Origin of the sequence: Micromonospora psammae (genome assembly GCF_036902725.1) — a bacterium.
Taxonomy (GTDB): Bacteria; Actinomycetota; Actinomycetes; order Mycobacteriales; family Micromonosporaceae; genus Micromonospora.
In genome coordinates this window covers 1-42,941 of record NZ_JBAKHM010000034.1, presented here as the reverse complement: position 1 = coordinate 42,941, position 42,941 = coordinate 1, and the positions used below count along the sequence as shown (strand labels likewise).

The window sequence follows — 42,941 nt, the reverse complement described above, 5'->3', positions numbered from 1 at the left end:
GTTCCGCCGCCTGCGCATCCGCTGGGAGATCCGCGACGACATCCACGAAGCCTTCCTCACCCTTGCCTGTGCCATCATCTGCTGGCGCCGACTCCACCGCTCAAAGAGTTAGGACCTCTAAGCGGCCGTCTCCCCACGGCCGCACGCCACGTTGCGGCGGGCTACTCAGATCTGGTTGACGCCGCCGTCGACGAACAGCTCGATACCGGTGACGAAGCTGCTCTGTTCGCTGGCCAGGAAGAGCGCGGCCGAGGCGATCTCGTCGGGGGTTCCCATCCGGCCCAGCGGAACCTGGCTGGCCAGGAAGCCCTTCAGCTGAGCGGCCTTCTCCTGGTCGGGGGCGAGACCGGTGATGCCGGGGGTGTCGGTGGGGCCCGGGGTCAGCGTGTTCACCCGGATGCGGCGGCCCCTGAGCTCGTTGGCCCAGGTCCGGGCGAAGGAGCGCACGGCGGCCTTGGAAGCGCCGTAGACGCCGAAGGCCTCGTTGCCGACGCTCGCGGAGGTGGAGCCGGTCAGGATCACCGAGGCGCCGTCGTTGAGCAGGGGCAGCGCCTTCTGCACGGTGAACAGTAGTCCCTTGACGTTGATGTCGAAGATCTGGTCGAAGTGGTCCTCGGAGACCTGCTCGAGGTGGCGGAAGGATCCCCCGCCCGCGTTGGCGAACAGCACATCGACGCGTCGGCCCTGCTGCTCGACGGCCGCGTAGAGCCGTTCGATGTCGCTGAGGTCCGCGACGTCGCCCCGGACGCCGGTGACGTCGTCGCCGATCTCAGCGACGGCCGCGGCGAGGGCGTCCTCCCGCCGGCCGGTGATGAACACGTGCGCGCCCTCTGCGGCGAACCGGCGGGCGGTCGCCAGGCCGATCCCGCTCGTGCCGCCGGTGACCACGGTGGTCTTGCCCTGAAGCTGCCCCATGAGCTGCCTTCCGATCATGTCGCTGTCGCCAGCGAGATAGGTGTGCGCCAGCGCTGATCGCCGTGAGCCACGGCGGCGCCTTCGACGCGACGTTTAACGTAACAATAGTTGTTACATCAGGCATCGACAAATGGGGCATGCCGGGCGAGGGTCGATGTAGCATGTGTGGTTACAGCAGACGGGCGGAGGCGGGTGCGATGAGCGGGAACAGCAGGCTGTGCGTCGCCGTGCACGTATTGACGTGGATGGCCCTGGACCGGCGCGACCCGGCCGCGGTGGCCACCTCCCAGCGGATCGCCGTGAGCGTTAACACCAATCCGGTGGTGATCCGCCGCTGCCTCGGCCAGCTCCGCGAGGCGGGTCTCGTTCAGTCCCGGCGGGGCGCGGGCGCCGGCTGGAACCTGGCGCAGGAACCGGAGTCGATCACCCTGCTCGACGTGTACCTGGCGGTCGGCGACGACGAGCCGCTCTTCGCGCTGCACCACTCCCCACCGAGCAGTTCCTGCCCGATCGGGTTCGGCATCCAACCGGCCCTGCGGCAGGTCTTCGGCCGACTCGACGAGGCCGTACGGCGTGAGCTGGCCACCACCACCGTCGCGGACATGCTCGGCGACGTGCTGGCTCAGCAGCCCGCGACGACCTGACGGCGCCCCCGCGGTGCGGGTCGCGAGCCGGCGCGTCCGGGCCCGTGGGTGTCGCCGCGCCGGTGGCGTCTCTGGATCAGTCGGTGGACTCGGCCGCTCGGCGAATGTCGGCGGGCGCGGCGGCGATGACGGTGTCGAGCGCGTCTCGGGACGTCTGCAGGTCGTTGATGGCCTGGATGATCCGGCGGCGCTCCTGGGTGAGGCCGGCCAGCATGACCGAGCAGGTCGGCACGAGCCGCTCACCCTCTTCCCGCACGCAGGGCAGGACGGTAGCGATGGTCGTGGTGCTCAGGCCTGCGGCGAGCAGGCTGCGGATGCGGCGCACCGTGCCGACGTCCGCTTCGCTGTACTCGCGGTAGCCGCTGGGCCGCCGCTGCGGCTGGAGCAGGTGCTGCTCCTCGTAGTAGCGCAGCAGCCGCATCGCCGACGCGGTCGCATCATTCATGAGCTCGCCCACCGCGGACGCCGCCGTGGCCACGATTACGCCGATGGTCAGCGTCGTGCCGGCGGCCACGACGCCCAGGACGGCGTACGCGATGAACCACGCCGCGAACACCGTCGCCCCCAACTCGACCGTCCGAGTCCGCCCGTGGCGGGTCAGCAACCGGGTCATCGGGATCTGCAACAGTGCGACCGCCCGCAAGTCCTCCGCGAGCAGTTGGCCAGTCGCGGCTGACCACAGCGAACGCGCAGGCGCTGAATCCTTCGGTTTCTTCCTGCGAAGGCCGTATCACCCCCAGCACCACCAACTAACCCCGCCGGACCGGTCACACCGGAAATCGGACACTCCCGCCCCGGGGAGGCGAAAGCACGATGCGCTACTCGCGCGAGTCGTCCTCGCGCCGTCGTTACGTCGTCACGCAGCGGACGCCGTACCGGTCCAGGGTCGCCAGCCAACGGCGCGCGTGGTTGGCGCTTTCGGCGCCGCGGTGCAGGCCGGGGTCGAGGCATCCGGCCAGGATGTCGGTCACACCGACCGCCAAGGGCAGCGAGACGCAGCGGGCCATCGCGCTCTCGCGTTCGGTGCCGATCAGGTCGAGCAGGTAGCCCCCGTGCCAGGACCGGCCGTTCCGGCTGCTCAGGTCGAGCTGTACCGACAGGACGACGCGGTCGCGATCGACGTCGGTCGTCGGGTATCGGGCGGCCAGTTCGTGGGCGAGTGTCGTGATCCGGTCCTGGTCGCTGTCGAGCAGCTCCTTGAACACCGGCTGCCAGGCGTCGTGCCAGCCGGACAGCCGCACGGTGCCGCGTACGAAGGTCTCCGCGCTCCAGTGCGCCGGGAAGTGGTACTGGTCGATGAAAGGCAGGCTGTCGCGGTTGGGATACACCTCGAACATTTCAGCGCCCAGCCGCTGCGGCCGGGTCTCCTCCCAGGGGCGACGTGCGTTTCGGACGGAGCCGTCCTCGACGTACCGGGCGGAATTCAGCAGCGCGGCGAGCACTCCGGCGGGCGCCCAACTGAACCGGTACCGGAAGCTGTTCGGCACGGCCGGCAAACCGCCGCAGTACGAGGTGAAGCGGACGGTGGCCGGCCCGTCGACGGCCTGCCGCCCTCGCTCGACGAGCAGGTGGGCCAGCAGGTGGTCGATGCCGGGGTCCAACCCTGCCTCGGTCAGCACCACGGTGGGCGCCCCGGTCGCCGCCGCCTCGATCTCCGGCGATGCGTAGCTGGAGCAGGCGAAGTGGGCGCCGGCTTCGCGGCAGAGACGGATGAGCGCTGGGTGTTCTCCGGCCGGCAGCATGGACACCACGACGTCTCCGGGCGCCACCGCTGGGGCGAGGGCGCCCGGCGTGAGCGACCGGACCGGCACGTGGTCGGCCAGGTCCAGCCGCTCCAGCAGGGTGGTGGCCCGCGCGGGGGTACGGGCCCACATCAGCAGCCGTTGGGCTCGCTCAGCGAGAAGGGACAGGCCGCTGCCGGTGGAGAGGCCGGCGCCTACCCAGTGCACCGTGCCGCTGGCGGGGATCGGGTCAGGCATGGGTTGTCTCCTCGGTGCGGGTGACGGCGTCGTGGAAGGCCCGTTCGCAGCGCCGCCAGGCCGGATGTGACCCGGTGAGCGCGACCAGTAGCGGGAGCAGGCCGGCCGAGAAGGAGGTGCTCGCCTCGACGGGCACCAGCGAGGGGAGGTTGTCGATGGCGATCAGGTCTAGCGGTGGGGGTCCCGCGTGGAGCCGCCGCACCGGTTCCGCCCAGGTCGTGCAGCGGTCGTAGATCGGTAGCACGTTGCACGGGGAGTCGACGTCGCAGCTGACGTCGGCGACGGTGGCCAGCCGCCGATCCGGTTGGTGCAGATCGGCGTTGGTCAGGAACGGCAGGGTGGGCGCGGTGCTGAGTACGGTGTTGACCAGCAGATCGTGGCGGCGCAGCGCGGGCCGGTCCAGGTGGCGGGTCTCGGCGAGGTCCCAGCCGGTGACGTGGGCGCCGGCCGCCTCGAGAGCCGCGAGCGCGCCGCGACCGGCCCGGCCATGGGCGCCGACGACCAGGGCCTGCCCGCCCGGCTCGCTGCGGCGCAACCGTTCGTGCAGCTCGGTCCGGTTCGTGTGGCGTAGGGGAGCGGTGAGGTCACCGGCCTGGTGCAGGAGCGCGAGCGCTGCGCCGACGTACCCGGCCCAGTAGCCGAAGGCCGCCAGCCGGCGACCGGTGTCGTCGGTGAGGTGCTCGACGTCGAACAATGTTCCCCCGCCGGCCCGGAAGCGGCGCAGCAGCGCGCCGGCGCCGCGCTGTCCCTTGTAGGCGTGCCCGAAGAAGATGTGCCGGTGGACCAGTGCCTCCGGTTCCGGTGGCAGCTCCTTGAGGCCCAGGATCCAGGTGTCGCGCGGCGCGTCGACCCACGACCCCGGTTCCGCGGGCCGGCAACCGGCGGCGGTGTAGTCGGTGATCGGGAAGGCCCGGTCGGGGGAGTGCTCGACGGTCACCGTCGCGCCGGTGTCGACGAGCCGCCGCGCGTCCGCCGGTACGAGCGGGGCTCGGCGTTCGTCCGGCCGGGTTTCGTGCCGGATCCAGATGTGAGCTCTGCTGTGCATCGCGTCCTCCTCGTCCCGGGTCACAGCCAGCCGCGCCGGTTTGCCAGGACGCCGGCTTGAAACCGGCTCTCGGCGGGCAGCCGGCGCTGGAGGTCGGATATCTTGCGCCGAACGGTGCGTACGGAGATGCCGAGCTTCTTGGCGACTGTCTCGTCCTTCAGTCCTTCGCCCAGCAACTGCAGCACCATGCGTTCGTCGTCGCTGACCTCCCCGTCGCCGGCCGGTCCCTGCTGGTCGGTCGTATACGAGGTGGTCGCGTCACCCGCCTCCCGCCACCACAGGTCGAACAGCCGGGTCAGCATCTCCACCAGCAGTCCCTCCCGAACCAGGACGGACTGGGCGGCGTGAGCGGGTGTGCCGGCCCGGCGGCCGGTGAGGATGGCGACCGACCGGTCGACCAGGAAGAACTGGGTCCCGGTGGTGACGGTCGTGCGGACCTGGATGCCGGCGCGCAGCTGGGTGACGGCGGTCCGCCGCAGCTCGGGGCGGGCGAGGTCGGCGGGCGGATAGATGGCGCGTACATCGACGCCGCGCTGGTGTGCCTTGAGTGCCGCGTGTGCGGCCGAACCAGCTCCGGGACGGAACTGGTCGGTCTCGGTGTCGATCTGGTGGACCTCGGCCCGGGCGTTGCAGACCAGCTCGGTGATTCGCAGGTCGGCGGCGTCGGCGCTGGGTAGCCGGTCCACCTGCGGCACCGGCGCGTACGCTCTGCTCAGCAGGTGGTCGTTGACCATGCGGGTCAGCTCGCTCTGAAACAGGGCGAGCTGGCTGCGCCGACGGGCGTGCTGGGCGTCCAGCTCGCCGCGCAGGCGTTCTCCCACGACCGTCGGTCCCGTGGAGGTGGCGGCGATATGCCCGGGCGGTTCCCGACGCAGGAGGCCGCAGGACATGAGCCGCTCGAGGCTTGCCGTGACGAAGTCGGGCGGCAGCCCGGTGGCGGCGGCGGTCTGCGACATGGTCGAGTCGGGGTGGACGACGTGATGGCGATAGATGGACTCATCTCGATAGTCAAGACCCAGAAGGTCCCACATGGATGTCTCCCTGGTGCCCTGCTGACGGTGGAGGGATGGCCGTCGGACGGTTCCTACTCGGCGAGGAAGACCGGTTCGGGGTAGTAGCGGTAGCGGCGACGGGTGAGGTGGGCGCCGATGCCGTCGTGGACGGGCGCGGTGAGCAGTGACAGCGGCAGGTCGACGTTGAGCACCCGACCCGGCGCGATGAAGCGGGTCACTCCGGTCGGTAGCACGGCCCCGGCGAGGACGGCTCGGCGGAGCCGGTCGATGCTCCACGGGCGCCACGCGATCCGGACCAGTTCCCCCGCGCCGCCCGGCTCCCCCGCCGGGAGTCGCCGGAAGCCGGCACCGTGCGCGTACCGGTTCACCACGCTCGCCATCAGCCGGGCCGCGGCCGCGACGTCGGAGGTGGCGCACCAGAGGTGGTGAATCATCCCGCCCGTGGCGACGGTCGCCAGGCAGGTGCCGGTGCCCGTACGGCAGGCGGCGCAACGCCCGGTGGTCGTCATCTCCCGCAGAACGCCGCTCACCGCCTCGTCGAGCAGGTGGTGCCACGCGTCGAGCCGGTACTCCTCGGGGGCGAACGACTGGACCAGGGCGTGGGTGGCTCCGAGATGGCGCAGGGCGCTGGTGCGGTGGGCGCCGTCGATGACCAGCCAGCGGGCCCCGAACGGCGTGACGAGGATCGGGTTGCGTTGCACACCGGCTGTGCGCAACCCGCGGGAGACGTCGCGGAGCCGGGCCGGTTCCACGTCCTCGTGGAGGACGAGATCGGAGAGGGGGACGGGCATGAGGCGGCGCAGGACCGGGTCGGCCACGGTCGTGGCGGTCATGGTGGGGGTTCCTTTCCAGTCACCGCACGCCGGATCGTTCCGATCCGGGTGGCGGTACGGCGGAGGGGGTGGTGGTCAGCGCGACGGGTGGATGTGGCTGGTCGCGCCGGGGCGGCTCGGTGGGAGTGGTGGTGGGAAGCCGGACGATGAGCACGACACCTGCGAGGATGAGCGCGAACCCGACCAGTTGTCCGACGGGCGGCCAGTCGGTCAGCGCGGCGTATATGTAGGCGAACCCGGCAAGGGTCTCGATGTTGATCAGCATCCCGGCGGCGGTGGGGGTCAATCGGGCGGACGCGACGTTCCACAGAGCGGTGGCACCCCAGGAGACCAGGATCCCGAGCACCAGCGAAGCGACGACCAGGGCCAGCAGGCCGTCGGAATCCGTGGGCCCGTCGAGCTGGTGCGTCGCCGCCGCGAGGGGAAGCGCCGCCAGGGTGACCGCGCCCGTGGCCAGCCCGACCACGGTCGACCAGCCGGCGAGCGGCAGCTCGGGATGGCGCGCCAGGAAGGCCGCGTTGGCCAGGCCGTACCAGGTCCAGAGCACCACCGCGGCGACGGCGGCCAGCAACCCGAGCGCCTTGGTCGCCAGGGAGCCGGTGTGCGTCGGGGCGGAGCCGGCCAGTTCGAGGACGTTGACCACCAGCATGCCCACGGCGACCAGGCCGATCGGCAGGGCGAGCCGGCGCCATGGATAGCTGCGCCGTAGCAGGTTGCCGACCACCGCCATGCACACCGGGATGCAGCCGATGACGATGTTGGTGACCGGCGCGCCCACGAGCTCGATGCCGAGCACGAGCAGGAGGTAGTAACCGACGTTGCCGGTGACGGCGAACAGCGCGGCGGCGCGCCAGTGCGCCCGGGCGACCCGCCGCAGGGCGGCGCCGCCGAGGGCGAAGAGGGCCAGGGAGACGGCTCCGTAGGCGAGGTAGCGCCCAGCGGTCACCGTCACCGCGCCCCACCCTTGCAGCAGCAACGGGATGAGAAAGGCGAGGCCCCAGATCAGACCGGCGGCCGTGCCCGCGCTGTATCCCCCGATGGCCGACCATGGACGGTGAGTGGTCATGCAACTGCCCTCCGTGGGTAACGCTAGTCTATATGTGTGACTCACGCACCCGATCGCCTCAACAACCTGCTCGGTGCACTGGTCGATGCCCTGTCCAGACAGGTCGAACTCGCCACCACCGCCGTGGCGGGCCAGGGCGGTGGAGCTCCCGCCGCACTCGTGCAGCTGGCCCGGCATTCTGACCTCACCGTCGACGACCTGCGCCGACGGCTCGCCCTCACCCACTCTGCGGTGGTCCGTCTGCTCGACCGGCTGGCCGAGCGTGACCTGGTCGCCCGCCATCGGTCCACCGTCGACGCTCGCCGTGCCCGGCTGTCGCTCACGCCCGCCGGCGCGGCGCTCGCGGCGGCGGTGCTGGAGGCCCGCGCCCGGGTGCTCGCCGCGGCGGTCGACGACCTCGACACGGCAGAGTCCGCCGCGCTCGAGGCGCTGCTCGATCGACTGCTGCTCGCCCTGCCCACCTCCGCCGAGCACAGCAGCCAGATCTGCCGACTGTGCCACCTGCGTGACTGCCCGGCCGACCGGTGTCCCGTCGAGATGCGCTACCAGGAGTTCGTCAGCCGGAGCCGTTGACCTGTCGCCTCGATGGGGCCGTCGGTTCCGCGAGGAGGGACGTCGCACCGGTGGACGTGCCATCGGTCACCGGGGCACGCAGCGCGTCGGCCAGCCGGTCCGGCAGGTCCGGAGCGGGCAGGAACGCGGCGTTCCACACGGCCGTGTAGCGCAGCCCCGCGGCCAGCGGGAGGTCCTGCGTCTGCGCCAGGACCTCCTTGATGCCGGCGACCACCCGGGCCGAGTGCCGCGCGATCCCAGTGGCCACGTCCCGTGCGTGCGAAAACAGATCCTCCGGCGTGTCCAGGACCCGGCTGACAAGGCCGAGCCGGGCGGCCTCCGCGGCGGGCACGTCGCGTCCGGTCAATGCCATCTCCCGGGTCGGCGCGGCGCCGATCAGCCGGGGCAGCCGTTGCAGCGACCCCAGGTCGGCCACCACCCCGATGGTGACCTCCCGGAGGGAGAAGAAGGCGTCCGCGCTGGCGAAGCGGATGTCGCATGCCGCGACGAGGTCCAGACCCGCGCCGACGCACCCGCCGTGCACGGCGGCCACGAACGGCAGCCGGCTGGCGGCGACCGCGTCGAGCGCCCGCTGCATCGCGGCGGCCTCGGCCAGCAGCCGTGCCCGGACGTCCGGATGTCCCGTTCCATGCCGGGTCAGTCGCCGGTAGTGGGTCAGGTACCAGCGCAGGTCGAGCCCGACGGTGAAGCGGTCACCCGCACCGCGTAGCACCACGGCGCGGACCCGCTCGTCGTCTTCGAGCTCGGCAACCAGGTCAGGCAACCGACGCCAGACCGTGGCACCCATCGCGTTGCCGGTGCCGGTACCGCCCATCTCGACCACCGCTACACCCGAGCGGGCGTCCACGTCGAGACGGAATGGGTCGACGGCGACGGCCGTTGGCGCCCCCACCGCTCAGCCCTCGTCCGTGCCGGTGCCCGGCAGGCCGAGCAGGTGGTGCTTGTGGAAGACCAGCGGGGGACCGACGTCGGCGCGTGCCCGCTGCCAGACCGGCATGCCGACGACTAGGACGTGGTCGCCGCAGTCGGCCGTGTCGCGGACACTGCACAGGGTCACCGCGAGAGCGTCGGAGAGGACCGGCAGCCCAGCGTGGTACTGCACGGGTACTCCCCGGAACCGCTCGGTCTGGTCGCCGCGGGCGAACCGTCCGCACAGCTCCCGCTGGTCAGCGCAGAGGACGTTGAGCGCGAACACGCCGGACCGCCGGATCGCCGTGAGCGTGCCGCTGTTCCGGCCGAGCGAGATGACCAGCAGCGGAGGCGACAGCGACACCGACATCATCGCGTTGACCGTGCAGCCGACCGGAACCCGCTCGTGGCGACTGGTCACGATGCTGACGCCGGTCGGCCAGTTGCTCATGAACTGGCGGAACTCGTCCGAACCCGGGGGCCTACCGGAGTCGGACGTCGCCTGCGCAGGGGCAGGCCGCTGGGACCGTCCCTCGACGGTCTGGAGCTGCGACATGGTTCTCTCCTTAGTAGTAAGGCTCGGTTGTCGTCATGCGGCGGGGACGGCGTCCCACCGTGGTTGCCGGGGCAGCTGGGCCAGCGAACGGGCGATCGCCTCGTCGGGGATCACCTCGTCGTCCATGCCGCCGTCCAGCCAGGAGCGGTAAGCGGCCATGTCGAACATGCCGTGGCCGCTGAGCGAGAAGAGAATGGTCGGACGCTGGCCCCGGGCGTCGGCCCGGGCCGCCTCCAGCACCGCGCCGTGCACGGCGTGCGCGCTCTCCGGCGCCGGGACGATGCCCTCGCACCGCGCGAACAGGGCCGCCGACGAGAAGATCTCCCGCTGTTGGTACGCCTCGGCCTCGATCAGACCGCGGTCGTAGAGAGCGCTGATGATCTTCGCTGTGGCGTGGTAACGGAGGCCACCGGCGTGCATCGCTGGCGGTGTGAACCGGTAGCCGAGGGTGTACATCTTCTGCAGCGGCGTCTGCTCCGAGCTGTCGGTGTAGTCGTACGCGTACCGGCCGCGGGTCAGCTTCGGGCAGGCCGCCGGTTCCACCGACAGGCATCGGACGCGGTCGTCCCCGGTCAGGCGGCTACGCAGGAACGGGAACGCGATCCCGCCGAAGTTGCTGCCGGCCCCCAGCCCGGCGACCACCACGTCCGGCCGCTCGTGGAGCTCGGCCAGTTGCTCCTCGGCCTCCAGGCCGATGACGGTCTGGTGCAGCAGCGAGTACGTCTCACCGCTGCCGGCACAGAAACGCGTGCCGGGATCCCGGGTCTCCTCCACCGCCTCGGCGAGCGCGATGGACAGGGTGGCGCCACGTTCGCCGTCGGCCAGGTACCGGCGACCCGTCTCGGTGAGGTCGCTGGGACTGGCGGTCACCGTCGCGCCCAGCAGTTCCATCAGCGTCCGCCGGTGCGGCTTGCCTTCCAGGCTGGAGCGGACCATGAAGATGTGGCAGTCCAGCCCGAACATCTGGCAGGCGGCGGCCACCGCGGTGCCCCACTGCCCGGCTCCCGTGGCGACGGCCAGCCGGGTCGCGCCGGCAGCCCGGTAGTAGTACGCCTGGGCGATGGCGGTGTTCAGCTTGTGGCTTCCGGTGAGATTGCCACCCTCGTACTTGTAGTAGATCCGCGCACCGGTGCCGAGGGCCCGCTCCAGGTGTGTCGCCCGGCGCAGCGGGGTCGGCCGCCACTGCGCGTACCGGTCGCGGACCTCCTCCGGGATCGGCACCCAGGGTCGGGTGGAGTGCTCCTGGCGGGCCAGGCTCAGCGGAACCTGGGGATTGAGGCCCGAACCGGTGGCGCCCTCCGCGGGGACGTCGGGCGGCAGGGTGAAGTCCAGGTCGGCGAGGATGTTGTACCAGGCGGTCGGGATAATCATGACCCCTCCTCGGGGCTGCGGGCCGGCGCCTCCACGGCGACGGCCAGGCCAACGGGTGTGATGTCGCCGAGCGCGTACCAGTTGATCTCGATCCACCGGCCGCTGGCCGCGGTGGGGTCCACCGGGATACGCCACGGTGCTCCGGCGAGACCGGCGCCCGTGGCCTTGACGCAGGCCTCCTGCACGGTCCAGATCCGGGCGAACAGGGCCGCCCGGCGAGCGGCGGGCTGCCGTTCGAGCAGCACCGAGCGCTCCCCGCAGCAGCGGCGCACCAGAGCCGGGTCGAGCCGTGCGGGTGCCTCCTCCACGTCCACTCCGACCCGTCCAGCCGGCCAGTACGCCGCCGCCGTGTACCGCCGGCTGTGCGACAGCGACACGCCGGCCGGCGTACCGGTCAGGCCCAGCGCGCCACCGGGCCGGCGGCGCAACGGGACCCGTTGCGGGGGCAGGCCCAGCGCGGCACCGACGAGGCACCGCACCAGCGCCCGTCCACGGGCGAACTCGGCGGCCCGCGCCGGCGCCATCGACCGGTGACGGCGTCGTTCGGCGGGGCTCAGCAGCGCGGGCACGCCGACGTCCGACGGTTCCGCCGTCCGTACGGCGACCACCACGGCCGGCCGGCCGGCGCCCGTCGGCACGGTGATCACCGACAGGCCGTTCCCGAGCGTCTCACCAGGCAAGGCTCACTCCCCGGTCGAGCAGGGCCAGGGTGCCGTTGGCGGACAGCAGCCGGTCGTTGGCGTAGTTCAGGCTGGCCGAGCGGAGGTCACGGAAACGTCGTTCCAAGGCGAGTGGCGCGTCGCGCAGGTAGCCGTGCCGGAGCCCGGTGAGTTCCACGAGCAGGTCGACGGAGGCAAAGCTCCGTTCGGCGGTGAAGACCTTCAGCGCGTTGAGTCGCAGCTGCACCGGTACCGCCTCGGGGTCGGCGTCGCCGGCCAGGTCCCGCAGGCACTGGGCGAGCAGGGCCGACATGGTGTCCAGGTCCATCCGTACCCGGGCCAGCCGGGCTCGTAGCAGTTCGGACCCGAGGTCGAACTGGCGGCGGCCGGCCGGTGAGCGCAGGAGGCCGAGGACGTCACGCAGCGCACCCCGGGCGGCGCCGAGCCAGCACGCCGCCCAGGCGACGTGCCCGGCCGGGGCGAAAGTCCGTACCGCCACGGTGCGGAACTGCCCGGGCGACCCGACCAGGTGGTGGTCGGGGACCCGACCGCTGAGGTGCAGGGCGCCGCTGTGGGTGCCGCGCATGCCCAGCGGATTCCACGAACCGCTGGTACCCACCTCCAGCTGACTGCGGTCGGCGTAGACGGCCGACACCGCGTCGGGTGGGGCGTCCGGTGCGTCCCGCACGGTGATGAGGAAGCCGTCGGCGTGCTCGCCGCCGGTGACGATGGGGGCGTCCCGGTCCAGGTGCAGGGCGCCGTCGCGCCGGTGCAGCGGGGCGTGCGCGGTGAGCAGGTGCCCGCCCTTGCCCTTCTCGCTGGTCACCGACGCTACGTAGACCTCACCGCGGGCGATGCGGGGCAGCAGCTCCGCACGTAGCCGCTCGGTACCGTGTGCGACCAGTGCGGCGACCTGCTGGCCGTGCATCGCCCAGATCATCGCGGTGGACATGCACTCCCCGGCCAGCGCCACGGCGACCTCGACCAAGTCGTCGAGGTCACCGCCCAGGCCGCCGTACTCGGCGGGAACCAGCAGGCCCATCAGCCCACTGTCCCGGAGGGCGGCCAGGCCGCCGGTGGGGAAGACCGCCTGCTCGTCGATCTTCGCGGCCTCGTCGCGGATCACCGGCAGGACGGCGGCGACCCGGTCACGCAGGTCCGGTGTGGTGTCCGGCCGGGACACGGTGGCGGTCATGACCCAGCCGCCGTCACCCGCGTGCGGGCCGCGCAGACCGCCTGCCACAGGCGGTCGGCGCTGGCGAACGTCTCGGCCGTCATGGCCTCGTCCGGCAGCGCCAGGTCCAGTTCGTCCTCCAGGTCGAAGACCAGTTCCACAGCCTCCATCGAGTCCAGGCCGAGGTCCTTGAGCGGAACGTCCGGCGGGATCGGGGCGTCGCCGTCGAGGCGCTTGAGGTGCCGCCGCACAACGGCCTCGAAGGTCGGGTCCAGAGCGGTTCCGGGCATGGCGGTGTCCTTTCGTGAGGGATGGATGGGTGCTCCGCTACCGGCCGGACGGCACGGCGGCAGATTGGTCCACGGGCAGGTCGACCCGGTCCAGGAGCAGCCGTGAGACGCTGACCGGGGTGTCGCCGTCGACGACCACCTCCACGGGAGCCGGGTGACCGAGGAACGCCAGCAGGCTGGCGGTGAGCCCGTACGCGCCGACGTTGGGCACCGCGAGCAGGGTTCCGGGCCGGGGCGCCGGCAGCTCGGCGGTACGGCTGAAGGTGTCCAGCGGGGTGCACAGCGGACCGACCAGGCCGGTCCGGACGACCTCGGTCGGCGTGTCGTCCCGGTCCACCGGCGGGCGTACGGAGGGAAGGATGGGGGGCAACCGGCGCAGGCCCGCCATCCCACCGAGGTGATTCACGCCGGTGTCGAGGACCGTGAAGAGCTGGCCCTTGGAACTCTTGACGTCCACGACCCGGCACAGCAGGGTGCCGCAGTCGCCGACCAGGTACCGGCCGGACTCGAAGGAGATCCGCGGCGCGCCGTCCCGCCAGTCGGGCAGCCGGTCGTCGAGCAGCCGGGCCAGGCGGTCCGCGAGATCGGGGAAGGTGGGCCGTGCGCCGTCCCGGGCGTACGGGGTGCCGAAGCCGCCGCCGAGGTCGATCTCGGTGAGGTCGCCCAGGACTTTCCGGACGCGGACGGCGATCGCCACGGCCACCTCGAACTGGCGCAGCAGCGTCGCCGTGTCGGTGAGGTTGCTGCCCATGTAGAGGTGCAGCCCAGTGACCGGCGCCTGCGGGCTGCCACGAAAGTCCTCGGGACGGCGCAGCACCCAGGAGGCGTCCGCGCCGAACTGGGAGGCCGTACCGGTCATCGCCAGACCCATGCCGGACACCGGCTCGTCGGCGTTGACGCGCAGCAGGCACTGGGCGCGCGTCCCGTGGCGGGCCACCGCCGCGCCTACCCGGTTGAGGTCGGCGGGGGAGTCCACGGAGAACCGGCGAACGCCGCGGCGCAGCGCGTGCGCGACGGCGGCCGTGGTCTTGCCGGGCCCGGTCAGCAGGACGGCGGCCGGGTCGACGCCGGCGGCGAGGGCCGCGTCCACCTCGCCGGTGGACGAGACCTCGGCCCGGCAGCCGAGCGAGGCCAGCTCGTCGACCAGCGCGGGGTGCGGGTTGGCCTTGAGCGAGTAGTAGAGCAGGGCCGGGTCGGGCAGGGCCGCGCGCAGGTCGGCGTACGCGGCGCGGACCGCTGCGAGGTCGTAGACGTACGCGGGTGTGCCGTACCGTTCGGCCAGCTCGTGGGGGTTCATTCGGCGACTCCGTCCGTGGCGTCCCACCCGGCGCTCAGCACTCGGCGGTCGATCTTGCCGTTGACGCTCAGCGGCAGCGTCTCGACCACCCGGCACTCGGCCGGGATCTTCTGTTCCTCCAGTCGGTCGAGCAGTTCTTTCACCAACCGGTCGGGCGTGATGTCGCCGCACACGGCCAGACGGGCACCGTGCCGGTCGTCCGGTGGAAGGGCGGCCGCGAGTTCGACGCCGGGGATGTCCATGGCGGCGCCCTCGATCTCGGTGGTGCTGACCCGGAAGCCCCGCTGCTTGTAGACGTCGTCGTCGCGCCCGAGGAAGTAGAGGTAGCCGTCGGCGTCCATGCGGCACCGGTCGCCGGTGTGCAGGAGCGGTTGGCCGAACGGATCAGTGCGGAACCGCTGCGCGGTCAGCTCCGGCCGGTTCCAGTACCCGGCCATGACGTGCGGGCCGCGGACCACCAGTTCACCGACCGTCTCTGGCGGTGCCGGCCGGCCCTCGTCGTCGACCACGTACGCCTCGGTGTCCCGCAGCGGCCGGCCGACCGATCCGGGCCGGACGAGGTCGAGGTTCGGCTCGGCGATCGAGATCCGCTTGCACTCGGTCAGGCCGAACATGGCCACCACGTTCAGCGCCGGCAGGTGGGTACGCAGCCGGGTCGCGGTGGACGTCGTCAGCTCGGCGCCGGTGTTGGTCACCATCCGCAGGGCGGCCGGGACGTTCCCGGACCGGTCCAGCAACCGGCACAGCACCGCGGCGAGGCTGGGTACCAGGGGTAGGACGGTGGCACCGGTGGCGGCCAGCCGGCGCAGCAGCGCCGGCCCCGCGTCGTCGTCGTCGCCGAGAGCCAACAGCGAGCCCCCGGCGGTGGCGAGGAAAAGTTGGTAGAGGCCGTAGTCGAAGGAGAGCGGCAGGCAGCAGAAGACGACGTCGTCCGGGCGGTATCCGAGTCGCTCCTGTATCGCGGCGATGGCGAACAACACCTGGCGGTGTGTGGAGACCACGGCCTTCGGCAGCGCGGTGCTGCCGGAGGTGTAGATGAGGCACACCGGATCGACGGACAGGCAGGGCGGGGTGGCCTCGGGCGCGGTCGTCGCGGTGGGCGGCACCTCGTCGAGGCGGCGCAGGGTGGCCTGGACGAGGGGGCGGGCCCGGTCCAGCGCGGCGGCGGAGCCGAGCACCACCTGCGGGGCGCTGTCGGCGAGAATGTGTTCGAGGTGGTAGGGGCGGATCTGGTCGCTGAGCAGTACGAAGACCGCCCCCAGCCGGGAGATGCCGAAGACCAGCGGGGCGACCTCGGCGTCGTTGCGGGCCAGTAGGACCACCCGGTCGCCCCGGCGTACGCCGAGGTCGCGCAGCCAGCCGGCGGCGGCCACCGAGCGCTCGGCGAGGTCGCGGTACGACCAGGTCCGGTCGTGCCGGTGCAGGGCGCGGGCGTCCGGGCTCCGGACAGCCCGTTCGTCGAGCAGGTCGTGCAACAGGGTGGGGCTCACCGGGGGTCTCCCATCGGTCGGCTGGGTGCGAGGGCGGCAGCGTCGTCGACCAGCCGGGCGACATCGTCGACGCTGGTGAACGCCTCCGGCACGATTCGCTCGGGCGGTACCTCGACGTCGAGGTCGGCCTCCAGCCGTTCGAGCACGGTGACGACGGCGATCGAGTCGAAGCCCGGCAGGTCGAACAGGGTCGCCGCGGCGGTCACCTCGGTGGCCGGCACGCCGAGCACGTCCGCCACGGCCGCCACGACACGCTCTCGGACGGCGCTCACCGCCGGCCCCCCGCCGTCGTCCCGACCAGGTCGAGCAGCTCGGCGCGGGCGATCTTGCCGGTGCTGGTGCGCGGCAGCGCTGGTACCACGTGCACCGCTCCGGGCACCATGTAGTGCGGCAAGCGTCGCCGGCAACACGTCACGACCTGCCCGGCGAAATCGCCTTCGGGTGGGTCCTGACCCGGTACCACCAGTGCGTGCAGCCGGTTGGTCAGCGCTGGGTCGGGTTCGGCGACGACCGCCACCTCGGCGACCCAGGGCTGCGTGGCGATGGCCGCCTCGATCTCGCCGAGCTCGACCCGGTAACCACGGGTCTTGACCAGACCGTCGCGGCGGCCGAGCAGGTGCAGGATGCCGTCGGCGTCGCGCCGGGCGAAGTCGCCGGTGCGGTAGAAGCGGCGCCGGCCGGTCTCCGTCGTCAGGTCGATCTTGGCGCGTTCGGTGAGATCGGGCCGGGCGAGGTAGCCCGGGGTGACGCAGTCGCCGGCGATCACGATCTCGCCTTCGCCCGGACCGAGTTCCCGGGCCTGGCCGCTGTCGTCGAGCAGCGCCAGGGTGACGCCGTCGATCGCGTAACCCAGCGGTACGCGGGCACCGTCGCGTGGCGGGCCGGTGAGGGTCCAGCGGGTGACCACGTTGGTCTCGATCGGGCCGTACAGGTTGCTGACGGTGGCCTGCGGCACGGCGTCCATGAGCGCGGCCAGTGGCTCGGCCCGGAACTCCTCGCCGGCGTAGAGGAGCTGGCGCAGCGCCGGCAGGCCCTCGTCACGTAGGGAGGAGCGGTGGAGTAGCGCGGTCAGCGCGGAGGGCACCGCGTACAGGTGGGTGATCGCGCGGTCGTGCAGGAACCGGTACAGGGCCTGCGGGAACAGCGCGGTGCGTTCCGGCACTGGGTGCAGCGTTGCGCCGCCGAGAAGCCCGACATAGACGTCGTAGACGGGCAGATCGAAGTGCAGCGGCGCGTGTACCGCCACTTGGTCGCCGGGACGCAGCGGGAAGGCGCCGGCCGCCCAGCGGACGAACGCCGAGGCGTTGCGGTGCGTGATGGCAACGCCCTTCGGCGTGCCGGTCGACCCGGAGGTGTAGAGGACGTAGGCCTCGTCGTCGGGGTACACGCGGACGGGCTCGCCGGCCGCGGTGTCGGTCGACAACGCCCGGTGCACGGCGCTCGGCAGGTCCTGCACCGGCAGGGCGAGGTCCTCGACGTCGTCGGCGTCGCGGTCGGCGAGAAGCAGCTCGCAGGCGGCCTGTTCGAAGATGAAGTCCCGGCGCTCGCGGGGTGCGCCCGGGTCGATCGGCACATAGCAGCGGCCGGCGTTCAGCGCGGCGAGCATGGCCACGATGGTGTACGGGGTCTTCCGCGTGGTCACCGCGACCCGGCCGCCCAGGTTCGTCCGCTCCCGGAGCACCGCGGTCAGCCCGGTGACAGCCCGGGCCAGGTCCCGGTAGGTGAGGCTTGCGCCGGTCTCGTCGACCAGGGCGGGCACGTCGGGGCGGGCGCGGATGGCGTCCCAGACGGCGTCACTGATCAGCATCATGGTCACTCCTGTCCGTTGCCCGGCGCGCGGGCGAGCTCGACCTCGGCGGCGGTGACGGAGCGCAGCGCGTCGAGCGCGGCGCCGGGTGCGCGCCGGCCGCCGCGGACCCGGCGCAACGCGACGTAGGCGCTCTCCATGGCCCGCCGCCAGCCGCGCTCGATGTCGGCGAAGCGCGCGACGAACCCGGCGTCGACCGCGTCGGCCGGAAGGTCGGCGAGCCACCGCGCGTGCAGGCTGCGGTCCCGGGCCAGCAGCCAGGTCTGCAGGGTGAGGTTCTCCAGTTCGGCCCGGCCGGCGGGGGCGTGGCCGTCCACGAACCGCTCGTACGCCCCGTTGTCGGCGGCCCTGCGGACGGCGGCCACGTTCGCCGCGATCTGGGCCCGGGGCGCGCGGGGGGTCGAGGTGGTTCCGGTGGGGACCAGCACGGCCCACCGGCCGCCCGGAAGCGCCGGTGCCAGCGTGTCGAGGCTGACGCGGGTGGCGGTCGGTGCGGCGCGACCCCACTCGGTCGCGTTCTCGTACGGGTCGACGACGTGGACCGTGCCGTCCGTACCCAGCCCGTCCACCACGAAGCCGTGCTCCATGTGCTCCCGGCCGTGGTAAGGGAGCCAGGGGAGGTGGTACGCGTCCCCGACCACCGCGACCGGTGTGCCGCCCTGCAGTGCGGCTCGCCAGGAACCGGCCGCCGTGGCCGGGTCGGTGACGGTCCATCGGGGCCGCCACCCAGTTCGCCGGGCGAGCCGGTCGTCCTGGTCGTCGGCGGGGAGGGCGACCTGGGCGGGGTCGGCCGGCGTGTCGCGCAGGTCGAAACGCCAGTCCCGGGCGAACACGTCCCCCACGTCCGGCACGCCCCGGGCGGCGAGCAGCACCGCCAGGGCGTCCGACACGCAATCCAGGCGGGAACCGTCCACCTGGGACAAGAAGCGGTCGCACGAGATGAAAAGGTCGGATTGCAGCAGGTCGGTCACGGGAGCATCACCCCTTCCGCCTCGACCCTGGACGCTGAGCCGATCGACCGACAACCCATTGCTCTGTTGCTGTCATCGATGTTTCAGGCAGCAAGTGGACAACCGTTTGTCAGTCGGTCCCGCCTTGCTCTTCGGTTGGGGGGTGCCCTCCACCGTTCGGAGGAGGGAGTCCTGCTTGAGCGATTGGACCGACCATGCTCGATGACGTACTCCGCGCGGCCCGGGCCGCCACCGACCAGGCACCGCCCGTGGGTGATCCCGCTTACCGGCGGTTCGTCGGCGCCCTCGGCGAGGTCGTCGAACGTAACTGGGACCAGATCGAAGAGGCCAACGCGCGCGACGTCGCGACCGGCCGTGACCGCGGCCTCCCCGAGCCCCTGCTGCGGCGGATCCGCTTCACCGCCGAGCAGCGCCCCCGGGTCACCGCGCTGACCACCGCCGTCGCCGACGAACTCGCCCGGGGGCTGCCGGCCGATCGCGAGTACGCCGGCATCGCCGGCGCCCGGGCCCGCCGGGTACGCCGTCCCCTCGGCGTGCTGCTGATGATCTACGAGGCCCGGCCGACGGTGACGCTCGACGCGGCGGTGCTGCCCATCTGCGCCGGCAACGCCGTGCTGCTGCGTGGCGGAACCGAGATCGCCGCGACCAACGCCGTCCTCGGCGACCTGCTCGGCCAGGCGCTGGCCGAGGCCGGGCTGCCCGGCGGGCTCGCCCAGGTGCTGACCGACGTCGACCGGGCCGGTCTGCGGGAGCTGCTGCACCGCGACGACGCCGTTGACGTGCTCCTGCCGCGCGGAGGCCCGAGCCTCGTGGACTGGTGCCGGGCCACCTCCCGGATCCCGATGATCGTCGGCGGCGGTGGGGTCAACCACCAGTACGTGCATGCAGACGCCGACCCGGACCTCGCCGTCCGGTTGGTGCTAGACGGGAAGCTGCCGGAGCCGGAGGGCTGCACGGCCCTGGAGATGGCGTTGCTCCACGACGGCGTCGCCGACCAGTTCCTGCGGATGCTCGCGAAGCACGCCGACGCGCCGGACGTGCGCGCCCTGACCCTGCGCGTGGATGACGCGCTGGCCGACCGGGTACCCCCCGAACTCGCCGAAGCCCTGCCGGTGGAGCCGCTCACCGCTGCCGACGACGGGCGGGAGTTCCTCCGGCCGACCCTCGCCGTGCGGGCCGTCGCGGGGCTGGACGCCGCCGTCGCCCACATCGCCCGGCACGGCAGCGGCCATACCGAAGGCATCGTGACCGGCTCGCCGCAGGTCGCCGACGAGTTCTGCCGCCGGGTCGACGCGGCGGCTGTCGTGGTGAACGGCTCCGTACGGCTGCACGACGGCCCGAGTCTCGGCGTCGGCACCGAGATCGCGATCAGCACCGGCCGGCTGCACGTCCGCGGCCCAGTCACTCTCGGCGACCTGACCACCTGGAGCTGGCGGGTCGACGGCAACGGCGCGGTCCGCTTCCGGACCCGCTGAACCCCCGATCGGCAGGAAGGAATCCCCGTGTCACACGATGTCGTGCCCGTTCCCGAGCACGTCCGTGCCGCCGTCAAGCGCATGGTCGTCCGGGAGTCCCGCCTCACCATCGCCCCCGACCAGGTCGCCGACGGCGAACCGCTGGACGGCCAGCTGCTCAAGGTCACCTCGCTCGGCCTGCTCGGCATGCTGATCCGCCTCGAGGACGACCTGGACGTGACGCTGCCCGACGACCTGTTCACCGGTCGGCAGGTGCACACCGTCGCCGACCTCGCGGCACTCGTCGCCTCGGCCTGCCCGCCGCGGGCGGACCGGGCCCTGACGACAGGTGGCCCGGCGTGAGCCCGAACGCGCTGCTCGGTCCGCCGCCGGTGACCACCACCGAGGTGGGGCTGAGCTGCTACACCGCCGCCGTTGCCCGGTACCTGAGCCAGGCGTACGTGGATCCGGCGGGACGGATAGCCCGGTCCATCCGACTCGCCGTCCGCGTCCTGCCCGGCGACCTGCTCGCCTTCTCCCATCACCGGCACGACCTGGCCGATCTCGGCAACGGCACCCGCCTGATCTGGCGGCACGCGCCCGTCACCGCCGTCGGCGACAGGTTGGCCGCCGAACTGGCCCGCGCCGGTCAGGTGATCGTGGTCGGCCACACCGGCGCGTTGCCGTGGTCGCCGGCCTCCATCGAGGACAGCGCACCGCACTTCCTGCTGGTCAACCGGCACGATCGCGACCGCTGGTGGGTGGTCGACGACTTCGCGGCCCTGCTGCCGTCCGGGCGCCAGGAGCCGTTCGCCGGCTGGGTGGACACCCGCACCCTGCTCGCCGCCATGACGCCGCCGCGGACGCTCGGCCCCGAACACCACCTGCGGACCGCCTACGCCCTCGGCGTCCCGACCGCACCGCCGCCCGGCCGGCCACTGTGGCTGGCCGCCCGCCCGGCCGCCCCGGAACCGGCCGCCGGCCACAGCGGATGGCACACCGAACCGCTCGCTGTGCTGGACCTGCTCGCCGACTTCTTCGCGGGCCTCGACGCCGCCGGACGACGGGCCCGGTTCGTCGAGGACCTGTGGGCCGCGGCGCAGCACCACACGTACCGCTGCAGCTACCTGCTCGACCGGGTCGACCTCAGTCCCGGCCAGCGGAGAACCGTGGCCGCCGCCCGTGGCGCCTGGGAGGCGTTGCCGATGGCGCTGCGCTTCGCCGCCGACTCGGCTGCCCGGGGGCGGCCCCGACCGGCTCTGGTCGCGGCCAGCTTCGCTCCGCTGCGCCGTGCCGAGCACGACCTGATCACCGTCCTGACCGCACACGGATGGCACCGCTCCGGCGACGTACTCGCCGGATCCGAACCCCGCGAGAAGAGGGCCGCGTAGATGTCAACCGACCAGCACCGACCGGCACTGTGGTTCAGCGCTCTCACCAGCGCGACCGACGACGACCACCGTCACCGCGCCCTGGAGTCGGGTGAGGGCTGCTTCGTCCGCGACGGCGCGGGCCGGCGGTACCTCGATGCCCGCTCGGCGTTGTGGAACGCCGCACTCGGGTACGACAACCCCCGGGTCCGGGCTGCAATGCATCGACAGCTGGACACCCTGCCGGTCGCCCAGCTGATCCGGCATGAACAGCCGACCGCACTGGCCCTGGCGTACGCCCGCAGGCTCGTCGCGGCCCTGCCCGGCGACCTGGCCCACGTCCGCTTCTGCACCACCGGCGCCCAGGCCGTCGAGGGTGCGGTGATGCTGTCCCGCTTCATCCGCCGCCACCAGGGCCGACCTGAACGTACCGAGGTGATCGCCCTGTGGGACGGCTACCACGGAGTGGGCGGGCTCGCCAGCGGCTTGACCGGCGAGCCTCCGCTGCACCGGCTCCAGGCGCCCCTCGCGAACGGGGTCCGGCACGTACGCGCGGGCGACCCGGACGAGCTGCGCGACGCGGTGACCGCACTCGGGCCGGAGCGGGTCACCGCGATCCTGGTGGAACCGGTGCTCGGCACCGGGGTTGTAGAGCTGAGCGCCGACTACCTGCGGGCCGCTCGGGAGCTGTGCGACCGGCACGGCATCCACCTCGTCTTCGACGAGGTCTCCACCGGCTTCGGCCGGACCGGTAGCCTCACCGCCGCCGAACGGCTCGGCGTCGTCCCGGACATGATGCTGCTGAGCAAGGGCATCACCGCCGGGTACTCGCCGCTGGCGGCGATCGCCGTCACCGGCGCTGTGCTGGCCTCGGCACTGGACGCCGACGTCGTGTTCCCGCACGGCTCGACCAGTGACGGACACCCGCTGGCCCTCGCCGCGGCCGACGCCGTCCTCGACGAGTTCGCCGACGGCTCGGTCCTGCGCAACGTGGTCGATCGCGGCGCCCAGCTGACCGCCGCGCTACGCGACCTGGGTCGACGGCTGCCCACGGTCAGCGCCGTGCACGGTCCCGGCCTGATGGTCGCGGTCACCCTCGTCGACAGCGCCGGCGAGCCGCTCGACAGGACGACCATGACGGCGGTAAAGCAGAGCTGCCTGCGGAACGGCCTGCTGGTGTCGCTGTGCGGCAGCATGGTCGTCCTCACGCCGCCCCTGGTGATCACCGCAGGCGACGTCGACCTCCTCGTCGACCTCCTCGAACGCGGCCTGCGCGAGGCCGTCGAGCAGCCTTCCGGGCCCGCGCAGCAGCTTCTCGCTCACTCCTGACCCCTTCACCTGGCCGGTCGGACCGGCCGAGTCGCAGAGCGGAGAGACAGTTGATGAACAACGACAACGTCGACATCGGACCAGGCACCCGGACCCTGGTCACGGGCGGCCAGGGCTTCGTCGGCTCGCACCTGGTCGACCATCTCGTCGCGCGGGGAGCCGAGGTGACAGTCCTGGACGTCACCCTGCCGGACAAGAGTCTCCCCGCCGGCGTCGGCTACCGGGCGGTGGACCTGCGCGACCCGGCATCGGTGCGGGCCGCGCTGGTCCCCGCCGACGTGGTGTTCCACCTGGCGGGCAACGCCAGCGGCACCATCTCCGTCGACCACCCCCGCTTCGACTTCGAAACCAACGCGGAGGGCACCTTCAACCTCTTCGAGGCCCTGCTCGACACGGGGGTACGGCGGGTGGTCTACCTGTCGTCCGCGATGGTCTACGGACGCCCGCAGACCCACCCGATCGCCGAGACGCACCCGCTGAACCCGTTCCTGCCGTACGCGGCCTCCAAGCTCAGCGGCGAGCACGTCGCCGCGAGCATGGTGGAGTCGTACGGGCTGCCCGCCGTGGTGGGCCGGGCGTTCACCATCTACGGGCCGCGCGAGGATCCACGCCGCGCCGGTGGGGAGGTGTCGCAGTACCTGCGCTGGCATCTCAACGGGCTGCCGATCCCGGTGGTGGGTGATCCCGACGCCAAGACCCGCGACTTCTCCCACGTCGACGACCTGGTAGCCGGGCTGGTCCGGATGGCGGAGCGGGGCGCGATCGGCGACTGCTACAACCTCGGCAGCGGTACGGAGACGTCGATGCGGGAGCTGGTACACCTCATCGGGGAAGCCACCGGCACCCCGGCACGGATGGAGTGTGACCGCAGCGTGCTCGAGGACACCTACCGTCACGTTGCCGACATCAGCCGCCTGCGGGCGCTGGGACACCGGCCGCGGGTGCCGCTGGCCGAGGGAATCGCCGTGCTGGCCACCCTGCTCGGGGACCGGCCGGAGCTGCCCGCCGTGCCGACCGTCTTCCAACGCGACACGCCGGCCGGCGCGCCGGCGGCCGCCTGAGCGGGGGTGGTCGACGTGACCAACCGGTTCGTCGTGCCCTACCACGGCCAGGGCAGCGTGTTCGACGAGGACGACGTGGCCGCGGTGACCCGGCTGCTCCGCTCCGACGCCCACCTGTCCGGTGGCCGGGAACGGGGTGCGTTCGAGGACGAGTTCGCCCGGCACACCGGTGCCCGGCACGCCGTGTCGACGACCAGCTGCACGATGGCCCTGGAGCTGGCCACCCATCTGCTCGGTCTGCGGCCCGGCGACGAGGTCGTCGCCTCCCCACTGACCTTCCAGGCGACCGTCGCGCCGCTGCTGTCCCGTCCGGTCGGCGTACGCTTCGCCGACATCGACCCGGACACCCTGGCGTTGCGGCCGGAGGCGGTCGACCGGGTCGTCGGCCCGCGCACCCGGGCGATCTACGTGACCCACTACGGTGGCCTTCCCGCCGACCTCGACGGCTTGGTCGCCGTGGCCCGCCAGCACGACCTGCTGCTGCTCGAAGACTGCGCGCACGCCCTCGGTAGCCGATACCGCGGCCACAGCGCCGGCACCGTCGGCGACCTGGGCTGCTGGAGCTTCCACAGCCTGAAGAACATGTCCACGATGGGCCAGGGCGGCATGGTGACGTGCCGCGACGACCGGTGGGCCGACACGCTACGCCGGATCCGTGCGATGGAGCCTGACGCGGACTTCCGACCCCGGACGACCCCACCCAGCTTCGGCGGCCGTCGTCCGCCCGGTCCGGAGGACCCGGAACGGCACGCCAAGAACGCCTACACCGACGACTGCACCGCCATCCGGCACGGCGGCCTGAACGCGACGATGAGCGAACCGGCGGCGGCGGTCGGGCGCACCCAGCTGGCGAAGCTGCCGGCGATGGTGGCCCGGCGCCGGGAGATCGCCGCTCGCCTGCACACGGGCCTCGCCGACCTGCCCGGTGTCGTCCCGCACCGTGACCTGCCCGGCACGGTGCACTCCTACCACCTCTACACGCTGCGGATCACCGATGCCGCGCCCGGCCTGCGCGACGAGGTGGTACGCCGGCTGCACCACGAGCACGGGGTAGAGATGATCCTCCGCTACTTCCCGCTGCACCTGCTTCCGGAGTGGCGCCGGCGCGGGGGCGCGTACGGGCAGGCGCCGACGGCCGAACGGATCTGGTTCGACGAGCTGGTGAACCTGCCCATCTACCCGGCCATGACCGACCGGCAGGTGGACCACCTCGTCGACGCGGTCCGCGCCGCCGTGATCCGAGCGCGCGGTGGCCTGCTCCGAGCCCGGGCGGTGGCATCGTGATCGGGGATCGGGAGTTGACCGAGGCGCTGCAGGACTTCCGAATCAAGAACGACGTACCCGGGGCGATGGCGGTGGTGTTCGACCGCGACGGTCCGCTCGCCGCCGCGGCGACCGGGCTCCGGTCGGTCGAGGAGCCGGATGCGGCTCTGCGTCCCGACACGGTGTTCCGGGTGTACTCCACGGCCAAGACGCTCACCGCCACGCTCGCCGCCGCCCTGGTCGGCACGGGCGAGCTCGACTGGAACGAGCCGGTCGCCGCCACCCTGCCCGACTTCCGGCTCCGACGTCCGCACGACACCCCAGCGGTGACCGTCCGCCATCTGCTCAGCCACCGTGCCGGCTTCATCCCGGACATGGTGCTGCACGACGGGTGCGGACGGGATCCGGACGCGGTGGCCGTCGCCGCCCGGGTGGAGGCCGCCCGCACCCCGCTGGTCGGCCGTCCGGGACAGGTTTACTCCTACAGCAACCTGGGTTTCACCGTGGCGGGCCACCTGATGGAACGCCGCACCGGCACCGCCTTCGACCGGCTCTTCGCGGAACGGGTCGCCGACCCGCTCGGGCTGACGCGCACCACCCACGATCCGGCCGTCGCGATGACCTATCCGCTCCTGCAGCACCACCGGTTCGACGCGGGGAGCGTCCGGGTGGTGCACGAACCCCGGGTGGCGGCCAAGCACGCTCCCTCCTCCCAGTGCTGGTCCACGGTGCTCGACCTGGCCCGGCTCGGCGCCGCCCACCTCGCCGCCGACCGGACCGCCCGCGGCCTCGGCGAGCTGCGCCGGCCGCAGGCCGACGTCCGCCTCGACGTCGACCTGCACTACGGTCTCGGGCTCTACCTCGGCCCTCGCGCCGGCGGTGTCCTCCGCTTCGGACACGAGGGCTTCTACGAGGGCATGTGGACCAAGCTGCTCTGCTGCCCGGCGAGCGGGATCGGGCTGGCCTGGGCCGACAATCGCGGCGAGGAGCTGCGCGAGGCTCGCTACCAGGTGATCGAGGATCTGCTCGCCGAGCTGGGTGGCCCCCCGCCGGACTGGACCCGTCCCGCGCCGACCGCTGCCCTCGGCTTGCCGCCGGAGGGACGCTACGAACGCCCGGCCAGCGGCAGCGGCCTACGGCTGGTTTCGAACGGGGCGAACCTGGACATCATCACCGGTGACCGTACGGTGTCGGTGCGTCCCGTCGCCGCCGATGTCTGGGCCGCCGCTGCCACCCTGGCGGACCGGGCGGCGCCGCCCTGGCGGCCGCACGCGGGCAGCGACCGGATCAGTCTCGGCGCCGTCCGGGACGACCACACCGGCGAGGTCACGCACGTGCTCCTCAACGGGCTGCCCTACCGGCGGGCCGACCGCCGCCGCTGATCGGGAGGAAAAGGCACGTGAACGTGACGGGCGCAGGCCGGGCGGGGCTGGTGCTCGCCCTGGTATGCAGCGTGCAGTTCGTCGACGTGCTCGGTGTGACGGTGCTGGTGGTGGCGCTGCCGGCCGTGCAGCGTGACCTCGTGCTCGAGCCGGCGACGTTGTCGTGGATCGCCACGGCGTATCCGCTGTTCTTCGGTGGTCTGCTCATCGCCGGCGGACGGGTGGTCGACACGTTCGGCCGGCGGGCGGTGTTCCTGGCCGGCACCCTGTCGGTGACCGTGGCGTCGGCGGTCTGTGCGCTGGCGCAGCACGGTGTGGTCCTGCTCGCCGGCAGGGCGTTGCAGGGGATCGGCGCGGCCGTCGCCGTGCCGGCGGCGCTGGCGGTGCTCCTCGCCGCGTTCCCTACCGGACCGGACCGCAACCGTGCTCTCGGCGCGTGGACGCTGTGCGGCGCGCTCGGCGGTGCCGCTGGCTTCGTCCTCGGCGGACTGGTCACGCAGGCCGTCGGCTGGCGCTGGCTCTTCGCCGCCCTGGTACCCCTCGGCGTCGCGGTCGTGCTTGTCGCGCGTGGCGCAATCGGCGCGAAGGAGGGCTCTGGCGCCCGCCCCGACCTCATCGGCGCGGGACTCGCCACCGCTGCGGCGGTCCTGCTGATCCTCGGCTTCACCCGCGCCGGCGAGCACGGCTTCACCGACTGGACGGTGTGGCTGCCGCTGGTCTCGTCGGCCGTCCTCGCCGTCGCCTTCCTCGCGGTGGAGCGGACCGTGGTCGATCCGCTCGTGCCGCCGTGGGTGTGGGGAGTGCCGTCGCTGGCGCTGGGCGGTGTCATCGCGCTGGTGCTGACCTTCACCACCAGTGGTGCCAACGTCGTCGGCACGCTCTTTCTGCAACAGGTCCTCGACCTGTCCGCGGGGGTGAGCGGTGCGGTCTTCCTGGCGTTCAGCGTCGCGGTCGCCCTCGGCTCGGCCGCCGCACCGATCGTGGTCGGCCGGCTCGGCCGGGCGTGGGCGATGGTGGCCGGGCTGACCGTCGTCGCCGCCGCCATGCCGGTGAGCGCAGTCGCTGTCGGCCGGCGCGCGCTGGTGCTCTTCCTGATCGGCCTGGTGCTGTCCGGCGTCGGCCTCGGCGTCGCGTCGGTCGCCTCGACCGCCCACGGCACCAGCACCGCGACCGATGATAACGCCGGTCTCTATGGCGGCATCCTGAACGGCGCCGCGCAGATCGGCACCGCCGTGGGCATTGCCGTGCTGCTGTCCGGGGTGTCGATCGGGGCGGGACCGGAACCCCGCACCCTGGATGCGACGGCGCGCGGACAGGCGACCGCCTACCTCATCGCCGGGGTGCTCGCCCTGCTCACCGCCGCAGCCACCGCCGTTCTCGCCCTGCGGGTCGGGCACCGGGCGCCGCCCGTCGTTGCGCACCCCGCCAGGACCACCTGAGCGGGGCACACGCCGAGGATGTTTCTTGTCACCGTCGAGGATCAGGCCGCTCGCGGCTTGAACGGCCAACGCTCGCGCGTAGGCGAGCACGCTGTCCGGCGTCGCGGTCCGGCGCCCGCTTCGACGTTGTTGAGGTGCGAGGCCGAGTAGCAGGTACGGGCCGCGGTGGAGGCCACCGTCAGGCCTGCCTCAACACGAGCCTGCCTCAATTGCCCACCGAGGTCATCGGCCTCTTCCGCATCCTTTTGTCGTAGCCGTGCTCCCGGCCGCTTCGGCACTGCGGCTGTGGACGTCAGCTCGCGGCTGGCCCCGCGGCCGGCGTTTAGCCGCCGGCACCCAGTGGACTACCGATGAACGGACCGCGCCTGTGGTCATTGGCCGGCGTCGGCCTTCGCGCCACCCCAGGGCGGCGATTCCGGCGCCGATCAGGGTCATCAGCGCGAAGCAGCCAAGTTGAACCGCGAAGCCGCCCGGCACCCGGTGCAGGATGCCGGCATTGTCGTGGTCGGCGAGCAGGCGGATGCCGCCCCGTCCGCCGAGAACCAGTAGGGCCATGCCCGGAACCAGCAGCCGCTGCGGGGTGACCTTCCCCACCAGTACGGGCGCCGCCGCCGCGAAAAGCACCAAGCACTCCGGTGCCGCGTACATGGTCTGGTCCGAGGGCTGAAGGGCATGACCGACGCGATCGAGCAGATGTGGCCCTACGCCGTTGCGGCACACGATCCGGACGCCGAGATGCCGGCGCAACGAGGCGGGTGTTTGTCGCCGGACGTGTTCACCGCCATATCCGCTACCCGGCAAATCGGAACGCGGGTGTCGCTCCTGGCCGCTACTCTGCCTGAGGCTCCGCCCCTTGGCACGTCGCCCCTTCCGCCGCAAGTGCCGCGCCGCGCCACCGCTCACCATCAGCCCGCTAGATCCGAATGCAGGAGAACTCGTGACACAGCAATCTGTCGGGACAGGGCAACCCGCCGCGACATCGGACAAGCTCGACGCTGCGGTGCTCAAGGTGGCAGGCGTGGTCGTGCTCGGTGCGATCATGTCGATCCTCGACGTGACAGTGGTCAGCGTCGCGCTGCCGAAGTTCCAGAGCGAATTCGACGCCTCCTACGCCCGCGTCGCGTGGACGATGACCGGCTACACGCTGGCGCTGGCCACGGTCATCCCGCTGAGCGGGTGGGCCGCCGACCGGTTCGGCACCAAACGCCTCTACATGATCGCCTTGGCGCTGTTCACGATCGGCTCCGGCCTCTGCGCCACCGCCGACACCATCACTGAGTTGATCGCCTACCGGGTCCTTCAGGGCCTCGGGGGCGGCATGCTCATGCCGATCGGCATGACGATCATGACCCGTGCGGCCGGGCCGCACCGGATCGGCCGGCTGATGGCCGTCCTCGGCATCCCGATGCTGCTCGGCCCGATCGGCGGCCCGATCCTCGGCGGGTGGCTGATCGACGTGGCGAGTTGGCACTGGATCTTTTTGATCAACCTGCCGATCGGCGTCGTCGGGCTCGTCTACGCGCAGCTCGCCCTGCCGAAGGACAACCCCGAGCCCTCGGAGTCGTTCGACTTCCTCGGCATGCTCATGCTCTCGCCGGGTCTGGCACTGTTCCTCTACGGCGTCTCCACGCTGCCCGAGGCCGGCACGTTCGCCGACCCCGAGGTGTGGCTGCCGATGCTGGTCGGTGCCGCGCTGGTGGTGGCATTCGTCCTCTACTCGTTCAAGCCCCGGCACCCGCTGCTCGACCTGCGGCTGCTCCGCAACCGCAACCTGACCATCGCGTCGGTGACGCTGTTCGTCTTCATCATCGCTTTCATGGGCGCCGGGCTGCTGTTCCCGAGCTACTTCCTGCAGGTACGCGGCGAGTCGACCCTGACCGCCGGCCTGCTGATGGCGCCACAGGGTCTCGGCGCGATGGTCACGATGCCGATCGCCGGCATGCTGGCCGACAAGGTGCCGGTCGGCCGTACGGTGCCGTTCGCGCTGGTGCTGATCGCCGCCGGCTTCTTCGCTTTCACCCAGGTCGACGCGGACACCTCGTACGTGTTGCTCTGCGGCTCGCTGTTCGTGATGGGTCTGGGCATGGGCGGCACGATGATGCCGATCATGACCTCCGCCCTGCGGACCCTCACCGGCCCCGAGGTGGCCCGCGGCTCCACCCTGGTGAACATCCTTCAGCAGATCGGCGGCTCCGTCGGTGCCGCGGTGATGTCGGTGATCCTCACCAACGAGCTGAACGGCTCTCGGCCGATTCCCGCCGTGACCGACCCGAGCGGCGACCCGGTGACCGAGGCCGGGCTGGCCATCGCCGCCCAGCAGCGGCCGGAGCTGACCCAACAGTTCCCGGTCGACCCCTCACTCATCGACCGCGGCCTCGACTTCGCCGCCAACTCCTTCGCCACCACGTTCTGGGTGGGCTTCGCGCTGGTGCTGCTGACGTTCATCCCGGCCGTGTTCCTGCCGCGCCGGCGCGAGCAGTCGCATCTGCTGGATGACCAGCAGGTCAAGACGCCCATCGCCATCCACTAGGCCGGTCCTGCCTGAACCGCCGTTCGCCGAGGGCTGCCACCGGACACGTCCGGTGGCGGCCCTCGGCCCTTTCAGGGCAGGTGATGGAGTCGGCGCGGGGGAGCGGTTGCGTACCGTCGCGACCGCCGACCCGCAAGTGGACGTGGTGCTGGACCGGCACGCCGACGAGATCCTCAAGGCTGCGCCGGTGCTGGCCGGCGGGGACCTGAGCGCGGTCGGCACCGTGGACACGGAGCCTCTGGGTGCCGCCGAGAACAAGCTCGATGAGCTGTGCGGGGCCGGGGAGGCGCAGGCCGGAGCCGCGCCGCTGGGCGCGCAGGCGCGGGCGACGCTCACGGGTGCCTGCGCGGCTCTGGCAAAGGCCGGCTGCGGCCGTTGTGTTCCCCCGCCCCGACCCCAGTCAGGAGACGGAGTACCTGCCGGGCGGAGCGCCATCTGTTGCCGCCGCTGCGACCGATGGAGCACGCGACCCTCGGCGGCGTACCGGCCGGCGCGGGCATCGCCCGGTGAGCCTCCGCCGGTGCTCGTCCTGATCCGTCTGGACGACCTGGTGGCGCTGTCCCTGCCGATCGGCAGGGACAGCGCGGATGCCCCCGCTGCCGCAGGAACGGCTTGGCCGTCGGAAACGTTGTCGGCGCTCACTCGGGCTGCAAGATCCGCCGACGTTACCCGGTTGTAACGAACGCAACCGTTGCGCAACTCATCCGCCGGTCTGAATACTTCGTCATCAACACGAGTTGATACATCGATTCGATGGGACGGCCATGGCCAATCGCAGTGATGTCGCGCGCCTTGCCGGCACGTCGCCCAGCGTGGTGAGCTACGTGCTGAACGACGGGCCCCGCGGCGTCGCCCCGGCCACCCGGGAGCGGGTGCTCGCGGCCATCGCCGAGCTCGGGTACCGCCCGAACGCGGTGGCCCGGTCGCTGCGGATGAGCCGCACGATGACGTTCGGGCTGGTGATCCCGGACAACTCCAACCCGTTCTTCGCCGAACTCGCCCGGTGCATCGAAGAGGTCGGGTTCGAGTACGGGTACACGATGCTGCTGGGCAACGCGATGGACGACGACGAACGCGAGGCCGCCTACGTCCGCGCTCTGCTCGACCGGCAGGTCGACGGCCTGATCCTGGTACCGGCGCACGGGGCGCGGACCTGGATCGCCGAGCTGTCCCAGACCCCGGTTCCCCGGCTGGTCCTCGACCGGCAGATCGCCATCCCGCACGCCACCCAGGTACTGGTGGACAACGAGGCGGGCGCGTACGAGGCCACCGCCCATCTCCTGTCGCACGGGCACCGCCGTATCGGCTGCCTGGCCGGCCCCGCGGACCTGTACCCGACGGTCGACCGGGTCGCCGGCTGGCGGCGGGCGCTGTCCGAGGCGCGGCTCGACCCGGACGCCTCACCACTGGTGCACGTGCCGTTCGGCCGGGCGCACGGGTACCGGGCCGGGCGGCAACTGCTCGGCGGCGCGCAGCCGCCGGACGCGCTCTTCGTCGCCAGCGACGAGCAGGCCGTCGGGGTGCTGCGGGCGGCCGCGGAGCTGGGTGTCCGGGTGCCGGCCGACCTGGCACTCTGCTCGTTCGACGGGATCGAGGCGAGCGCGTACACGGTGCCGGCGTTGACCACGATGCGGCAACCGTTCGAGGAGCTGGGGCGGGCGGCGGTGGAGTGGCTGGTCAGTCGGGTCGAGACACCGGCGACGCCGGCCACCCGGATCGTCCTGGCCGCACGTCTGGTCGCGCGGGGCTCGTGCGGTTGCGTCGACCCGGCCGGAGGCGACCACGCCATCGACGGGGACCAGCCGTGAGCGCCGGGCGGGCCATCCGAATGGTCGTGGTGGGCAGCCTCAACATGGACCTGTGCGTGCGGGTGCCCCGGCTGCCGGAGCCCGGCGAGACCGTCGCCGGGCGGTCGCTGGAGCGTTCCCCGGGCGGCAAGGGTGCCAACCAGGCGGTCGCGGCGAGCCGACTGGGCGCCAGCGCGTCGCTCGTCGGGTCGGTCGGGACCGATTCGTTCGGCACCGAGCTGACCCGAGGGTTGACCGCCGAGGGGGTGGACGTGGCGGCGGTGACGTACTCCGCTACGGCGCCGACCGGCGTGGCGATGATCATCGTCGAAGCCAGCGGCGAGAACATGATCACGCTCGCACCGGGCGCCAACGGAGAGCTGCGTCCGGCTGACCTGGCCGGACTCGGGCCGATGCTGGCCGACGCCGACGCGCTGCTGCTCCAGTTGGAGATTCCGCTGGCGACCGTCCGGGCCGCCGCCCGCACCGCCCGCGACCACGGCGTGCCGGTGATCCTCAACGCCGCGCCGCTGCCACTCGTCGACGCCGAACTGCTGGACCTGCTGCACCTCACCGACCTGCTGGTCGTCAACGAGACCGAGGCGGCCGGGCTGACCGGCCTCGACCGGGCAGACCCGGCGGCGACCGCCGTGGCGCTGCGCCGGCTGGGCCCGCCGGAGGTGGTCCTGACGCTCGGCGCACAGGGCGCCGTCGCCGCGGACGCCGCCGGCGTCCACCAGGTGCCCCCGTTCGCCGTGGACGCCGTCGATGCGGTCGGTGCCGGCGACGCGTTCTGCGCCGAACTGGTCCTCGCCCGCGCCGGGTGCGACACCCCCGGTGCACTGGCCGCCGCCACCGGCCGCGCCTGCGCCGCGGGCGCACTGGCCACCACCCGGCCCGGGGCGCAAACCGCAGCCCCGTGGCGCGCCGAAGTGGACCGGCTCCTCGCCGAGCAGCGGGGGGTGGGCAGCCATGCGCGCTGACGGGCTGTGGCACCCGCGGCTGACCGCACTGATCACCGCCGCCGGGCACGGGGATCGGATCGTCGTCGCCGACGCCGGACTGCCGGTGCCGGCCGGCGTGGAGACCGTCGACCTGCTGTGGCGGCGCGGCGAGCCGGGCTTCCTGCCGGTGCTCACCGCGGTACTGGCCGAATGCGTGGTGGAGGCGGCCGTGGCCGCCACCGAGCTGACCGACCGGCCGATCCGGCAGGGGCTCACCGACGCCCTCGGGCCGGTGCCGCTGGAGCTGGTACCGCACACCGAACTGAAACGACGCACCGCCGGTGCCCTGGTCATCGTCCGCACCGGCGAAGCGACCCCGTACGCCAACGTGATCCTGCACTGCGGCGTCCCGTTCTGATCCGATCGTTCCCCACCCCCACCCCCACCCCCACCCCCGGAAGACGTAGGAAAGGAACACCCCGGTGAACCGAAGAATCGCACTGACGGCGCTCGCTCTGGTGATGACCGTGCCGCTGGCCGCGTGCGGCCAGGAGGGTGACACCACCACGGCGGCGCCCCCGAAGGCCGGCAAGCCGACCGTGTGTCTGGTGATGAAGTCGCTCGCCAACGAGTACTTCCAGCAGATGCAGCAGGGCGCCAAGGCGCACGAGACCAAGCGCGGCGACTTCACCCTCAGCGCCAGCGGCATCCAGAACGAGACCGACGTCGACGGCCAGGTCTCGCTGGTCGACACCTGCATCACCAAGCAGGTCCAGGCGATCGTCATCGCGCCGGCCGACTCGAAGGCCCTCGTCGCGTCCGTCGCCAAGGCGATGAAGGCCGGGGTGAAGGTGGTCAACATCGACGTGAAGCTCGACGACGCCGCGCTGAAGGCCGCCGGGGTCGACGTGCCGTTCGTCGGGCCGGACAACCGCGACGGCGCCAAGCAGTCCGGAACGGCCCTGGCCAAGCTGCTCGGCAAGGGCGCCAAGGTGGTCATCCTGGAGGGCAACCCGGGCGCGGACAACGCCGCCCAGCGCAAGGCCGGGTTCACCGACGCGATCGCCGAGGGCGGACTGACCCTGGTGGACTCCAAGACCGCGCACTGGGAGACCGACGAGGCCAACGCGGTGTTCGGCAACATGCTCACCGCGCACCCGGAGATCCAGGGGGTCCTGGCGTCCAACGACTCGATGGCGCTCGGCGCGCTCAAGGTCATCGAGGAGCGCAAGGCCAACGTGAAGGTCGCCTCGTTCGACAACATCCCGGCCGTCAAGCCGTTCCTGGCCAGCGGGGTGATGGTCGCGACGCTGGACCAGTACGGCTCGCAGCAGGCCGCGTTCGGCATCGACTACGCGATGAAGATGATCGGCGGCGAGCAGCTGACCGGCTGGCAGAAGACCGAGGTCAAGCTGATCACCAAAGAGAACGTCGGCTGACGGATCCCGGACCACCGGTGGGGTCGACGACCGGCCCCACCGGACGGCTAGCGAGGTGAGGTGATCGTCGTGCCCCTGTTGAGCGCCACCGGACTGACCATGCGCTACCCCGGCGTGACGGCGTTGGACGGCGTCGACCTCGACGTGCGCGCCGGTGAGGTGCACGTTCTCATCGGCGAGAACGGCGCCGGAAAGTCGACCCTGGTGCGCTGCCTGTCCGGCATCGACCGCCCGGACGCCGGCACGATGGTGTTCGACGGGGCACCGTACGCCCCGGCCGGGCCCGCGGAGGCGCTGCGCGCCGGCATCCAGGTGGTGCACCAGGAGCTCTCCATGCTGCCCTACCTGTCGGTGGCCGAGAACCTGTTCCTGCAGCGCCTGCCGCGCCGATTCGGGCTGGTCGACCGCCGGACGCTGGAGCGGCGGTCGCGGGCGCTGCTGGAGCGGGTCGGGCTGGACCTCTCTCCCCGGGTACGCGTGGAGCGGCTGGGCATCGCGCAGATGCAGCTGGTGGAGATCGCCCGGTCGTTGTCGGCGGATTGCCGACTGCTGGTGATGGACGAGCCGACGGCGACGCTGACCCCGCGCGAGGTGTCCCGACTCTTCGACATCCTGCGTCAGCTCACCGCGCAGGGCGTGGCGGTGGTCTACATCTCGCACCACCTGGACGAGATCTTCGATATCGGCGACCGGGTCACCGTGCTGCGCAACGGCCGACACGTCGCCACCCGGGAGCTGGCCGGACTGACCCCGGCCGACCTGGTGCGGTTGATGGTGGGCCGGGATCTGGCGCACGAGTACCCGCCGGTGCTGCCCCGGGACGTCGGCGACGAGCTGCTACGGGTCGACGAGCTGCGGGTGACCCCGACCGCACCGGCGATCTCGCTGTCGGTGCGGGCCGGCGAGGTGGTGGGCGTGGCGGGTCTGGTCGGCTCCGGGCGTACCGAGGCGATGCGGGCCATCTTCGGTGCCGACCGCCCGGCCGCCGGCCGGGTCGCCATGCGCGGCGTACCGGTGCGTCCGGGCCGGCCCGGCTCGGCGGTTCGGCGCGGGATCAGCTTCCTCACCGAGGACCGCAAGAGCCAGGGCCTCGTCCTCGACCTGCCGATCGCCGCCAACATCAGCCTGGCCAGCATCGGCAAGGTCAGCCGGGCGGGCCTGCTGCGACCCTCGGCGGAGGCCGCGTCGGCGACCGACCTGTCCCGTCGCCTGCGGGTCAAGGCGACCGGGGTACGGCAGCATCCGCGCGCACTCTCCGGCGGCAACCAGCAGAAGGTGGTGCTCGGTCGCTGGCTGGCGGCCGACAGCGACCTGCTCATCGTCGACGAGCCGACCCGGGGCATCGACGTCGGCGCCCGCTACGAGATCCATCAGCTGCTGCTCGACCTGGCCGCCGCCGGCAAAGGCGTGCTGGTGGTCTCCTCCGACCTGCCGGAGCTGCTCGGCATCTGCGACCGGCTGCTGGTCTTCTCCCGGGGCCGCATCGCCGGCGAGGTGGCCCGCGCCGACTTCGACGCCGAGCGGGTCCTCAACCTCGCCTACTCCGCCTATCGCAAGGAAACCACTGTGGACGGTGACCCCCGATGACCGCGCTCAGCGTGCCGGCAGTCCGACCGCGTACCAGCCGCGTCGCCAGCCATGTCCTGGGTGAGGCCGGCATCGGCGTCGCGCTGGTCGTGCTCGCCGCCTTCTTCCTGACCTTCGCTCCGTACTTCGGCACCGCACAGAACGTGCGGGACATCATGACCCAGATCACGCTGAACACCATCCTCGCCGTCGGGATGACGTTCGTGATCCTGGTCGGCGGCATCGACCTCTCCGTCGGTTCCGGCATCGCGCTGTGTGCGGTGGTCGCCGGCACCGTGCTCACCTCCGGTGCGACCGGTGGCACCGGCCTGCTGCTCGCCATCGGGGTCAGCATCCTGATCGGGGCGGCGGTCGGGTTGATCAACGGCTTCGTCACCGAGTTCTGGCGGGTGCCGTCGTTCATCGTCACCCTCGGCATGCTCTACGTGGCGCGCGGCGCGGCGCAGGAGTTCACCGGGGCGGCCACCATCTACAACCTGCCGCCGGCCCTGACCCGGTTCGGCACCGCCACCGTCGCCGGGCTGCCCGCGGTGTTCATCGTGGCGCTGGCCATGGTGGCGGTGGCCTGGTTCGTGCTGTCCCGCACCGTGTTCGGCCGGATGGTCTACGCCACCGGCAACAACGAGGAGGCGGTGCGCCTGTCCGGGCACCGGACCGCCACCATCAAGGTCGCCTGCTTCACCATCGGCGGCGCCACCGTCGGGATCGCCGCGATCATCTACATGGCCCGGCTCGGTGTGGCCAGCCCGATCCTCGGCCAGGGGTACGAGCTGAACGCCATCGCCGCCGTCGTCATCGGCGGCGCCAGCCTCACCGGCGGCCGTGGCTCGGTGATCGGCACCCTGCTCGGCGCCTGCCTGCTCGGCGTCCTCAGCAACGGACTGCTGCTGATGGGGGTCTCCGACTTCCAGCGCACGATGATCACCGGTGGCGTGATCATCGTCGCGGTCATCCTCGACGCGTACCGCCGCCGCCTGTCCCTACGGCTCTCGGCCAGCTGACCCGCCCCACTTCCCACCCCCACCCCGTCTGACCTCACGGAGACCGCCATGCGCCGTACCCGGAAATGGTTCAGCACCGCCTGCGCCGCCCTGATGGTGAGCGCCACGCTCATCGTCGCCGGCCCGCCCACCCCCGCCCACGCCGCCGACCCCGTCCGGATCATCTTCGACACCGACGTCGAGGACGACGTCGACGACGCCGGGGCGGTGGCCGCCCTGCACGCCCTGGCCGACAACGGCGAGGCGCAGATCCTCGCCATGATGGTCAACACCAACAGCCAGTGGGGTGCCCCGGCGCTCGACGCGATGAACACCTGGTACGGCCGGCCCGGCGTCCCGATCGGCACGCTGAAGCCGACCACCGACGGGACCAGCTCCCGGTACACCCGCCAGATCGCCCAGGAGTTCCCGAACGACCTGCGCACCGGCCACAGCGCACCCGACGCCACGGCGCTGTACCGCCAGGTGCTGGCCGCACAGCCGGACGGCAGCGTCGTGATCGTCTCGGTCGGCTTCCTCACCAACCTCGCCAACCTGCTCGCCTCCGGCGCCGACGGGGCCAGCCCGCTGAGCGGGCGTGACCTGGTCGCCCGTAAGGTCCGGCTGCTCTCGGCGATGGCCGGCGCGTTCCCGTCCGGCTCCGAGTTCAACCTGAACCAGCGCCCGGCCGCCGCCGCGGCGGCGCTGAACAACTGGCCGGTGCGCGCCGTGTTCAGCGGCTACGAGATCGGCGACTCGATCTACACCGGCGGGGCGCTCACCCAGACCCCGGCGACCAACCCGATCCGGCGCTCCTACGAGCTGTACCAGGGCGCCGGCAACAATCGCAGCAGCTGGGACCAGACCTCGGTCTACTACGCCGTGCGCGGCACGGCCGGCCTGTTCGGGCACGCCGGTGGCATCGGCTCGATCAGCGTGGACGCCGGCAACGGCTCGAACTACTGGAACACCTCCGTCGACAAGGACCAGAACTACCTGACCACGGTGGTCTCCGACAGCACCATCGCCAGCTCCATCGAGGCCCTGATGCTCCAGCCGCCGCGGACGGGCAACCCGCCGCCCGGGTTCGTCCTCGGCGTCAACCTCAACGGCCCGGCCGTCACCGTGGACGGGGCGCCCTGGCGCTCGTACAGCGCGGCGCTCGGCCAGGGGCTCTCGGTCGACGCCGGCGCGAACCTCGCCACCAACGCCGTCACCCCGAATCCCGCCGCGCCGGCCGGGGTCGGCCCGATGCTCAGCAGCGAGCTGTGGCGCACCGGGAACATCGGCATCAACCAGACCCTGCCCAACGGCGGATACCAGGCCTACGTCTGGGTGATGGAGGACTTCCAGGCCGGATACCGCTCCTTCCACGTCAACCTGGAGGGGGCGACCGCCACCACGGTCAGCACCGGCGCCGTCGGCTCGTGGCAACGGTACGGGCCGCTGCCGGTCACCGTCAGCGACGGCACCCTCGACCTCGACCTCATCCGGATCTTCGGCGACACCCTGATCCAAGGCTTCGCCGTCTACTCCGGCAGCACCGTCGCCAACACCTTCCGGGTCAACCTGAACGGCTCCTCGACCACCATCGACGGCAAGCCGTGGCACTCCCACGGCGACGCGCTGACCGCCGGCATGACCGTCGGCCCGGCCAACTACGCCACCAACGCGGTCAGCCCGAACCCGGCCGCCCCGGCCGGCGTGCCGGCCATGCTCGGCACCGAACTGTGGCGCACCGGCGACCTCAACCTCTCCGTCCCGGTCCCGAACGGCGCCTACGACGTCTACCTGTGGGTGATGGAGGACTACCGGGCGGGGTACCGCAGCTTCGACGTGCGGCTGGAGTCCGCCTACGCCACCACCGTCAGCACCGGCGCCGTCGGCTCCTGGCAGCGGTACGGGCCGCTGCCGGTGACGGTGCCGGACGGCCGGGCGAACATCGACCTGATCAAGCTGTACGGCGACACCCTGATCCAGGGCCTGTCGGTGGTGCCGCGGGGCCAGCCCGCATAACTGCGCGACGGTCCGTCGACGACCGGCCGCCCGATAGAGCGTCGGGGCCGCCATCGCCGCGCCGGGCATTCCCCTTTTCCGCAGATTCCCGGCCACGCACCCGGAGATGCTGGGGCTCCCGAACCGAGGAGTCACAGCATCTCCGGGCCAGTCCGGTGAGATCCTGGCGCCGACGTGACAACGGGACGCGACGCGCATCGGCGGACCAGCCGCAGTCCGCCTTCGGGGATCAGGGGAGAGTTGCGGTGTGTCATGTGTGAGTCCCCCTCCTGTTGCGGTGTCTGGTGATGTCGGGGGAGCGGGAGCGGGGTTGTCAGGATGAGCAAGCCCGCGATCGCGATCGCTGCGCGGGGGCTGGATATGCCAGCCAGTAGCCCTCCAGGGCGGCCATGACGGGTCGCGACGCTGCTGGTGACCGACCAAGGGGACGGAACGCGGCCGACCCGGTCCGCAGGAATTTGGTCGAGCCTGTAGGTAGCGAACCCCTGCGGGAGATCTGAGACCAGGCCGAACTGGACGGCGATGACGATCGTCAGCCCGGCCGGGCCGGGGCAGATAGCGGCCAACCCCGGCGACCACCAGGCGCGCAGCGTCCCGGCGGCGAGCAGGACTTTGCGCTGCTCCCACCGGGCGAGAAGCCGGTGTGCAGCCGTGCGCCGATCAGACCGCCGGCGCGGGGCGCGCCGAAGGCGAGAGCGTACGGCCAAGGCGCGAACCCGGATCGCCGAGCATGAGGACGGCGACCAGCGGCGAGGTCGCCAAGATCAGGCCGTTGACCAGGACCGTGTTGATGAGCAACGGCCGCAGTGCCGGGTGGGTAAGGCGTAACGCCATCCACCCAGCAGGTCGCTGGTGCGCAGCCGCATTGCCTCGGTCCGCACCGGGCGTGGTTCCCGTCCGCCGATCGCGGTAGACCAGCGACCTGATGACGGTCGGCCGGAAAACCTAGGCTGTAACGGCTAGACATCTTCGGCGGCGTGGAATACTCTTCTTCGAGTCGAGAGTAAAGATCCGTCAAGACGCAGACGGACCGCCCGGCCGTGAGGTCACGACGGGCGGCGAGGGAAGGAACGAACCTCACGGTTCGTCCCGAGAGGCAGTAGGAGCACGTCAGTCCCGACGGATACGCGCCGGGACCGCAGGTGGGGCCAAGGCTCTTTCGGGGCCCCAGCTGATGTTCGCCGTACGTGTATGGAGCCATGAAGTCGCGTGGGCTCCGACACCGGCGGACCGTACGAGAGCAAGGGAAACAAGTAGCAGAGGAAAGGGAGGGCTGTACACCGTTGGATCGCCCGCCGTTGGCCGTCATTCCCGGCTCGGCGGACACCGCAGTTTCCATCGAACGAGAGGTGGTCTCCGGTCACGCATATGCGATCCTCGCACCCGAAGCCGTCGGTTACGGCTGGTGCGGATACGACAAGCCGACGTTCCTGTCGGTAGATGGTGTTATGACCCGTAACCCTGGGCCCCGGCGCGTAAGCGCCGGGGCCCTCGACGTGGAGGTGACATGGGACAAAACCCGGAGGACATGTTCGGCGACGAGAACTACCCGGCCTACACCATCGGCCAGGCCGCGGAGATGCTCGGCACCACGCAGGACTTCCTACGCCGCCTGGACGAGGCGAAATTAATCAATCCGCACCGCTCTGCCGGCGGGCACCGCCGCTACTCCCGCTACCAACTGCGCCTGGCCGCCCGGGCCCGCGAGATGGTCGACCAGGGCCTCGCCCTGGAGGCCGCCTGCCGGATCGTCATCCTCGAAGACCAACTCGAGGAAGCCCTGCGACAGAACCGGAACCAGCAGCATGGAGAACGCGGCGACGCGACTGACCACTCCACTTTCGGGTGAGGTCGTCGGTGGGCGGTGAGCCGGCTGGCCCGCCCTGGGCAACCACCACGTTCCCGCTGCGGCCCTGGCAGCCCGTACTCCTGTTCGTCGCGCCTCTTGCCATCCCGGCCGCCGGCCGGGTTGTGGTGCGGGACCCGGGGGTCTGAGGCGCCGCCATCGGAAGCCGGCTGCCGGGCACCGCGGATTGGCGGCGTGCGGCGGGCTGGAGGACTTTGTTTGACGACGCACGAGTCGGTCACCAGTGTGGTGCGCCATGGCGGGGCAACGGCGCGGTGCGGCTGGGGCAGCACCACGACATGCTGACCTGCCGAGTCAGAGACAACGGGCCTGGTTGGTCGAGGTAGCCGACGCCCTGCCATCGCCGGGGGAGGTCGGTCACCGGGGAGTGTGGCTGCACAGCAGCTCACCGAAGGACGGTGATCGACAACTTCGGACAGGCAACGACCGCCTCGGCGACGGCGCGGCTGTCCGTCCGAACGGCCTTGGACGATTCGATCTTGTGTCTGGACTGGCAGCACCCCAGCTATCAGGTCTGGCCCAGCCTTGTCGGACCCGAGAACCTCGACCCGCCTGGCAAGCCCGGCTGGCCGCTGTCGCCATACCCTGACGGCGATTACTGCATCTACCGCGCGGAGGATTTCCAGTTCGGTACTTCGGCCATCCGTGGGAGTCGTCGCTGTGCGTGTTCGGCGGCGACCTGCTGGGCTTGGTCGAAGCCGATCTGCATGTCCTTGGCCGAGTCGTGCGCCGCGTGCGGTCAAGCGGATGCGGCCGACTGCTCCAGTGACGGGGCGCGGATCTGGACGGCCTGAGTATCGACTGAGGTGAGGGGTGACAGTGGACGACCGTACCCGTCAGCTGCTCGACGCTGCGGTAGGCGAGCAGTTGGCTGTTCATGGGCAGGTTCTGTCGCCGTGGTGGGCGTATGGGTGACGGCGAGTGGCATGGCCGAACATGGACTTCGGCGAAGCAGGTGTACGCCGTCTCGCCGAGCACGGAATCGGCGAGACGCGGTGATCGATCGTCCGCTGTTGTTCCCTGACGTGGACGGCAGGCTCCTGCCGTTCGGAAGCGCCGGAGGGTCCGTGGGCGGTGACGGCAACCCCCTGCTGGCTGGGCTCGATCCCAAGCATGGGTCGCCGGTTGGCGGTGTTGCCGTGCGAGTTGGTCTGGGCCACGACCTGGATGGCCGATGCGGGCGGCCGTGCGGCGCACGATCAGAATGGTGCGGGTCCCCGGCCTGCCAACGACATCAACACCTGCGTGGCGAGTAGCTTGCGAATGCCGGTGACGGCGACTGTCCCCATCCGATCGTAGGGCAGTTCCAATTGGAGCCCTTCGACTGCGTTGCGAAGGTCTGTCGTGATCTCGTCCGGACGGAACGTGCCGCCCCAGCCGTTGAGTCCTCCGCGCTGGTTGGTACTGAGGGAAGCCATGCCGGATATGCATGCGCCGTCGGCCAGGATCAGCCTCGCAGGACCCGAGTAGGTCGTCATAGTCATCAACCCTTCTGGATGTAACGCCGTGCACCCCGGTCCCGGCTGTCTGGCAGTCATCAGGAGGCGAGGCGTCGAGTCCGGCCATGGTGTGCTCCACCTGGACCGCGACCGTACGTGCCTCAACCGTCAGGGCGGCGGCGATGCGGAGTTCGGCTCTTTAGCGATAAGGGTCGATGTCTGTGTCTGTCTGGTTCATGAGCCAGAGGCCAGCTGAGAGTCGGCCTGGGCAGACTAGCGCCCGAGGCCGGGATCGATCCAGAGGAGAGAACACGGGGCAATGCTGAGCTGGCTCCACAGCGAGATGGCCGGCCTTCTGCCGATCAGGCAATTTTCGCGATGCCGTGGTGAGCGCATGAGACGCCGAACGGCGGCCCGCTGAACCAGTCGGGCCGCCGTTCGCAGAGTGTGAATCAGAGCGGG

At 71.7% G+C, this 42,941-nt stretch carries 42 protein-coding genes; 20 read left to right on the top strand and 22 right to left on the bottom strand.

The window, feature by feature from the left end:
• Window positions 1–165 precede the first annotated feature (165 nt).
• Window positions 166–915 (bottom strand): glucose 1-dehydrogenase, encoded by a 750-nt coding sequence (locus V6U79_RS27560; protein WP_334523808.1) that lies wholly within the window; start codon window positions 913–915, stop codon window positions 166–168.
• 197 nt (window positions 916–1,112) lie between these two features.
• On the opposite strand from V6U79_RS27560, the gene V6U79_RS27555 reads away from it, so the two are divergent.
• The gene (locus V6U79_RS27555; RefSeq protein ID WP_334523811.1) at window positions 1,113–1,559 is read left to right on the top strand and encodes an Rrf2 family transcriptional regulator; all 447 of its coding nucleotides are present in this window, start codon (window positions 1,113–1,115) and stop codon (window positions 1,557–1,559) included.
• A 76-nt stretch (window positions 1,560–1,635) separates the two neighbouring features.
• Here V6U79_RS27555 and V6U79_RS27550 read toward each other — a convergent pair whose 3' ends face one another.
• The 6 genes from V6U79_RS27550 to V6U79_RS27525 form a co-directional block, all read right to left on the bottom strand.
• A complete protein-coding gene (locus V6U79_RS27550) occupies window positions 1,636–2,115 on the bottom strand; it encodes a MerR family transcriptional regulator (RefSeq protein ID WP_334616404.1) in 480 nt (159 codons plus the stop codon).
• Between the two features lie 292 nt (window positions 2,116–2,407).
• On the bottom strand, window positions 2,408–3,538 hold the full coding sequence (locus V6U79_RS27545) for a saccharopine dehydrogenase family protein (RefSeq protein ID WP_334616402.1): 1,131 nt from the start codon (window positions 3,536–3,538) through the stop codon (window positions 2,408–2,410).
• A complete protein-coding gene (locus V6U79_RS27540; RefSeq protein WP_334523818.1) occupies window positions 3,531–4,583 on the bottom strand; it encodes a saccharopine dehydrogenase in 1,053 nt (350 codons plus the stop codon). Before V6U79_RS27540 ends, V6U79_RS27545 begins: the two co-directional genes overlap by 8 nt.
• A 20-nt stretch (window positions 4,584–4,603) precedes the next feature.
• On the bottom strand, window positions 4,604–5,539 hold the full coding sequence (locus V6U79_RS27535; RefSeq protein WP_334616400.1) for a LuxR C-terminal-related transcriptional regulator: 936 nt from the start codon (window positions 5,537–5,539) through the stop codon (window positions 4,604–4,606).
• A gap of 128 nt (window positions 5,540–5,667) precedes the next feature.
• The gene (locus V6U79_RS27530) at window positions 5,668–6,429 is read right to left on the bottom strand and encodes a ParB N-terminal domain-containing protein (RefSeq protein WP_334523824.1); all 762 of its coding nucleotides are present in this window, start codon (window positions 6,427–6,429) and stop codon (window positions 5,668–5,670) included.
• A 19-nt stretch (window positions 6,430–6,448) separates the two neighbouring features.
• Window positions 6,449–7,495 (bottom strand): DMT family transporter, encoded by a 1,047-nt coding sequence (locus V6U79_RS27525; RefSeq protein ID WP_334523827.1) that lies wholly within the window; start codon window positions 7,493–7,495, stop codon window positions 6,449–6,451.
• A 36-nt stretch (window positions 7,496–7,531) separates the two neighbouring features.
• Here V6U79_RS27525 and V6U79_RS27520 point away from each other — a divergent pair, with 36 nt between their 5' ends.
• Window positions 7,532–8,068, top strand: a complete 537-nt coding sequence (locus V6U79_RS27520; RefSeq protein ID WP_334523830.1) for a MarR family winged helix-turn-helix transcriptional regulator — start codon at window positions 7,532–7,534, stop codon at window positions 8,066–8,068.
• On the opposite strand, the gene V6U79_RS27515 is transcribed toward V6U79_RS27520, so the two are convergent.
• The 11 genes from V6U79_RS27515 to V6U79_RS27465 are packed head-to-tail and all read right to left on the bottom strand — an operon-like array spanning window position 8,052 to window position 18,511.
• A complete protein-coding gene (locus V6U79_RS27515) occupies window positions 8,052–8,915 on the bottom strand; it encodes an enoyl-CoA hydratase-related protein (protein WP_334523833.1) in 864 nt (287 codons plus the stop codon). The genes V6U79_RS27520 and V6U79_RS27515 overlap by 17 nt on opposite strands.
• A gap of 48 nt (window positions 8,916–8,963) precedes the next feature.
• Entirely contained in the window at window positions 8,964–9,533 is a 570-nt protein-coding gene (locus V6U79_RS27510; protein WP_334523836.1) for a flavin reductase family protein, read from the bottom strand.
• A 33-nt stretch (window positions 9,534–9,566) separates the two neighbouring features.
• Window positions 9,567–10,904 (bottom strand): TrpB-like pyridoxal phosphate-dependent enzyme, encoded by a 1,338-nt coding sequence (locus V6U79_RS27505; protein ID WP_334616398.1) that lies wholly within the window; start codon window positions 10,902–10,904, stop codon window positions 9,567–9,569.
• A complete protein-coding gene (locus tag V6U79_RS27500; RefSeq protein ID WP_334523842.1) occupies window positions 10,901–11,584 on the bottom strand; it encodes a 4'-phosphopantetheinyl transferase family protein in 684 nt (227 codons plus the stop codon). The genes V6U79_RS27505 and V6U79_RS27500 overlap by 4 nt, the downstream gene beginning before the upstream one ends.
• Window positions 11,574–12,758 (bottom strand): acyl-CoA dehydrogenase family protein, encoded by a 1,185-nt coding sequence (locus V6U79_RS27495; RefSeq protein WP_334523845.1) that lies wholly within the window; start codon window positions 12,756–12,758, stop codon window positions 11,574–11,576. Before V6U79_RS27495 ends, V6U79_RS27500 begins: the two co-directional genes overlap by 11 nt.
• Complete coding sequence (locus V6U79_RS27490) at window positions 12,755–13,027, bottom strand: phosphopantetheine-binding protein (protein ID WP_334523849.1); 273 nt, start codon at window positions 13,025–13,027, stop codon at window positions 12,755–12,757. The genes V6U79_RS27495 and V6U79_RS27490 overlap by 4 nt, the downstream gene beginning before the upstream one ends.
• Window positions 13,028–13,064: 37 nt before the next feature.
• Window positions 13,065–14,324 carry a type III PLP-dependent enzyme domain-containing protein gene (locus V6U79_RS27485; RefSeq protein ID WP_334523852.1) on the bottom strand — a complete coding sequence of 420 codons (1,260 nt, stop codon included), beginning with the start codon at window positions 14,322–14,324 and terminating at the stop codon, window positions 13,065–13,067.
• On the bottom strand, window positions 14,321–15,814 hold the full coding sequence (locus V6U79_RS27480; RefSeq protein WP_334523855.1) for a class I adenylate-forming enzyme family protein: 1,494 nt from the start codon (window positions 15,812–15,814) through the stop codon (window positions 14,321–14,323). Before V6U79_RS27480 ends, V6U79_RS27485 begins: the two co-directional genes overlap by 4 nt.
• Window positions 15,811–16,086 carry an acyl carrier protein gene (locus V6U79_RS27475; RefSeq protein WP_334523857.1) on the bottom strand — a complete coding sequence of 92 codons (276 nt, stop codon included), beginning with the start codon at window positions 16,084–16,086 and terminating at the stop codon, window positions 15,811–15,813. Before V6U79_RS27475 ends, V6U79_RS27480 begins: the two co-directional genes overlap by 4 nt.
• Window positions 16,083–17,624, bottom strand: a complete 1,542-nt coding sequence (locus tag V6U79_RS27470; RefSeq protein ID WP_334523859.1) for an amino acid adenylation domain-containing protein — start codon at window positions 17,622–17,624, stop codon at window positions 16,083–16,085. Before V6U79_RS27470 ends, V6U79_RS27475 begins: the two co-directional genes overlap by 4 nt.
• A 2-nt stretch (window positions 17,625–17,626) precedes the next feature.
• Complete coding sequence (locus tag V6U79_RS27465; protein ID WP_334523862.1) at window positions 17,627–18,511, bottom strand: BtrH N-terminal domain-containing protein; 885 nt, start codon at window positions 18,509–18,511, stop codon at window positions 17,627–17,629.
• 275 nt (window positions 18,512–18,786) lie between these two features.
• Between V6U79_RS27465 and V6U79_RS27460 the strand changes: the two genes are divergently transcribed.
• Genes V6U79_RS27460 through V6U79_RS27425 form a run of 8 tightly spaced genes read left to right on the top strand, consistent with a single transcriptional unit; the run spans window position 18,787 to window position 27,890 of the window.
• Window positions 18,787–20,067: a glutamate-5-semialdehyde dehydrogenase gene (locus tag V6U79_RS27460; protein WP_334523865.1), complete on the top strand. Its 1,281-nt coding sequence runs from the start codon at window positions 18,787–18,789 to the stop codon at window positions 20,065–20,067.
• Window positions 20,068–20,094: 27 nt separating this feature from the next.
• Entirely contained in the window at window positions 20,095–20,409 is a 315-nt protein-coding gene (locus V6U79_RS27455; protein WP_334523868.1) for an acyl carrier protein, read from the top strand.
• On the top strand, window positions 20,406–21,437 hold the full coding sequence (locus V6U79_RS27450) for a hypothetical protein (RefSeq protein WP_334616396.1): 1,032 nt from the start codon (window positions 20,406–20,408) through the stop codon (window positions 21,435–21,437). Before V6U79_RS27455 ends, V6U79_RS27450 begins: the two co-directional genes overlap by 4 nt.
• Window positions 21,438–22,745, top strand: a complete 1,308-nt coding sequence (locus tag V6U79_RS27445) for an aminotransferase family protein (RefSeq protein WP_334523875.1) — start codon at window positions 21,438–21,440, stop codon at window positions 22,743–22,745.
• A gap of 53 nt (window positions 22,746–22,798) precedes the next feature.
• Window positions 22,799–23,806, top strand: coding sequence for an NAD-dependent epimerase/dehydratase family protein (locus V6U79_RS27440; RefSeq protein ID WP_334523878.1), 1,008 nt, complete (start codon window positions 22,799–22,801; stop codon window positions 23,804–23,806).
• Window positions 23,807–23,821: 15 nt separating this feature from the next.
• Window positions 23,822–25,090 (top strand): DegT/DnrJ/EryC1/StrS family aminotransferase, encoded by a 1,269-nt coding sequence (locus tag V6U79_RS27435; RefSeq protein WP_334523881.1) that lies wholly within the window; start codon window positions 23,822–23,824, stop codon window positions 25,088–25,090.
• Window positions 25,087–26,451, top strand: coding sequence for a serine hydrolase domain-containing protein (locus V6U79_RS27430; protein WP_334523884.1), 1,365 nt, complete (start codon window positions 25,087–25,089; stop codon window positions 26,449–26,451). The genes V6U79_RS27435 and V6U79_RS27430 overlap by 4 nt, the downstream gene beginning before the upstream one ends.
• 17 nt (window positions 26,452–26,468) lie before the next feature.
• On the top strand, window positions 26,469–27,890 hold the full coding sequence (locus tag V6U79_RS27425) for an MFS transporter (RefSeq protein WP_334523887.1): 1,422 nt from the start codon (window positions 26,469–26,471) through the stop codon (window positions 27,888–27,890).
• 41 nt (window positions 27,891–27,931) lie between these two features.
• On the opposite strand, the gene V6U79_RS27420 is transcribed toward V6U79_RS27425, so the two are convergent.
• Both V6U79_RS27420 and V6U79_RS27415 read right to left on the bottom strand, forming a co-directional pair.
• The gene (locus tag V6U79_RS27420; protein WP_442933304.1) at window positions 27,932–28,168 is read right to left on the bottom strand and encodes a helix-turn-helix domain-containing protein; all 237 of its coding nucleotides are present in this window, start codon (window positions 28,166–28,168) and stop codon (window positions 27,932–27,934) included.
• On the bottom strand, window positions 28,113–28,637 hold the full coding sequence (locus V6U79_RS27415) for a hypothetical protein (protein WP_334616394.1): 525 nt from the start codon (window positions 28,635–28,637) through the stop codon (window positions 28,113–28,115). Before V6U79_RS27415 ends, V6U79_RS27420 begins: the two co-directional genes overlap by 56 nt.
• Before the next feature lie 190 nt (window positions 28,638–28,827).
• Between V6U79_RS27415 and V6U79_RS27410 the strand changes: the two genes are divergently transcribed.
• From V6U79_RS27410 to V6U79_RS27375, 8 genes are all read left to right on the top strand, one after another.
• Window positions 28,828–30,420, top strand: coding sequence for a DHA2 family efflux MFS transporter permease subunit (locus V6U79_RS27410; RefSeq protein ID WP_334616392.1), 1,593 nt, complete (start codon window positions 28,828–28,830; stop codon window positions 30,418–30,420).
• Between the two features lie 764 nt (window positions 30,421–31,184).
• The gene (locus tag V6U79_RS27405) at window positions 31,185–32,228 is read left to right on the top strand and encodes a LacI family DNA-binding transcriptional regulator (RefSeq protein ID WP_334616391.1); all 1,044 of its coding nucleotides are present in this window, start codon (window positions 31,185–31,187) and stop codon (window positions 32,226–32,228) included.
• Window positions 32,225–33,190 (top strand): ribokinase, encoded by a 966-nt coding sequence (locus V6U79_RS27400; RefSeq protein WP_334616389.1) that lies wholly within the window; start codon window positions 32,225–32,227, stop codon window positions 33,188–33,190. Before V6U79_RS27405 ends, V6U79_RS27400 begins: the two co-directional genes overlap by 4 nt.
• Complete coding sequence (gene rbsD, locus V6U79_RS27395) at window positions 33,180–33,569, top strand: D-ribose pyranase (protein ID WP_334523898.1); 390 nt, start codon at window positions 33,180–33,182, stop codon at window positions 33,567–33,569. Before V6U79_RS27400 ends, rbsD begins: the two co-directional genes overlap by 11 nt.
• A 64-nt stretch (window positions 33,570–33,633) precedes the next feature.
• On the top strand, window positions 33,634–34,590 hold the full coding sequence (locus tag V6U79_RS27390) for a sugar ABC transporter substrate-binding protein (protein ID WP_334523899.1): 957 nt from the start codon (window positions 33,634–33,636) through the stop codon (window positions 34,588–34,590).
• 69 nt (window positions 34,591–34,659) lie between these two features.
• Complete coding sequence (locus V6U79_RS27385; RefSeq protein ID WP_334523900.1) at window positions 34,660–36,177, top strand: sugar ABC transporter ATP-binding protein; 1,518 nt, start codon at window positions 34,660–34,662, stop codon at window positions 36,175–36,177.
• The gene (locus tag V6U79_RS27380; RefSeq protein WP_334523903.1) at window positions 36,174–37,178 is read left to right on the top strand and encodes an ABC transporter permease; all 1,005 of its coding nucleotides are present in this window, start codon (window positions 36,174–36,176) and stop codon (window positions 37,176–37,178) included. The genes V6U79_RS27385 and V6U79_RS27380 overlap by 4 nt, the downstream gene beginning before the upstream one ends.
• A 48-nt stretch (window positions 37,179–37,226) precedes the next feature.
• Complete coding sequence (locus V6U79_RS27375) at window positions 37,227–39,173, top strand: nucleoside hydrolase (RefSeq protein WP_334523905.1); 1,947 nt, start codon at window positions 37,227–37,229, stop codon at window positions 39,171–39,173.
• Window positions 39,174–39,833: 660 nt separating this feature from the next.
• Here V6U79_RS27375 and V6U79_RS27370 read toward each other — a convergent pair.
• The gene (locus V6U79_RS27370) at window positions 39,834–39,971 is read right to left on the bottom strand and encodes a hypothetical protein (RefSeq protein WP_334523907.1); all 138 of its coding nucleotides are present in this window, start codon (window positions 39,969–39,971) and stop codon (window positions 39,834–39,836) included.
• Between the two features lie 709 nt (window positions 39,972–40,680).
• On the opposite strand from V6U79_RS27370, the gene V6U79_RS27365 reads away from it, so the two are divergent.
• The gene (locus V6U79_RS27365; protein ID WP_334523909.1) at window positions 40,681–41,022 is read left to right on the top strand and encodes a helix-turn-helix domain-containing protein; all 342 of its coding nucleotides are present in this window, start codon (window positions 40,681–40,683) and stop codon (window positions 41,020–41,022) included.
• Between the two features lie 416 nt (window positions 41,023–41,438).
• The gene (locus tag V6U79_RS27360) at window positions 41,439–41,834 is read left to right on the top strand and encodes a DUF2716 domain-containing protein (RefSeq protein ID WP_334523912.1); all 396 of its coding nucleotides are present in this window, start codon (window positions 41,439–41,441) and stop codon (window positions 41,832–41,834) included.
• 405 nt (window positions 41,835–42,239) lie between these two features.
• On the opposite strand, the gene V6U79_RS27355 is transcribed toward V6U79_RS27360, so the two are convergent.
• The gene (locus tag V6U79_RS27355) at window positions 42,240–42,518 is read right to left on the bottom strand and encodes a hypothetical protein (RefSeq protein ID WP_334523915.1); all 279 of its coding nucleotides are present in this window, start codon (window positions 42,516–42,518) and stop codon (window positions 42,240–42,242) included.
• Between the last annotated feature and the right edge of the window lie 423 nt (window positions 42,519–42,941).

Coding starts and splice junctions, on each gene's coding strand:
- V6U79_RS27560 (WP_334523808.1), bottom strand. CDS start 915: ATGGGGCAGCTTCAGGGCAAGACCACCGTGGTCACCGGCGGCACGAGC.
- V6U79_RS27555 (WP_334523811.1), top strand. CDS start 1,113: ATGAGCGGGAACAGCAGGCTGTGCGTCGCCGTGCACGTATTGACGTGG.
- V6U79_RS27545 (WP_334616402.1), bottom strand. CDS start 3,538: ATGCCTGACCCGATCCCCGCCAGCGGCACGGTGCACTGGGTAGGCGCC.
- V6U79_RS27540 (WP_334523818.1), bottom strand. CDS start 4,583: ATGCACAGCAGAGCTCACATCTGGATCCGGCACGAAACCCGGCCGGAC.
- V6U79_RS27535 (WP_334616400.1), bottom strand. CDS start 5,539: ATGTCGCAGACCGCCGCCGCCACCGGGCTGCCGCCCGACTTCGTCACG.
- V6U79_RS27530 (WP_334523824.1), bottom strand. CDS start 6,429: ATGACCGCCACGACCGTGGCCGACCCGGTCCTGCGCCGCCTCATGCCC.
- V6U79_RS27525 (WP_334523827.1), bottom strand. CDS start 7,495: ATGACCACTCACCGTCCATGGTCGGCCATCGGGGGATACAGCGCGGGC.
- V6U79_RS27510 (WP_334523836.1), bottom strand. CDS start 9,533: ATGTCGCAGCTCCAGACCGTCGAGGGACGGTCCCAGCGGCCTGCCCCT.
- V6U79_RS27505 (WP_334616398.1), bottom strand. CDS start 10,904: ATGATTATCCCGACCGCCTGGTACAACATCCTCGCCGACCTGGACTTC.
- V6U79_RS27495 (WP_334523845.1), bottom strand. CDS start 12,758: ATGACCGCCACCGTGTCCCGGCCGGACACCACACCGGACCTGCGTGAC.
- V6U79_RS27490 (WP_334523849.1), bottom strand. CDS start 13,027: ATGCCCGGAACCGCTCTGGACCCGACCTTCGAGGCCGTTGTGCGGCGG.
- V6U79_RS27485 (WP_334523852.1), bottom strand. CDS start 14,324: ATGAACCCCCACGAGCTGGCCGAACGGTACGGCACACCCGCGTACGTC.
- V6U79_RS27470 (WP_334523859.1), bottom strand. CDS start 17,624: ATGATGCTGATCAGTGACGCCGTCTGGGACGCCATCCGCGCCCGCCCC.
- V6U79_RS27460 (WP_334523865.1), top strand. CDS start 18,787: ATGCTCGATGACGTACTCCGCGCGGCCCGGGCCGCCACCGACCAGGCA.
- V6U79_RS27445 (WP_334523875.1), top strand. CDS start 21,438: ATGTCAACCGACCAGCACCGACCGGCACTGTGGTTCAGCGCTCTCACC.
- V6U79_RS27440 (WP_334523878.1), top strand. CDS start 22,799: ATGAACAACGACAACGTCGACATCGGACCAGGCACCCGGACCCTGGTC.
- V6U79_RS27405 (WP_334616391.1), top strand. CDS start 31,185: ATGGCCAATCGCAGTGATGTCGCGCGCCTTGCCGGCACGTCGCCCAGC.
- rbsD (WP_334523898.1), top strand. CDS start 33,180: ATGCGCGCTGACGGGCTGTGGCACCCGCGGCTGACCGCACTGATCACC.
- V6U79_RS27380 (WP_334523903.1), top strand. CDS start 36,174: ATGACCGCGCTCAGCGTGCCGGCAGTCCGACCGCGTACCAGCCGCGTC.
- V6U79_RS27375 (WP_334523905.1), top strand. CDS start 37,227: ATGCGCCGTACCCGGAAATGGTTCAGCACCGCCTGCGCCGCCCTGATG.
- V6U79_RS27365 (WP_334523909.1), top strand. CDS start 40,681: ATGGGACAAAACCCGGAGGACATGTTCGGCGACGAGAACTACCCGGCC.
- V6U79_RS27355 (WP_334523915.1), bottom strand. CDS start 42,518: ATGACGACCTACTCGGGTCCTGCGAGGCTGATCCTGGCCGACGGCGCA.